The sequence below is a fragment of the Methylomonas rosea genome (assembly GCF_024505055.1).
Taxonomy (GTDB): domain Bacteria; phylum Pseudomonadota; class Gammaproteobacteria; order Methylococcales; family Methylomonadaceae; genus Methylomonas; species Methylomonas rosea.
In genome coordinates, this window is sequence record NZ_JANIBL010000001.1 from 115,343 (window position 1) to 159,283 (window position 43,941).

The 43,941-nt window shown below is 49.8% G+C and carries 35 protein-coding genes and 1 tRNA gene (1 of these 36 running past the window's edge); 20 read left to right on the forward strand and 16 right to left on the reverse strand.

The window, feature by feature from the left end; translation table 11 throughout:
* Window positions 1-469, reverse strand: the 5' end (the start) of a protein-coding gene (gene ygfZ, locus NP589_RS00535) for a CAF17-like 4Fe-4S cluster assembly/insertion protein YgfZ (RefSeq protein WP_504137415.1). It extends 506 nt beyond the left edge of the window; the window shows 469 of its 975 coding nt (coding positions 1-469); it begins with the start codon at window positions 467-469; the stop codon falls past the left edge of the window.
* Between the two features lie 56 nt (window positions 470-525).
* Here ygfZ and NP589_RS00540 point away from each other — a divergent pair, with 56 nt between their 5' ends.
* The 3 genes from NP589_RS00540 to NP589_RS00550 are packed head-to-tail and all read left to right on the forward strand — an operon-like array spanning window position 526 to window position 3,019.
* The gene (locus NP589_RS00540) at window positions 526-957 is read left to right on the forward strand and encodes a protein YgfX (protein ID WP_256605190.1); all 432 of its coding nucleotides are present in this window, start codon (window positions 526-528) and stop codon (window positions 955-957) included.
* A gap of 35 nt (window positions 958-992) precedes the next feature.
* Entirely contained in the window at window positions 993-1,826 is an 834-nt protein-coding gene (locus tag NP589_RS00545) for an HDOD domain-containing protein (protein WP_256605191.1), read from the forward strand.
* Window positions 1,826-3,019: a sensor domain-containing diguanylate cyclase gene (locus tag NP589_RS00550; protein WP_256605192.1), complete on the forward strand. Its 1,194-nt coding sequence runs from the start codon at window positions 1,826-1,828 to the stop codon at window positions 3,017-3,019. Before NP589_RS00545 ends, NP589_RS00550 begins: the two co-directional genes overlap by 1 nt.
* Window positions 3,020-3,116: 97 nt before the next feature.
* Here the strand turns inward: NP589_RS00550 and NP589_RS00555 are convergent, their stop codons facing one another.
* Entirely contained in the window at window positions 3,117-3,728 is a 612-nt protein-coding gene (locus NP589_RS00555; protein WP_256605193.1) for a tetratricopeptide repeat protein, read from the reverse strand.
* A 103-nt stretch (window positions 3,729-3,831) separates the two neighbouring features.
* On the opposite strand from NP589_RS00555, the gene NP589_RS00560 reads away from it, so the two are divergent.
* From NP589_RS00560 to recD, 6 genes are all read left to right on the forward strand, one after another.
* A complete protein-coding gene (locus NP589_RS00560; RefSeq protein ID WP_256605194.1) occupies window positions 3,832-4,698 on the forward strand; it encodes a hypothetical protein in 867 nt (288 codons plus the stop codon).
* A 141-nt stretch (window positions 4,699-4,839) separates the two neighbouring features.
* Window positions 4,840-5,931 carry a redox-regulated ATPase YchF gene (ychF, locus tag NP589_RS00565; RefSeq protein WP_256605195.1) on the forward strand — a complete coding sequence of 364 codons (1,092 nt, stop codon included), beginning with the start codon at window positions 4,840-4,842 and terminating at the stop codon, window positions 5,929-5,931.
* 52 nt (window positions 5,932-5,983) lie between these two features.
* Window positions 5,984-6,061 (forward strand) — tRNA-Met (locus NP589_RS00570).
* Between the two features lie 216 nt (window positions 6,062-6,277).
* Window positions 6,278-9,781 carry an exodeoxyribonuclease V subunit gamma gene (recC, locus tag NP589_RS00575; protein WP_256605196.1) on the forward strand — a complete coding sequence of 1,168 codons (3,504 nt, stop codon included), beginning with the start codon at window positions 6,278-6,280 and terminating at the stop codon, window positions 9,779-9,781.
* Window positions 9,778-13,464 carry an exodeoxyribonuclease V subunit beta gene (recB, locus tag NP589_RS00580; protein ID WP_256605197.1) on the forward strand — a complete coding sequence of 1,229 codons (3,687 nt, stop codon included), beginning with the start codon at window positions 9,778-9,780 and terminating at the stop codon, window positions 13,462-13,464. The genes recC and recB overlap by 4 nt, the downstream gene beginning before the upstream one ends.
* Window positions 13,461-15,413 carry an exodeoxyribonuclease V subunit alpha gene (recD, locus tag NP589_RS00585; protein WP_256605198.1) on the forward strand — a complete coding sequence of 651 codons (1,953 nt, stop codon included), beginning with the start codon at window positions 13,461-13,463 and terminating at the stop codon, window positions 15,411-15,413. Before recB ends, recD begins: the two co-directional genes overlap by 4 nt.
* 59 nt (window positions 15,414-15,472) lie before the next feature.
* Here the strand turns inward: recD and NP589_RS00590 are convergent, their stop codons facing one another.
* Window positions 15,473-16,801, reverse strand: a complete 1,329-nt coding sequence (locus NP589_RS00590) for a TolC family outer membrane protein (protein ID WP_256605199.1) — start codon at window positions 16,799-16,801, stop codon at window positions 15,473-15,475.
* Window positions 16,802-17,039: 238 nt separating this feature from the next.
* On the reverse strand, window positions 17,040-17,228 hold the full coding sequence (locus NP589_RS00595; RefSeq protein WP_256605200.1) for a hypothetical protein: 189 nt from the start codon (window positions 17,226-17,228) through the stop codon (window positions 17,040-17,042).
* Between the two features lie 600 nt (window positions 17,229-17,828).
* Between NP589_RS00595 and NP589_RS00600 the strand changes: the two genes are divergently transcribed.
* Entirely contained in the window at window positions 17,829-19,358 is a 1,530-nt protein-coding gene (locus NP589_RS00600) for a DUF4301 family protein (RefSeq protein WP_256605201.1), read from the forward strand.
* Between the two features lie 284 nt (window positions 19,359-19,642).
* Here NP589_RS00600 and NP589_RS00605 read toward each other — a convergent pair whose 3' ends face one another.
* Genes NP589_RS00605 through dksA form a run of 4 tightly spaced genes read right to left on the reverse strand, consistent with a single transcriptional unit; the run spans window position 19,643 to window position 23,828 of the window.
* The gene (locus NP589_RS00605; protein WP_256605202.1) at window positions 19,643-20,533 is read right to left on the reverse strand and encodes a DMT family transporter; all 891 of its coding nucleotides are present in this window, start codon (window positions 20,531-20,533) and stop codon (window positions 19,643-19,645) included.
* A complete protein-coding gene (acs, locus tag NP589_RS00610; protein ID WP_256605203.1) occupies window positions 20,534-22,474 on the reverse strand; it encodes an acetate--CoA ligase in 1,941 nt (646 codons plus the stop codon).
* 26 nt (window positions 22,475-22,500) lie between these two features.
* Window positions 22,501-23,406: a tRNA glutamyl-Q(34) synthetase GluQRS gene (gluQRS, locus tag NP589_RS00615; protein ID WP_371929635.1), complete on the reverse strand. Its 906-nt coding sequence runs from the start codon at window positions 23,404-23,406 to the stop codon at window positions 22,501-22,503.
* The gene (dksA, locus tag NP589_RS00620) at window positions 23,397-23,828 is read right to left on the reverse strand and encodes an RNA polymerase-binding protein DksA (protein ID WP_020481282.1); all 432 of its coding nucleotides are present in this window, start codon (window positions 23,826-23,828) and stop codon (window positions 23,397-23,399) included. The genes gluQRS and dksA overlap by 10 nt, the downstream gene beginning before the upstream one ends.
* A 109-nt stretch (window positions 23,829-23,937) precedes the next feature.
* Between dksA and NP589_RS00625 the strand changes: the two genes are divergently transcribed.
* The 3 genes from NP589_RS00625 to NP589_RS00635 are packed head-to-tail and all read left to right on the forward strand — an operon-like array spanning window position 23,938 to window position 26,161.
* Entirely contained in the window at window positions 23,938-25,101 is a 1,164-nt protein-coding gene (locus tag NP589_RS00625) for a pyridoxal phosphate-dependent aminotransferase (protein WP_256605204.1), read from the forward strand.
* Window positions 25,092-25,415: a rhodanese-like domain-containing protein gene (locus NP589_RS00630; RefSeq protein WP_036273383.1), complete on the forward strand. Its 324-nt coding sequence runs from the start codon at window positions 25,092-25,094 to the stop codon at window positions 25,413-25,415. The genes NP589_RS00625 and NP589_RS00630 overlap by 10 nt, the downstream gene beginning before the upstream one ends.
* Window positions 25,416-25,432: 17 nt before the next feature.
* A complete protein-coding gene (locus tag NP589_RS00635) occupies window positions 25,433-26,161 on the forward strand; it encodes a DUF3581 domain-containing protein (protein ID WP_256605205.1) in 729 nt (242 codons plus the stop codon).
* A 98-nt stretch (window positions 26,162-26,259) separates the two neighbouring features.
* Here NP589_RS00635 and moeA read toward each other — a convergent pair whose 3' ends face one another.
* Together moeA and mobB are read right to left on the reverse strand one after the other, a co-directional pair.
* Window positions 26,260-27,504, reverse strand: coding sequence for a molybdopterin molybdotransferase MoeA (gene moeA, locus NP589_RS00640; RefSeq protein WP_256605206.1), 1,245 nt, complete (start codon window positions 27,502-27,504; stop codon window positions 26,260-26,262).
* Window positions 27,497-28,021 carry a molybdopterin-guanine dinucleotide biosynthesis protein B gene (mobB, locus tag NP589_RS00645; RefSeq protein WP_256605207.1) on the reverse strand — a complete coding sequence of 175 codons (525 nt, stop codon included), beginning with the start codon at window positions 28,019-28,021 and terminating at the stop codon, window positions 27,497-27,499. Before mobB ends, moeA begins: the two co-directional genes overlap by 8 nt.
* Before the next feature lie 93 nt (window positions 28,022-28,114).
* Between mobB and NP589_RS00650 the strand changes: the two genes are divergently transcribed.
* Window positions 28,115-28,591, forward strand: coding sequence for a DnaJ domain-containing protein (locus NP589_RS00650; protein ID WP_256605208.1), 477 nt, complete (start codon window positions 28,115-28,117; stop codon window positions 28,589-28,591).
* Between the two features lie 484 nt (window positions 28,592-29,075).
* Entirely contained in the window at window positions 29,076-30,056 is a 981-nt protein-coding gene (gene rpoS / locus NP589_RS00655) for an RNA polymerase sigma factor RpoS (RefSeq protein WP_033156312.1), read from the forward strand.
* Between the two features lie 76 nt (window positions 30,057-30,132).
* Here rpoS and NP589_RS00660 read toward each other — a convergent pair whose 3' ends face one another.
* On the reverse strand, window positions 30,133-31,368 hold the full coding sequence (locus tag NP589_RS00660) for a hypothetical protein (RefSeq protein ID WP_256605209.1): 1,236 nt from the start codon (window positions 31,366-31,368) through the stop codon (window positions 30,133-30,135).
* A complete protein-coding gene (gene ppx, locus NP589_RS00665; RefSeq protein WP_256605210.1) occupies window positions 31,362-32,864 on the reverse strand; it encodes an exopolyphosphatase in 1,503 nt (500 codons plus the stop codon). The genes NP589_RS00660 and ppx overlap by 7 nt, the downstream gene beginning before the upstream one ends.
* Before the next feature lie 118 nt (window positions 32,865-32,982).
* On the opposite strand from ppx, the gene NP589_RS00670 reads away from it, so the two are divergent.
* Both NP589_RS00670 and NP589_RS00675 read left to right on the forward strand, forming a co-directional pair.
* A complete protein-coding gene (locus NP589_RS00670) occupies window positions 32,983-33,888 on the forward strand; it encodes an ABC transporter ATP-binding protein (protein ID WP_256605211.1) in 906 nt (301 codons plus the stop codon).
* Complete coding sequence (locus NP589_RS00675) at window positions 33,885-34,649, forward strand: ABC transporter permease (RefSeq protein WP_256605212.1); 765 nt, start codon at window positions 33,885-33,887, stop codon at window positions 34,647-34,649. Before NP589_RS00670 ends, NP589_RS00675 begins: the two co-directional genes overlap by 4 nt.
* A gap of 4 nt (window positions 34,650-34,653) precedes the next feature.
* On the opposite strand, the gene NP589_RS00680 is transcribed toward NP589_RS00675, so the two are convergent.
* The 3 genes from NP589_RS00680 to fliK all read right to left on the reverse strand — a co-directional run bounded on the left by NP589_RS00680 (window position 34,654) and on the right by fliK (window position 38,113).
* Entirely contained in the window at window positions 34,654-35,388 is a 735-nt protein-coding gene (locus NP589_RS00680; RefSeq protein WP_256605213.1) for a helix-turn-helix domain-containing protein, read from the reverse strand.
* 62 nt (window positions 35,389-35,450) lie between these two features.
* A complete protein-coding gene (locus tag NP589_RS00685) occupies window positions 35,451-36,455 on the reverse strand; it encodes a class 1 fructose-bisphosphatase (protein ID WP_256605214.1) in 1,005 nt (334 codons plus the stop codon).
* A 152-nt stretch (window positions 36,456-36,607) separates the two neighbouring features.
* Window positions 36,608-38,113: a flagellar hook-length control protein FliK gene (gene fliK, locus NP589_RS00690; protein ID WP_256605215.1), complete on the reverse strand. Its 1,506-nt coding sequence runs from the start codon at window positions 38,111-38,113 to the stop codon at window positions 36,608-36,610.
* Between the two features lie 268 nt (window positions 38,114-38,381).
* Between fliK and NP589_RS00695 the strand changes: the two genes are divergently transcribed.
* From NP589_RS00695 to NP589_RS00705, 3 genes are all read left to right on the forward strand, one after another.
* A complete protein-coding gene (locus tag NP589_RS00695; RefSeq protein ID WP_256605216.1) occupies window positions 38,382-40,316 on the forward strand; it encodes a hypothetical protein in 1,935 nt (644 codons plus the stop codon).
* A 962-nt stretch (window positions 40,317-41,278) separates the two neighbouring features.
* Complete coding sequence (locus NP589_RS00700) at window positions 41,279-42,244, forward strand: IS110 family RNA-guided transposase (protein ID WP_256605218.1); 966 nt, start codon at window positions 41,279-41,281, stop codon at window positions 42,242-42,244.
* Window positions 42,241-43,230 (forward strand): type II restriction enzyme NmeDI-related protein, encoded by a 990-nt coding sequence (locus tag NP589_RS00705; protein WP_256605219.1) that lies wholly within the window; start codon window positions 42,241-42,243, stop codon window positions 43,228-43,230. Before NP589_RS00700 ends, NP589_RS00705 begins: the two co-directional genes overlap by 4 nt.
* A gap of 89 nt (window positions 43,231-43,319) precedes the next feature.
* On the opposite strand, the gene NP589_RS00710 is transcribed toward NP589_RS00705, so the two are convergent.
* The coding region (locus tag NP589_RS00710) for an IS4 family transposase (RefSeq protein WP_256605220.1) at window positions 43,320-43,941 on the reverse strand (622 nt) is incomplete at its 5' end.

Here is a 43,941-nt window from a genome sequence, read left to right on the forward strand (position 1 = left end):
GCTTAACAGTCGTTAACGGTATTTGCCCGATTGCGAAATTGTCTGTCGGAGCGTCAAACTCAGGCGAAAGGCCCGATATGCCCAGGATATGCATGTTTCCGGTTTGATCATGCAATTTTGCATCGGCTCGCAACACGTACATCCGCAATTTTTTTAACACGGTGTCGAGCAAGTCCGCAGGCAGTATCAGGTAAAAAGACGCTAGCGATTTAACCACCAACAGCGTACTGATGACACGGCCTTTGGCGTTACAGAATCCGGCTATACTGGCTTGCGATGCCGATAAATCGTTAATATTGCATGTTAACTGGCCCTGTAAGAGTTTTGCGGCATCCTGACCGCTAACTTCTATGAGGTTCAGGCCGGTGGATGCGAATACTTTTCTGGATAAAGCAAATGCATTGGGTTCCCTAAAAGCGCTGGTGTGATCGGTCCGGTCTTCAAGCATGGCGGCAAAGTTTGTAGGAATACATGAACATAATTTAGCAGGGTAGTTTACCTTAGCGCGAAAAAGGTGCGGCGATTGTGTCGAAAAATCTTGAACAGAGCATGAATTTTACAGTGGGACGCTCACGGGCGCTGAGATTCATTGTTAGCGCCATTCACGCACTGGCGCTGGTGGCATGTTGGTTAAACGCGCTACCGATCCCTTATAAATGCTTGCTAACGATGGCGGTATTATTAAGCTGGCGAAGCAATATGGCATCCGGCGAAATGGGCGTCGCTTATCTGCGCTATACTCCTAAGCATGGATGGTCGCTGCTTGGAAATGGCGATCATTACCAGTCTATCGAGATTCAAGCGTCAACTGTGGTAACCGGAATACTAATCGCGCTGCATTGGGTGCATGATAAAGGGAGGCGTCAATCGATGATAATTCCAAAAGATGCAATGAGTAACAACGATTACCGCAAACTCTCGGTTTGTTTAATTGTTTCAGGTCATGGTCATGGTTGATGAATGCCGATGTAAAGCAAACAATTGAACTGCAAATGAGTTCGCTGAAAAACTTGCCGGTTTTGCCTGAGGCGAGTTTGCGAATTCTGGATGCTATTAACACGCCGGACATACCCATAGAAAAACTGGCGGATGCCTTATCATTATCGCCTGGTTTAGTCGCCAGATTGCTTGGATTAGCGAATTCGGCTTATTTTGCCCGAGGCAGAAATGTCTCCGATATTCGTACTGCCATTTTTCAGGTCCTGGGCCTGGATTTAGTTAAAGCCCTGGCAATGGCAATTATTTTTAATGTCCAATTTGATACGCGTAAATGCCAAGGATTCGACGCCGAGTATTTTTGGATACGCTCATTAACAACGGCGGTATCCGCGCAAAAATTGGCAGCCGACATTCCACAATTGCGTGAATTTGCGCCATCGGCTATTTATTCAGGCGGGTTGTTGCTGAATATCGGCGTATTGGTGCTCGGCTATTTACTGCCCGAAGAGCTGCATGATATTTTTGTCGAGAACAAAAAAACTCGCTTGCCGGTGAGTGAGGGGATTTCTCGACAAATGGGACAGAGCCATTATCAGATCGGTCATTTTTTATTGCATAAATGGCATTTGCCGGCTTTGTATCAGCTTCTATTACAAAATTATGAAAATAAGGATTTTGAGAGTACAGAGCTGCCCTTATTGATTTTATTGAGGGTTTGTGAGCGGCTAAGCGCAACAGTGATTGCCGGCGAGCCTATTAATCTGCAAGAGATTGAGCCGGAATGTCGGAAAATTGAGTTACCCTTGGAAAATATACGCGAGCTGGCCGAACAACTGGCAGAAAATCAGCCTGCCATGCAAAAACTTGCAGCCATCATGGGGAATTGATGAACCAGCACAGCGCAAATAGTCAAGATGTCACACTAGCGGGCTTCGGCATGCAGGATTTGCTGATCGACCTCGTCAATGCGCTGTCCGCAGTCAAACAATTATCCGAAATCGACTATCAAGTCGATGACGAAAAAGCCCTTATCAGGCAAGCTTTGGCAAGCCTTATCCAATATCAAGATATGGAACGCTGCTCTTTTTTCATCGTGGACAGTGAAGGTTTGTTAAGCAATGTTGCCGGCATTAGCGTGAGCGAGCTTGGCAATACTGAACCGAATTTTGATAGGCCTTTGCGCTTTAAAGTCGGGGAAGGCTTGATTGGCGCTGCCGCTGCCACCGGTGTTTTGCAGCATTGTCAAAATTGCCATGAAGATAAGCGATTTGAAAAAACTGGAAACTTAAATCAATCACCCGGCTCAATTATCAGCGTACCGGTATTTACCTTCAACCGCACCCTGATTGGCGTTTTAAACGTATCGCATCCGCAAGCACATTATTTCAGCGATTGGCATATCCGATTATTGGAAGTCTATAAAAATATTCTTGGTCAGCTCATCACCACTCGGCGCCTGGTTCAGCAAATGGAACAGCAAATTGCGTCCAGAACTGCCGAGTTGGAGAGCTTGGTCGCGGAAACCAACCAGCTGAAAGATCATTTTGCCAGTATGTCCATGCATGACCAGTTGACTGGCCTACACAATCGGCGGTTTTTTTATGACCAAGTCGAAGTAGTTATCGCTCATCATAAGCGCTACAAAACTAGTTTTTGTCTGCTGGTTATGGACATCGATCATTTCAAAGTGATTAATGATCGCTTTGGGCATTTGTTCGGTGATCAAGTACTAACCGGTGTCGCTAATGCGTTAAAACGGCAAGTGCGCAATACCGATATTTTGGTGCGTTTTGGTGGCGAAGAGTTTGTAGCGATTTTTACCAACACCCGCTGCGATAGCGGTAAAACATTTGCGGAACGTATTCGTCAGGAAATTAAAACCCTGGAATGGTTTATCGATAAAGAAGTGGTTAATTTGACTCTGAGTATTGGTTTATATTGTCTGAATAGCGATTTAGTTCAATCCGAACAAACGCCGGACATCGATCAAATGATTAATTACGCCGATGCAGCCTTGTATCAAGCTAAAGCCAGCGGCAGAGATAAGACGATAGTATTCGGTGAAGCCCGCTCAGATTAGCGTCAAATATCTGAATTTCCCACTAAGTATAAAACCAGGAATCGTTGTCAGTCCCGTACTTGCATTTTATGTAATGACGCATCTTGGTCTGTTTAGATTAATACAAATACCACCGCCCGGTTCCCCAGTACCAATTGTAGCGATAGCCGGTATACCAGTTGTTGTAAAAAATCTGTTGCCATCGCCTCCGCCACTGGTAGTCGGCTTGCTCCGACTGGCGGGCTTTTACTGCCTCTTTAAGCAAGGTATTGGCTTCCTTGTCGCCTTTGCTGGCGGTGATGGATAACCATTTTTCAGCCTCGCCCGGATCGGATCCCATTTCACCAAGACCCGTCAGATAAACCCTACCCAAAGCTTTTTGAGCATCGAAGTTGCCTTTCTCGGCGGATTCACGCATCCATTTGATCGACTTATAGGTATCTTGGCGAACACCGTCAGCTCTAAAGAAACGCAGAGCTAAATCGTAAGCGGCACGCGGGTCGTTTGCGGCCAGCTCTTCAAGCGCTTTGATTTTTGCAGTATCTTCAGCGGACATCGCCGGTTCCGGCTGAAAAGAGGCATAGTCTTTAGGGCGATCCGCACACCCATTCTCGTCGCAAATTCTAATGGTGTCTGACTTAACTTGTTTTTCTTGATGTGTACACGCCACAAGGCCAAACGCTAGGAATAATACAAATATCGTTGACAAAAAAGGCTTTTTTAAAAGCATGAGTATTTCCTTTTTCTTTTTATAAGTTTTGGTCTATTATCGCTCGAATTTTATAGTTTGCTAGGCGTTATTAACTGAATGGCAATTTTTTGGAGTTTTTTGGATGAGCGTTAAATCAATTCGAGATTTATCAATACTGGTCTCTGTTTTTGCTTTTGCCGGCTGCGCGCAACAGCCTGGTTTGCAGACAGGTGGTAGTTCAAATTTAGTCTCCGGCTCTGCCGGCGGAGCGACCAGCGTCAATGCCAATAAGTCGTTGGAACGTTGCGCTAGCCCGTTGGGTACCTTAGCGGTTAGCGATGGTCGTTTTTCTGGAGCATCCGGTGTAACCACAGTTGATCCGTTAATCCGGCTAGCGGTACAGCAATCCAATTGTTTTATTATCACTGGTATCGGCAATATGAGTACCAGCGCCATGTTGGACAGAATCACCGACCAACAAAGAAACTCCGGGGAATATCGGTCAGGTTCAAAACAACATAAAGGCCAACGTGTTGCCGCTGACTATTTACTTGACCCGCAGATTATCGTCGCTAACGAATCGACAGGCGGACAAGGGGGCTCCATCGGAGCAGGATTAATCGGTGCCGGATTAGGTGCTGCCGGTTTGGGCGGTCTGGGCGCCATTGCCGGAGCGGTTTCGCATGCCGTGGAAACTAGAACTACCGATGTGGCACTGACACTGACCGATATTCGTTCAACTGTACAGATAGCTATTTCCCAAGGCAGTGCCACCGCCAATAATATGAGTACATCGGGCGGCGGCGCGTTCGGCGGTTGGGGCGGACTATTTGCCGGCGCAGCTGGCGGCAGCATAGGCATGTACAGCAGAACCCCGGAAGGTATAGCCACTGCGGCCGCCTTCTTTGACGCTTATAACAATATGGTCCAATCGCTTAGAAATTATAAGGCGCAAGAAGTGCAGGGCGGTGGGGGCAGCGGTCAAGGCGGTGTTTTGCAAGTCAAATAAGCAACTGATAGCGCATCGTTTTCAAGCGATGCGCTTCTCCTCGTGTCGGCACGGTCATATCTTTAAATTCTCTGTATAATCTCGCCCGCACTCTTCCGGTTTATCCGGCTCCTGTTAAATTAATCCTTCTGTATAAAATTCATGGCACTACATTGCGGAATCGTTGGGCTGCCCAACGTCGGTAAATCAACTCTGTTCAACGCGCTGACCAAAGCCACCATTGCGGCTGAAAACTACCCTTTTTGTACGATAGACCCAAACGTGGGTGTGGTGCCAGTTCCGGATCCGCGCATGGATAAACTAGCGGCAATCGTCAATCCCGAGCGCGTGTTACCGACCACTATTGAGTTCGTCGACATCGCCGGTTTAGTGGCCGGCGCCTCCAAAGGAGAAGGCTTGGGCAACCAGTTTCTCGGTAACATCCGCGAAACCGATGCTGTGGTGCATGTGGTGCGCTGTTTTGATGACGACAACGTGATTCACGTCGCCGGCAAAGTCGATCCGATCAACGATATAGAAGTCATCAATACCGAATTGGCTCTGGCCGACATGGCTTCCGTCGAAAGAGCGTTGCAAAAAGCCGCAAAAGCGTCAAAGTCTGGTAACAAGGACGAACTGGCGAGAAAGGAAGTTCTCGAGCGGGTGCTGGAACATCTCAATGCCGGTGAAGCCGTGCGTACTTTAGGTTTAAGCGAAGACGACGCCAAGCTTATCAAGGAATTGTGCCTGATAACCATCAAGCCCACGCTATATGTTGCCAATGTGCAAGACGACGGTTTTGAGAATAATCCGATGCTGGACAAAGTCAAAGCGTTTGCTGAAAAAGAAGGCTCTAAGGTCGTCGCTGTCTGCGCGGCCATAGAAGCGGAAATCGTGCAACTCGATGAAGACGAAAAGAAAGAATTTCTCGAAGATTTGGGTCTGGAAGAGCCAGGCTTGAATAGAGTCGTGCGTGCCGGCTATGAGCTGTTGAATCTCTCGACATATTTCACCGCTGGCGTCAAAGAAGTACGGGCTTGGACCATTCCAATCAACGCCACCGCACCACAAGCTGCGGGAGTAATTCATTCCGATTTCGAAAAGGGATTCATCCGCGCCGAAGTTGTGTCTTACGCCGATTTTATAGCGTATAACGGCGAGCAAGGTGCCAAAGATGCCGGCAAATGGAGGCTGGAAGGCAAGGAATATAAAGTCCAGGACGGCGACGTCATGCACTTTCGTTTCAACGTTTGACAATAGAAAAGACGCGCCCTATAATGCGCGTCTTTTCAAAGCTGTTCCCAGTGGCGATATAGCTCAATCCGGTTAGAGCGCGGGATTCATAACCCCGAGGTTCCAGGTTCGATCCCCGGTATCGCCACCATTCACAGCTATCGCAGTACCAAGAATAACCATAGGCTTTAAATACAAGAGCTTATGGTTTTTTTATGCGCGTCGCTTTTGCCTCATTCTCAGCGTTACCGGGCAAAGCTACAGTTAGGCCTGTTCAGGCAAAGATATTCATTTGTAACTCCCTCGATGGCTTAGTCAAAAGCGGCGATAATAGCTACACCGCTCTCCTAAACTATTTCTGCCTATCATGCCTGCATCAGGTCACGCACAACCCCTAGATAACGGCATTGCCGTGATCCACTCCAATCAACTGGAAGAACTCCGCGATGTGGTCGAGTACTGGCTACGACAGCATCCTTTGCTGCCCTTGGAAAGCGAAATTTTTCTGGTGCAGAGCAATGGCATGGGGCATTGGTTAAAGCAAAGTCTGGCGCACAATTCCTCGTTGGGCATTGCCGCTGCGATGAAAATGCAGTTACCGTCTTTGTTTATCTGGAGCATTTATCGTTCGGTATTGGGCGAGCAGATTCCCACCGAGCAACCGTTAGCCAAGGACCCGTTGATCTGGCGTTTATATCGATTGTTGCCACAGTTGCTGAAACAACCCGGCTTCGAAACGCTGGCCAGTTTTTTGACCGATGATAGTAATTGCCGTAAACGTCATCAACTGGCCGAACAACTGGCGGACCTGTTCGATCAATATCAGGTGTATCGTTCCGATTGGGTGTCGGATTGGGCGGCGGGGGAGGATGTGTTGCGCAACGGGCATGGCGAGAGCAAACCGCTGCCGAGTTCGCAACTCTGGCAAGCCGCCTTGTGGCGGGCGGTGCTCGATGATTTTGATTTGGGTGCGGAATCCTCGCCGTTTGCCAGTAGGGCAGCGGTACATGCGCAATTCATGACTCGTATCGATACCTTAACGGAACGGCCGGCGAATTTGCCGCGCCGGGTCGTATTATTTGGCCTATCGTCCCTGCCGCAGCAGTCGCTGGAAGTGCTTGCCAAGTTGGGCCGATTTTGTCAGATCGTGTTGTTTGTGCATAACCCTTGTCAGCACTATTGGGCGGATATCATCGAAGATAAGGAATTGCTCAAAGCTGAACGCCGCCGTCAATCGTACAAATCAGGTATGAGGGCCACATTAAGTGATGCGGAACTGCATTTACAGGCCCCGCCCTTATTGGCGGCTTGGGGCAAACAGGGCCGGGATTATATTCGTTTGCTGGATCATTTCGATGAAACCCAGGCCTACGCCAACTGGCATTGGCCGGACAGCAAAATCGATATGTTCAAAGACTATGGGGACGCAGGACAGCGCAGTTTGCTGCAACATCTGCAACAGGCTATCCTGGATCTAGAACCGTTGTCGGAGCAACCCGCATGTCTGGCAAGTGTGGATACCTCTATTCAATTTCATATCGCTCACAGCCCACAGCGCGAAGTCGAAATTCTGCACGATCAATTGTTGGCGCGTTTCGATAGCGCCCAACGACACGGTAAACCTTTATATCCGCGTAATATCATTGTGATGGTTCCGGACATCAATACCTACGCGCCACATATTCACGCGGTGTTCGGGCAAATTCAAAGCGACGATCCGCGTTATATTCCCTACAGCCTGGCCGATCAGCAGCAGCGCGGACAAAATCCGCTGTTGCTTGCCGTGGAAACCTTGCTCAACTTACCTGAGTCGCGGTTTGCGGTCAGCGAATTTCTGGGTTTGCTGGAAGTACCGGCCTTGCGGGCGCGCTTTGAGATTGACGAAATAGCCATACCCAAACTGCATCAATGGATTGAAGAATCCGGGATACGCTGGGGCTTGAACGCCCGGCAACGTAAGCAACGGGTCAATATGCCCGCTGACTTGCAGACCAATACCTGGCAGTTTGGGTTGAGACGGATGTTGCTTGGGTATGCGGTGGGTGCCGGCGCGCCTTTTGATGAGATTCAGCCTTACGAAGAAATTGGCGGCCTGGATGCGCAATGGCTGGGTGGTCTGGCGTTTCTGTTGGAAACGCTGGAAAAATACGCAGAGCTGTTGGGGAGGGAATATGCACCAAATAGATGGCAGCAAATATTGTCCGAATTGCTGGACGATTTTTTTCAGGTAAGCGACGAGCGCGAACGAAAAACCCTGGAAACTCTCACAAGTTCGCTGGCCAGCTGGTCCAGGCACTGCGAACAAGCCGGTTTAACTGGGATGGATTTACTGCCCATTCATGTGGTGCGCGAAGCCTGGTTGGCTGGCGTTGACGAACCGTCCTTAAATCAACGCTTTCTCAGCGGCCGCGTTAACTTCTGCACCTTGATGCCAATGCGCGCGATCCCATTCAGACTGATTTGCCTGTTGGGCATGAACGACGGTGACTACCCGCGCAACCAGCAAGCGCATAGCTTCGATTTGATGAGCCAGCGCGGCCAGTACCGCCCCGGCGACCGCTCGCGCCGCCAAGACGACCAATATTTATTTTTGGAAGCTTTATTGTCGGCGCGCGAACAGCTGTATATCAGTTGGGTAGGGCGCAGTATCCGCGATAACAGTGAGCGACCACCTTCGGTGCTGATCAGTCAATTACGCGATGTGCTGGCGCAGGGCTGGGCGTTAGCCGATAAGCCCAGGTTGTTGGAGAGAATCACCGTCGAGCACCCTTTACAACCGTTTAGCGAAGCGTATGTTAAAAAAAACCGCGATCCGAATCTTTATACCTATGCCCGGGAATGGTTTGCGCCTGCCGTAGCGCAGTCGTTTAGCGATCGGATCGCGTCCGGCCCGGACGATAAAACCTATGCGTTGACTTTGGAATCGCTTGCGCGATTTTTGCGCGCACCGGTAAAAAGCTTTTGCAATCAAACCCTAAAATTTGGTTTCGATAGCCTAACAGTTACCAGCGAAGACTGCGAACCGTTTGGAATTGATAGTCTGCAAGCCTTTTTATTCAGCGATGAGTTGCTAAAGGGTCTAACTGCGGAGCATCCGGACGACACGGAAGACTTCCTGACTCGGCAGCAGGCCGTGATGATGCAGAAAGGACAACTACCCTTGGGCGGTTTCGCCCAGGCGAGTTTCGCGGCCATGGCCGAACCGGTCAAGTCGGCTTGGGAACGTTATCAGGTGCTGGCGTCTGAATGGCCCGAAGTTTTAGTGCCGCATGTGTTGCAGCTGGGGCCTTTTGCCTTGGCCGGCGGCGTTACGGTGCAAGTGACCGGCGATCTCAGTCTATTGCGCTGCCAATCCCAGCAAGAACAAGCCGGTCTGTTGCATCTGACGGCGCAAAATCTGTTGAACAAGGACAAATCCATCAAATACCAAAACCTATTGTTGCAGTGGCTACAGCATTTGGCGGCTTGCGCCGACAGTTTGCCGGTAAAGACCTTGGTAATCGGTGCCGATACGGTGATTGAAATGCCCGTTGTCGAGCAAGACGACGCTTATCAGCACTTGCAAAACCTGGTTGCCGCTTATCACGACGGCATGCAAGCACCGTTGCCGGTGGCGTGCCGAACGGCATTTTGCTGGCTTGCCGCCCCCTCGGAAAGTGCGCCGGATAAAGCCCAAGCCAGATACGACGGCGACGAATGGAACGCCGGTGAAGTCCATTACGATGCCTATCTTGCTCGCTTCTTTCCCAATTTTGCCAGCTTGTTTGCGTTTGCCGCGGACAAGGATTTTGCATATTGGGCGGATAGCTTGTATCGGCCGATGTTTATGCATATCCGGGAATTGCCTGGAGCAGGGGAGGCGTCGGTATGACCAGCGCCATTCCGCTCAACCCCATCGAATTTCCGTTGTCGGGTACCCGGTTGATCGAAGCCAGCGCCGGCACCGGTAAAACTTACACCATCGCCGCCTTATATGTGCGGTTAATCCTAGGGCACAATCCGGGTAGTGCCGAACCCAGTCGATATTTGTTGCCGCCGGATATTTTGGTGGTGACTTTCACAGAGGCCGCTACCAAGGAGTTACGCGAGCGGATTAGCGAGCGTTTGAGTCAGGCCGCGCGATTTTTTCGTCAGCAATTGTCGACGACTGATACATTTTTACACGACATCCGCGACTGTTATGCAGAGCAAGACTGGCCGGCATGCGCCCTTCGTCTGGAGTTGGCGGCTAACTGGATGGACGAGTCGGCGGTTTACACCATCCACAGTTGGTGCAACCGCATGCTGCAACAACACGCCTTCGATAGCGGCAGTTTGTTCCGGCAGGAGGTCAATACCGACGATACTGAATTACTGAATGAGGTAGTCAGGGACTATTGGCGCAGTTTTTACTATGAAATGTCCAACGACGCCGATTTTCCAAGCTTGTATGCGGTGTTCAAGCATCCGGACGAGTTATTGCTGGTGGTGCGTTCTCTGCTTGGTAACGCCGAACCGATACCGTTTAGTTTGGCCGACGGTCAGTCCATTAAAAGATTGATTTCTGCATTAGCGTCCGTCAGGCAGTCGTCCTTACAAGAGTTAAAAGCGCCTTGGCTAAATTGGCTGCCAGAAGTACGCGAACTATTGGAGGCCGCCATAGAAACCAAAGTGCTGCCTGCAAAAAATTACAACTCGGCTAACCGCCGCAACTGGCTGGATAAAATCGAAGCATGGAGTCAGGATCCCTCACAGGACACTCTGGACATTGGTAAGGGTTTTGAGAATCTGTCACCGGTCGGCATGGCTACGTTAGCTAATCCAGGGCAAACACCGCCGGATCATCCCGGTTTTGCGGCGATTGGCCGCTTGCCCGCGCATCTGGCGGCGCTGCCCAGTTTAAAAGTCGAGCTGATCAAGCACGCCGTGCATTGGATCAGGCAGCGTTACGATTTTGAAAAACAACGCATCGCCAGGATGACTTTCGACGACATGTTGATTCGCCTGGATAACGCGCTGCAAGGCCAAAACGGTGTGCGACTAGCGGAGGTGATTCGCCAGCAGTATCCCATCGCGTTGATAGACGAGTTTCAGGATACCGACCCGGTGCAATACCGGATTTTTTCCACGCTCTATGCGTCGCCAGTCGTCGGCGACTCGGCTTGTTTGATGATAGGCGACCCGAAACAAGCTATCTATTCGTTCCGCGGCGCGGATATTTACACGTATCTAAAAGCGCACCGCGATACCCAAGGCCGGCATTACACCTTGGGCACCAATTACCGTTCCACCCATGCTCTGGTCGACGCAATCAATCAGGTATTTTTGCAAGCCGATCGGCAAGACCGGGGCGCATTCAGGTTTAAAACGCACCAGGATAACCCTTTACCCTTCCTGCCGGTTAAGGCTCAGGGCCGCGATGATGTGTGGGTTGTCGATAATCAAGCCGCCCCGGCGTTGACGCTTTGGCACTGGGAAAGCGAGGATGCGGTTGGCATGCCGGCTTATCGGGAAACGCTGGCCGAGGTAACGGCCAATGAGATTGTCAAATTGTTGGGCGCGGCTGATGCGGGGCAAGCCGGGTTCAAATCGGCATCTGGTTTTCAAGTCTTGCAACCCGGGGATATCGCTATCCTGGTCCGTAGCGGCAGCGAAGCCAGGGCAATTCGCAATGCTTTGGCGCGTCGGCGCGTGCGTAGTGTCTACCTGTCGGAGCGCGATTCCATCTTTGCCAGTGCGGAAGCTGTCGACATGTTGCTTTGGTTAAATGCCCTAGCCGAGCCGCGTAACGAGCGCAAGGTGAGGGCGGCGATAAGTTCCGCAACCTTCGGCTGGTCTTACCAAGCGTTGCATGAACTGGCCTTGGACGAGCCCGGCTGGGAATCGCATCTGGAACGTTTTATGACGTACCAACAACGCTGGCAACAGGATGGCATTTTGCCTGCCCTGCGGCAGCTGATTAATGATTACGGTTTGCATGCCCGCCTTTCTGCCGACAGCGAAGGCGAGCGCAGCATCACCAATCTGCTGCATCTCGCCGAATTGTTGCAACAAGCCAGCATGCAGATGGAGGGCGAGCAAGCCCTGATCAGACATTTGGCCGAAGCTATCGAGGCCGGTGGTAATCAGGCCGGCGACGACGGCATCATCAGGCTGGAAAGCGATGCCAATCTGATTAAAGTCGTGACCATTCATAAATCCAAAGGCCTGGAATACCCGCTGGTGTTTTTGCCGTTTATTTGCAGCTTTCGGGAAGTGGGTGGTCGCTTTAATGTCTATTACCGTTATCACGACGAGAATCAGGATTTGCAAATCGACCTGCATAAACAGGAGCGCATCAAAGCCATCAGCGAAGAAGAAAGGCTGCAGGAGGATTTGCGTTTGCTGTATGTGGCGATGACCCGCGCCCGCCATGCTTGTTGGTTGGGTATAGCGCCGGTCAAGTCGGGTAGTACCAAGGATTGCCAGTTGGAAAAATCGGCGCTGGGCGCGTTGCTTAATTGGCGGACCAAACAGCCGATCAGCGAATTAGCCGCGCAACTGCTCGAGCTGAAAGGCAGCTGTGACGCGATTTCGATAACGCCTTTACCGGAAAGTGACGATACACGCTACAGCCCGGTCTTGTTAAACGAGGGTTGCGACGACACGCGCGTTCCGCTCAGCAAAGTAGCCAGCAATTGGTGGATAGCCAGTTACAGCGCCTTGCACATCGTGGACCAACCAACGTTGGCGGCAGATCAGTTTGGGTTGCTGCCGGAGTTGGAAACCGCCCGTGACGATAAGCAAAATGACGAAGCCGAAATTGCTGCTGCGGTTAGTAAACCGCTGACCAGTGTTCACGGTTTGCCCAGAGGCGCCGGTCCCGGCGTGTTGATTCACGACTTGCTAGAGGAATGCGCGCAACTGGGTTTTGCCAGCGTGTCGGCAACTCCTACCTTAAGACAAGACTTGATTCAAAAGCGCTTTACCGGCGGCGAATGGGAAAATAAACACACCGTCATCGGTTCGGCCCTGGCGCACTGGCTGAGCATGTCTTTGCTGGAGGATAGTGATCTTAGTTTGGCTACCTTAGGAACCAATGCCTATCAGGCTGAACTGGAATTTCTGCTGGGTGCCGAGACGGTTGATACTGTGGAATTGGACCGTTTGGTAACCCGGCATACGTTTGGCGGACAAGCGCGCCCCGGCTTGCTGCCCGGACAAGTCAACGGACTGTTAAAGGGTTTTATAGACTTAGTGTTTATGCACGATAAGCGGTACTACGTGGTCGATTACAAATTCAACAGCTTGGGTGCAGACGATGCGGCTTATACGCAGGAGAACCTGGTGGCAGCGATGTTGGCTAAACGTTACGATTTGCAATACAGCCTGTATTTGCTGGCTTTACATCGCTTGCTAAAAGTCAGGCTGGGCAATGCTTACGATTACGATATGCACATCGGCGGGGCACTGTATTTATTCTTAAGAGGCACCCAAGGTCCGACGGCGGGACGTGTCTACGATAAGCCTCCCAGGATCTTGATCGATAGCTTGGATATGTTGTTTTCGGCATCAAAAGACGGAGCTTATGCATGATTCGGCAAGCGGCGGTAATAGACAGCATGCAGCACTGGATTGCAAAAGGTTGGTTGAGTCATTTGAATCGGGCCTTCGTGGGTTTTCTGTTGGATCTTGAGCCAGACGCAACCGAAGCCGTGCTGTGGGCAGGAGCCTTGCTCAGCCATCAACTGGATAGAGGCGAAGTCTATCTGGACTTGGAAAAACTCTGCGAGCAGCCGGGGTTGACGCTGGCTATTCCGGCTGATGATGCTTGGGCGGTCGAGCAGGATGAGGCGGCGGCCGAATTGGCGCGTCTAAAAGACTACAGCATTGAGACCTGGAAAGCTGCGCTAACGCAATCAAGGCTTGTGTCATTTGGAGAGGGCGTTACGCCGCTGGTTTTGACTGGCAATCGATTGTATTTGCGGCGTTACTGGCACTATGAACAGATCATACAAGCCTGCATTATGCAACGTTTGCAACCGGTGCGGGATAGCTTGCCGTCATCCTTGTCGGAACGATTGCAACGTTTGTTTCCAACGAGCTCGGAAAGCCCGGATTGGCAGAAAATCGCTTGCGTCCTGGCTTTGCGGGCGCGATTTGCCATTATCACCGGCGGACCGGGTACCGGTAAAACCACAACGTTAACCAAGTTGTTGGCCTTGTTGATCCATTTAGCGCAAGAAGATAGTGAGAACCCCAAAACACTGAATATTTTACTGGCGGCACCGACCGGTAAAGCGGCGGCCAGGGTCAGCGAGTCGATTGCAAAAGCGCTCGATAACTTGGCTATCGATGAAAGCATCAAGCAATGTATCCCCAGAAAAGCCAGCACTTTGCACCGTTTACTGGGCAGCGGGCACGATTCGCGGCGCTTTCAGCATAATCGCCACAATCCGATTGTCGCCGACATTGTGATTGTCGATGAAGCGTCGATGATCGATCTGGAAATGATGGCGTCGCTGTTGGGGGCCTTACCGGCAAACGCTCAGTTGATCTTGTTGGGCGACAAGGATCAATTGGCGTCGGTCGAGGCCGGCTCGGTGATGGGCGATTTATGTCGTGGGGCCGAACAGGCCGCTTATGATGCGGCTACTCTGGCCTGGATTGCTGACTATGCCGGAGAACGGCTTAAGCCTGCCGCAGCATTAGGTTCTGCTATCAATCAACAAACTATCATGTTGCGTCATAGTCATCGTTTCGATGAGCACAGCGGCATCGGGCAATTAGCTAGAGCCGTGAATCAGGGCGATGCGTTGCAGGCTCAGTCGATCTTGAGTGACACGGCACATTACCCGGATTTACGGCCCGAGCCGCGTGCTGACTATTTTGCCTTACGACAACGCCCAACGGCGGATGCCGCCAATAGCCTGTTAAGAAAGTTGGTGATTAATGAGGGTGTTCTGGGTTATGGATATTATTTGGCGCAAATCGGCGATTGCCGGCCAAACACTGCGGAGCGATGCGACGAGTGGGCCTTGCAAGTGTTGGCAGCCTTCGATGCCTTTCAGGTGTTGTCGGCATTGCGACGAGGGCCGTGGGGCGTAGAAGGGCTAAATCAGCGGATCGAAGAGTGGCTGTTTGCTAGATCCAAACAGGCGCTCTGGTATGAGGGCCGGCCGGTCATGATCACTCGCAACGATTACAATCTGGGACTGATGAACGGCGACATAGGGATCGCATTGCGAGACAGCAGCGGCAAATTGAAGGTGGCCTTTCCGAATACTGATCCATTGGCGGCGCTGAAGATTCGTTGGGTATCGCCGATGCGTTTGCCCGATGTGGAAACGGCGTTTGCGATTACCGTACACAAGTCACAAGGTTCGGAATTTAACCATGTGGCTTTGGTGTTGCCGGAAAATATCAGCCCGGTGATTACACGCGAATTGATTTATACCGGCATCACACGCGCCAAAGAAAGTTTCACTTTGCTGGAAAGCTGCGACGGGGTTTTTTCTAAAGCTATTTTGACTTGCCGCAAATAGCGATTGGGTTTTGGTGGCAATCCTAGATCGTCAAACAGCTAGTATTTTACCACCTGCCATCAATGCTCTACTGGGGCGCCAGTTTTTGCCTGCAAATATTGATTGATTTGTTCCAAGTCCTCTTCATTCAGACTACCGGCGGCTTCCTTGAGTTTGATGCCGTTAATCAGATAATCGTAGCGGCTTCTGGCGTGATCGCTTTTGGCTTTGTATAAATTACGTTGTTCGGTGAGTACGTCCACCATGGTTCGGGTGCCTACTTCAAAACCGGCTTCAGCCGCTTCCACGGCCATTTCCGCGGATTTGCTGGTGGCGTCTAATGCTTTGACTCTGCTGATGCTGGAAACCACGCCCCGAAACGCGTCTTTAACGCCGCGATTGATGCTGCGTTTTACTTTAGTCAAATCTTCCTTGGCTGCTTCATACTCATAGGCAGCCTGGCGGCTGCGGGAAGAGGTGCCGCCGCCTTCGTATAAAGGCAGGTTTAGTTGCAATCCGAAACTTTCATTGTCACCGCGCAAACCGTATTGGTTACCTGTGTCCATTTCGCTGTATTGAGCAACGATGTCAAGGGTTGGCAGATGTTTGGATTGTTGTAACTCGACGTTTTTACGCACGTATTCGGCTTGATTGATCTGTGCCACAATAGAGAAATTGTTGTTCTCGGCGGTATTCGCCCAGGATGACAAATCTTCGGGGGCCGGCGGGCTGAGCGGAATTTGCGGTTGTAGACTGCTCAGCTCTGCGGCATTATCGCCTATGATTTCCCGCAAGGCTTCCTTGCTGTTATCCAAAAGGTTCTCCGCTTCGATCTCGCTGGCCAGGGCCCTGTCATATCCGGCTTGGGCTTCATAGACATCGGTAATCGCTATAATACCGACGTCGAAACGCTGTTTGGCCTGTTCCAATTGTTTTTCGATGGATTTTTTTTCCGAGTTGGCAAATTCCAGATTGTCTTGCGCGGCCAATATATTGAAATAAGCCTCGGCGGTTCTGCGGATCAAGCTTTGTTGTTTGGCCTGGAATTGCGCTTCCGCCTGAGCAATTTTGTTATCGGCCTGATCGAGCTGTACCCAATGGTCCCAGTGAAACACGGGTTGTTTCAAATTAATACCCAATTTACTGTCCCAATAATGCTGCAACGTGGTTCCCAAAAAGCTGGTACTTTCCAGACGATTGCGGCTGCTGTTGGCGCTAAAGGAAAGATTTGGCAACATTTGCGCGATACTTTGTGACTTGATCTCTGCGGTGGCTAGTTTATTGATGTCCGAGCTTTTAAATTCTGGGTCATTGGCTTTCGCCAGCTGATAGGTTTCCAGTAAATCCTGGCAAAAAGCGGGGCTTCCCCATATCAGAGCTACCAAGAACGTGAGTAACAGTTTTGTCATTGAGAAATCTTGCGAGGAGAGTTGAAAATAAACTTTAATTATGGCCTAAAATAACTAATGTAACGCGACAATTTAAGACTGACGTAAGCTTGTGTGCGCAGACTTGATTAGCGAACAGTCAATTTTAACCTTAGAACAATCCAATAATAGTTGTTTGCGAGGTTTAAAACGGCCTCAAAGCCGAATTTTCCAAACAATCATCTTCCCATAGGAGCCTTTTCGGCTCCTATGGGCGCTATCAAGACTCAGCTACCCTGCGAATAGCGCAAAAACGCCTCACGTTGTAAACCAAGTTCATGAAACCGATGCGCACTTCGGAGCGAGCCAGGCCGATGCAACGGACTGTCTTTTCGCCCCATTGCGCCATACAGGCAAACACGTCTTCGACCCGGCAACAATAGCCTATGATTTTATTCAATAAAAGCATATTGTGTTACTTAGTGTTCTGGTGTCGTTGCACATGCATTCTTGAGAAAAGTCAGCATCACATTGGCAGGAACTGGCTGATTGTGTTGAAAATGGCTATTGTTGGAAAACTGGATTAAAGCAGAAAAGTAATTAAGAAAAAAAGCAATAACTTTCAATTTGCTTGAACTGCAAAAGTAGTTGGAATCCGAGAAAAACAGGTTTTTTCAACACAATCGACCATAAGCAGTCGATTATGATATAAAATTTCTGTTTAGCTCCAAAGCCGATGCATTGTTGCCATATGAATATAATGAAGAATTATGCCGAACGGTAACTCATCCGGGAATCAATTGGATATGAGTGTTTTTCTAAAGTGGGGACGATTTTGGTAAAGACTGCGGAGTCGGATATCACAACACAATCCCCACTGTGGGCAGATCAATGCCCTTTTCCAGCGGCAAATAGGCTTTCTATAATCATGGCGGGTATCAGCAGCATTGGGTTGCCGCTTTTTTCTCATCTGATGGTTTTTTCAAGGTGGCCAAATGTAGCCGTATTGTTGCCCTAGAATTAATTGTGTAGATACATATAAAAAAATTACAACATCAAAAATTATAATATGATGCTATCAAACAAAGATTTACAGCAAATTAGCGAAAAATGTATTTCAGAATCACAAATTCTTAATCAGCTTAAAAGTTTTGAAACGGGTTTCCCGTTTTTGAAAATTATTAGTGCTGCATCACCAGAGAACGGTATTACCATCGCTTCGGATGCACAACTTAACGATTTGTTGGAAGCATGGGATGCTTATTTGAAAGGTAATGCGTCAATACTAAAATTTGTTCCGGCATCGGGTGCGGCCAGCCGTATGTTTAAAGATTTATATGAGTTTTTGGATGCCGATTATGCCGAACCACAAAAACCTGCTGAAATTAAATTTTTTACTGAAATTAAAAACTTCGCTTTTTACAATGCTTTGAACGAATGTTGTTTGAAAAATAATAATAAAAGTATTGACGATTTGATTAAAAATGGAGAACCGAAAGCTATTGTGTCTAATTTATTAAACAGTAATGGCTTGAATTATGGTGCGTTACCTAAAGGCTTGCTTCTGTTTCATACATATAACAACGAAAAACGTACTTCATTACAGGAGCATTTGGTGGAAGGCGAATTATATGCGTCTAATTCATCGAACGAAGTAAATATTCATTTCACAGTTTCAACTGAACACCGCCAACTGTTTGAAAATCATGTAAACGATACGCTTTCTGAATACGAAAATGTACTGGGTAAAAGATTCAAAATCAGTTTTTCAGAACAAAAACCATCGACTGACACTATAGCTGTCGACGAACAAAATCAACCATTTCGCGAAAATGGAAAATTAGTGTTTCGCCCCGGAGGACATGGTGCTCTTATTGAAAATCTGAATGATTTGAATGCAGATGTTATTTTCATTAAAAATATTGACAATGTGGTTCCTGATTCGCTTAAAGATCAAACAGTTAAATATAAGAAAGCTATTGCGGGTTTATTGATTAAACTTCAACAAAAAGCGTTTGAATACCTTCAATTATTGGAGAAAGATAATACCTCTATTTCAAGCTTGCATGAAATTGCTCTGTTCTGCGAAAAAGAACTGAATAACATTCACCCTGAAATTAATAAATTGAATGAAAATGAATTAAAACAGTATCTGAAGTCAAAACTAAATCGTCCGATTAGGGTTTGTGGTATGGTTAAAAATACCGGAGAGCCTGGTGGTGGTCCTTTTCTTACTGTAAATGCAGATGGAACCGTGTCTACTCAAATTCTCGAAAGTTCGCAAATTGATTTATCAAATCCGACTGAAAAAGCTAAAATGATGCATTCAACACATTTTAATCCTGTTGATTTGGTATGTGGAGTGAAAAACTACAAAGGCGAAAAATTTAATCTTTTACAATATGTCGATAAGCTAACCGGATTTATTTCATCGAAATCGAAGGGTGGTAAAGAATTGAAAGCTTTAGAGTTGCCCGGACTTTGGAATGGCGCCATGAGCGATTGGAATACAATTTTTGTTGAAGTTCCTATTGAAACATTCAATCCGGTAAAAACTGTGAACGATTTGCTTCGTCCTGAGCATCAGCAAATAAGATAATTTGTTTATAATTAAAGACAGCTACTATTTTTGAAAAATCGAAAACACCGGGAGCGGCGCAGGCGGTGAAATTCAGCTAACTGATGCGATTGCGACGTTAATGAAAGATGAGCAAGTGGCTGTCTTTTGGATTTGCCGGAAATCGCTACGGTTGCGGATCGAAGTTCGGCTTCTTGCTGGCTGATGTCAAGTACGGTTTATTGCATCAAGAAATTAACGCCGAATTCGCTGCGTATCAAAACAACGCGTCAGCAAGATCTAACGCTAAGACAACGGAATGGCGATTACATGCCATTCCGTTGTTGACGGCGATTGACGATTTCGTAAATCAACAGTGCGCACATAATTAGCGCGGTACCTGCGATAGTTTTCACCGTCAACGGCTCATGGTTGACGCTATAGCCTAGCAATAAGGACATAATCGGCGTCATCAGATTCATCATCGCCACGTTAGTGGCTTGCATATTCTTCAATATAAAATAATACAAAGCAAAACCCAGGGTTGTTGCAACGACGCCAAGGTAGGCTATCGAATACAGGGTCTGCTCCGGAATAGTTTCAGGCAATATGCCGTCATCCAGCCAATACCAGGTGCAGAAATATAATGGCACCGAGATTAACAATCCGCCCGTGACTAATTGTAAAGCCGACAAGCGCGCATCAATTTGTTTGACCCACACCGCACTGGCCGCGTGTATAAAGGTTGCCACCAGCACGCCGATCACGCCTTGCAGAGCCATCTCATCCAATTCCAGCGCAGAGCTGAACATCACTACTAAACCGGCCACACCCAAGCTATATGCAAATAACTTACCCCAGCCCAGACTGCGCTCTTTTAAGTATGCGGCAGCCATAAAGGCGGTCATAAAGGGGCTTAAGCCAAAAATTACTGAGATCCAGCCGGACGGCACAAATTGCGCGGACCAATAAGTAATCAACATACTGCCATAGAGTTGAATTGCCACCGCTAGATAGGTAAGTAACGCCAGCCGATTGAGCGGCAAGCGTCGACGCAACAACAGCAGTAGCAACAGCAAACAGGTCAGGCCGGTGGTCATCCGCACCGTTGCGCCAAATACGAAACTGACGCCTATGCTGCTCCATTTGATGGCTAGCGGCGTAGTGGTCCAGACCAGCACTACGCCGATATAGGCTAAAGCCAGGCGGACTTTCACTTAAGGTAATTTCAAGCGATTGGCGATTAATTGTTCGACCACCGATGGATCGGCAAGCGTGGATGTATCACCCAGATCGTGGAATTCGTTAGCAGCGATTTTACGTAAGATGCGGCGCATGATTTTACCCGAGCGAGTTTTGGGCAAGCCCGGCGCCCACTGAATCAGATCGGGCAGGGCGATAGCGCTGATTTCTTCGCGTACCAAGTCCTTCAATTCGCCTTTCAGGCTGCTGTTGCCCTCGATACCGACGTTTAGGGTCACGTAAGCGTATATCCCCTGGCCCTTGATCGGATGCGGAAAGCCGACCACGGCGGCTTCAGCAACAAGGTCGTGAAGAACCAACGCGCTTTCTATTTCAGCGGTACCCAAACGGTGGCCGCACACATTCAACACGTCGTCGATACGACCGGTAATCCAGTAATAGCCGTCCTTGTCGCGGCGGGCGCCGTCACCGGCGAAGTAATAGCCGGGGAACTTGGCGAAATAAGTGTCGATAAAGCGCGCATGATCACCATACACCGTGCGCGCCTGGCCCGGCCACGGATAGGTCAACGCCAAAATGCCTTCGGCTTCGCCTTCCAGGATATTTCCATCCGGATCGAGTATCGCCGGCTTTACCCCGAAAAACGGCAACGTGGCCGATCCCGGTTTTAACGGCGTCGCGCCCGGTAATGGCGTGATGAGAATGCCGCCGGTTTCGGTTTGCCACCAGGTATCCACCAGCGGACAGCGTTTGTTGCCGACCACCTGGTAATACCATTCCCAAGCCTCCGGATTGATAGGTTCGCCCACGCTACCGAGAATACGGAGCGAACTGCGTTTGGTGCGGGTGACAAAATCGTCGCCCTGCGCCATCAGTGCTCTAATGGCAGTCGGTGCGGTGTAAAAAATATTGACCTGATGTTTGTCGATTACTTGCCAGAAGCGGTCGGGATGCGGATAAGTCGGTACGCCCTCGAACATCAAGCTGGTGGCGCCATTACATAATGGGCCGTACAGCACGTAGGAATGGCCGGTGATCCAGCCTATGTCGGCGGTGCACCAGTAGACGTCGCCTTCCTGGTAATCGAACACGTATTTGTGGGTCATTGCCGCGTACAGCAAATAACCCCCGGTGGTGTGCAGTACACCCTTCGGTTGGCCGGTGGAACCGGAGGTATACAGGATAAACAAAGGATCTTCCGCGTCCATCATCACCGGCTCGCAGTCGGTTGACGCGGTTTGCATGGCTTCGTGGTAGCAAACGTCGCGGCCTTCAGTCCAGGGAATGTCGTGGCCGGTATGCTTGATAACAATCACGGTATTCACGTTGGGGCATTGGTTGGCGGCTTTATCGACATTTAATTTGGAATGCACAATTTTGCCGCCGCGATAGCTCTCGTCGGCGCAGATCAAGACGCGGCAATCGGCATCGATGACCCTATCGCGTAACGCGTCAGCAGAAAAGCCGCCGAATACGATGGAATGCACCGCGCCGATCCGTGCGCAGGCCAGAATCACCACCGCCGCTTCGGCGATCATCGGCAGATAGATACAGACTCTGTCGCCTTTTTGCACGCCATTGGCTTTCAGGACATTCGCGAATTGGCAGACTTGGGCGTGCAACTCGCGGTAGGTTAATTTGCGATCATGCGCCGGGTCGTCTCCTTCCCAAATGATCGCAACCTGGTCGCCACGCTTTTCAAGATGTCTGTCCAGACAGTTGACGGTGACATTAAGTTTACCGCCCAGAAACCACTGTATTTCGCCTTTGGGGTAGTCGTATTGCAGTACCTGCTGCCAAGGCTGATGCCAGTCCAAAAATTCGGTGGCCTGTTCAGCCCAAAATGCTTCCGGTTCGGTTATCGATTGTTGGTAGAGACGCTGATAAGCAGCGCTATCGATATGTGCGCCGGCGGCAATCTGCGGATTAACCGGATAAGTTTTTTGGTCTGACATAACGTAACCTCCTTCTTTGAACGTTATTAATTGTGTTGTAAGGCTGAGACGGCTTGGGTGTTAGTCAAGCGTTCGGTTTGCCAATGTTCGATGGCCCATTCCAGAATACTGTCGATTGCAGCCAGCCGCAAATCGGGCGGTGGATTTTGTTTGAGTAAGGTTAGCAGCAGAAACAAGGTTGGTCCGGCTTGATTTGGGTTGGCGGCTTCGGCGCGGGTTTGCTTACTCAGCTTATTGCCTTCCGAGTCGACAATCAATGGAATATGCATGTACAGCGGCGACGGGTAACCTAGCAAATGCTGTAAATACTGCTGTTTGGGGGTCGAATCCAATAAATCGTAACCTCTTACTACCCGATTGACCTTTTGCCGCTGATCGTCGACGACACAAGCCAATTGGTAAGCGATGATGCCGTCCTTGCGCTTGACGATAAAGTCGCCGTGCTCGCTTGCCAGATTTTGGGTTATGTTACCCTGCAAGGCATCAATAAAGTGAATCGAAATATCCGCCGATTCTACCCGCAGTGCATGTGGCGCATCAGTCGATTGTGCCTTGGTGCGGCAATAGCCCGGATAAATCTGAGGCGAATTCGCCAGTGAGCTGCGGCTACAGGTGCAAGGGTAAAGCGCATGCCGATTTTGCAATTCGACAAGGGCTTGCTCGTATTGATCGAGATGCCGGCTTTGATAATCCACCTCGCCGTCCCAATGCAAACCAAAACTTTGCAGGCAATCCAGGATGTCGTCGCTGGCTCCCGACATATTGCGCGGCGTATCGAGATCGTCTATGCGCAGCAGCCATAGCCCTTTATGATGACGGGCATCCAGATAACTGGCGAGAGCGGTGTATAAAGAACCGAGATGAAGCGGGCCGGTAGGCGAGGGCGCAAACCGGCCGATATACGGTGCGGAGTAGGGCAGAATTAACCCAATTGCTTTTCCCTGATTTCATCGAGCGTTTTGCAATCGATGCACAGGTTGGCGGTGGGGCGCGCTTCCAGACGGCGAATGCCTATCTCGATACCGCACGTTTCGCAGTAGCCGTAGTTACCCGACTCGATTTCCTTCAAGGATTCGTCGATCTTCTTGATCAATTTGCGTTCGCGGTCGCGGGTACGCAGTTCCAGGCTGAACTCTGATTCCTGCGTGGCCCGGTCGTTCGGATCCGGAAAGTTGGCCGCTTCGTCCTGCATGTGGTGGACGGTACGATCCACTTCCATCATTAGTTCGGATTTCCATTTATTTAAGATGGCGGAAAAATGGCTCAACTGCGCCTCGTTCATGTACTCTTCGCCTTCTTTTTCCTCATAAGGCTTAAAAGTAAATTCCGATGCGGCAGGGTTAGTATTGTTCATCCAATGACTCCTGGCGGTCTATAAAAAATCGGGGCTTTTTAACAGAATAGCCGGGGGCAAGCAAGAATTTTGTTATGATGAAGACGCTTTCTACTAACGGAATTTAGACATGAAACACCACGTCGCCGAGCGAATGCGCGGCATCAGCTCATTTTATGTGATGGAATTATTACAACGCGCCAAGCAACTTGAACAGCAGGGTCGCGACATCATTCACATGGAAATCGGCGAGCCGGATTTCGAAACACCACCGGCAATATTGGCAGCTGGAAATACTTTCATGCAGGGCAGGGAAGTCAAATATACCGCCGCGGCCGGTTTGCCGGAATTGCGCCAAAGCATCGCCGATTATTATCAGTCGCAATACGGCGTCAATCTGGATCCAAAACGGGTTTTCATCACACCCGGCGCGTCCGGTGCGTTTTTGCTGGCGTTTGGCATCAGCTTGAATCCCGGCGAACAAATTTTGATGGCTGACCCGTGTTACCCCTGTAACGACAATTTCGTGCAATTGTTCGACGGTAAAACGCGATTCGTGAATGTCGGTGCCGAAACGGCTTACCAGCTCAATGCAGCACTGATTCGGCAGCACTGGCAGCCAGCCAGCAAGGGCGTATTAATCGCTTCTCCCTCCAATCCTACCGGTACCATCATCGGCAACGATGCGCTGCGTGATGCGATTCAGCAGACGCACGTCCTAGGGGGCTGTTTTTATTCGGACGAGATTTACCATGGCCTGGTGTACGGCGAAACAGTCAGCAGCGCCTTGGAATTCAGCGACGATGTATTTGTCATCAATAGCTTTTCCAAGTTTTTTGGTATGACCGGTTGGCGCATCGGCTGGTTGATAGTGCCGGAAGATTTCATCGATGCCGTGGAAAAATTGGCGCAAAACATATTTATCTCCACGCCTACTCATTCTCAATACGCAGCATTGGCCTGTTTCAGCGTCGAAAATATGACCGAATTGTATCGACGCCGCGACGAATTCGAAAAACGTCGGGATTTTCTTTATGAAAACTTGCTTCGGTTGGGCTTTAAAATAGCCTGCAAGCCACAGGGTGCATTCTATATTTACGCCGATTGCAGCGCGTTTACCGACGACAGTTTTGAGTTTGCCAAGCAACTTCTGGAGCAGGAGGGAGTGGCGGTAACGCCAGGCAAAGACTTTGGTCAATACTTGGCTAATCAGCACATTCGATTTGCATATACCGCCTCAATCGATAGAATGGCCGCCGCGCTTCAAAGACTGGAAAGATTCATATGCCGATAAGTCAATACACTCCGCAACAGTTACAACAACATTTACAGGACGACCCGTCGGTATTTCTACTGGACGTTAGAGAGCCCCACGAGTTCGCCTACGCCAAGATAGCCGGTAGCGTATTAATACCGCTGCAACAAATTCCCGCGCGCTTCGACGAAGTGCCCGTTGACCGCGACGTGGTGGTGATTTGTCATCACGGTATGCGTAGCCAGCAAGCCTGCAATTTTTTGCAGCATTCCGGGCTGCAAAGGTTGTTCAATTTGAAGGGCGGCATCGACGCCTGGTCCGTCATTTGCGATCCGTCTGTTCCACGTTACTAAAATAATCAATAAAAGCTATGTTTCTAAAAGAATACTATGACATTCAGGATGGCAGTGTCGCTATCAGCGCCACCCAGGCCAGCATGTTTGCCAAGGAAGTCGCCCATGACTTCAATCCCTTGCACGACGAAGACGCAAAACGATTTTGCGTGCCGGGCGATTTGTTATTTTCGCTAGTGTTGGACAAATACGGTCTTAGCCGAAACATGCATTTCATCTTCTCTGGAATGGTCGGTCACGGCGTGTTGTTGAATTTTCCCGATGACGATGCCGAAAAAATCGATGTCACCGACAACCAGGGCAAGACCTATTTGCAGATCGAACGCTCAGGCGATGTGATCCGCGATCCGTCTTTAATCGAGGCCTTGATCCGCGACTATGTGGCCTTTTCTGGGCAGAACTTTCCGTACGTTTTGGTGCCTTTATTGGCCAAAGAGCAAGTCATGTTCAATATCGACCGGCCTTTGGTGATCTATGAAAGCATGACCTTGAGCTTAAACCGGATGGACTTTCACGAACCGCGCCTGGAAATGCTGGAACCGAAAATGGAAGTCAACGGCAAGCGTGCCACCGCGTATCTTTATTTCCAAATCAAATGCGGTGAAGATGTGGTCGGTTCCGGCTTCAAAAAACTAGCGGTCAGCGGTTTGCGTGATTATGAAGCGGAGCCGATGCAAGCATTCGTAGACGAATATCTGGCCAGAAAACACGGTTATTTAGGGAATCTTGCGGAAGCCACTGCTTAGATGGGTGTTTCGCTCTTTCCGTGACTGATTGTTACAAATTTTCCAGCCGGAGCGCTCAGAACACTCCGGTTGGTATATGGAGAAGGCTCTTTAGATATCTATAAAACCGCGGAAAATGGCTCGACACTAACTATTTCTCCCGCATCAATGCCACTACTTTCGGCATCCAGTACAATAAAACAGTTGGACTGACTCGCTACTTTGAGTTGATGAGAGTCTTGTTGACCGGCGAGACGGACGGCTAACTCGCCGTCGGCCGATTGGCAAAGGATGCCACGTTGATATTCCTGGCGGCCGGGCGATTTTTTTAGCCGGCTGTCGCAACGAACGCGCAAGCGCAATGCTTGCGTGGGCGGCGCACCGGCGAGTTGTTCCAAGGCTGGTTTTACGAATTTCTCGTAAGTGACCAGGACGGCAACCGGATTGCCGGGTAAACCAAAAAACCAGCAGTCGCCGATTTTGCCAAAAGCCAGGGGTTTACCGGGTTTGATTGCCAGTTTCCAGAAGTTCACCTGTCCGCATTTTTCCAACGTTTGTTTGACAAAATCCGCATCGCCAACCGATGCGCCGCCGGTGGAAATAATGACGTCGTGTTGCTGGGCTGCGTTCTTTAAAGTTTGTTCGAGTTTCAGCTGATCGTCCGGGACAATACCCAAGTCTGAGACTTTGTGGTTCGGGTCGGACAGTAGCCCGGCTAATAGATAGCGGTTGCTGTCATAGATTTGGCCGATAGCTAGCGGTTCTCCCAGTGGTACCAATTCGTCGCCAGTCGAAAAAAAGCCGATTCTGAGTTTGCGTTTCACGCTGATTTGTTCAACACCTGCGGCAGCCAGTAGACTGAGATCGCTGGCGGAGAGCTTCTTCGGTGCGGTAATCAACTCCTCATACTGTTTAACATCGCTGCCGGCTGCGCGAATATTTTTATACGGCTGCCAGTCCGGGGGAAGTGATACAGTGTCGCCATTGATTTCAATTTGTTCTTGGGCGATAACACTATCCGCAAAATCAGGGACTACCGCTCCGGTAAAAATTCTGACGCATTGGCCCTGGGCTTGTTGCGCCAAGAATGGTTTGCCGGCCCACGCAATGCCGATCACTTGCAGTTCAGCCTGCCGCCCGTCGGCCAGATCACCGGCGGCAAACGCATAACCGTCCATTGCCGCCGTGCGTTGCGGCGGAATGTCGATGGGTGAGCTGATGCAGTCGGCTAATATTCTACCCAAGGCCTGGGGCAAAGCTACCAGCTCTTGCTCGGTGATGGCTTTGATGGCGTGGCGGATTTCCGATAGAGCCTGTTCGACGCTTAATAAATCGTGTTTGTTGGGGTAGCAGATGTTAGTCACTTTGGCGCTTCAAAAAAATTTCGATAATGAATTTGGCTATAGCTTGCGTATCGTTTAGATCAAGGCAAGGTAAGCCGGGTGGTGTTGATAGCGGTTGATCGCTTGCTATCGCAATGATCGACGGATCTTCAGGATAAAGCAACGGTTTCCCTAGGCTCGGTCGGCAGAGCTCTATTTTGGGGTAGCTATCGTGCCTGAATCCTTCCACTAAAATCAAATCCAGGCCTGCATTGGGAAATAAGGCAAGTTGTTCAGTCAGCGAAATATCGGCATCTGCCGGCAATTCGCTGATTATCGCGCGCCGGTATCGGGAGACCAGCATAATGGGCGTGGCGCCCGCTTTACGCAGCCGAAAACTGTCTTTGCCGGGATGGTCAATCTCAAAGTCGTGATGACTGTGTTTAATGATACCGACTTGCAGATTCTGTGCTTTCAGCATCGGGATAAGTTGTGTCAGTAAACTGGTTTTACCGGTGCCGCTGGCGGCCGCGAAGCCGAGGACTGGTGGGTTGAACATTGACGATCTCTACATTTGTCGAACTGCCGGTATTCTAAGTTATTATGCCGTTCGTCGGTTGAAGCGTTTGGAGAGTCGGTGATACGTGTATTGATGTTGTTGGCATTGGTATTGGCAATTTTGATGCTGCCAGGGTTTATGAAGGCCCCTGCCGAATTGCGCGGCAAGCGACTTAAGCAGCTCGCCTGGGTTGCGGTTGCACTGATTTTGATTGCGTTGATGCTGAGTGGAAAACTTAGCGGCCTGCTTGCTTTATTCGGCGTAATATTCGCGTTTTTAGTGCGCTCGATGCCTCTGATACTAAGATATGCCCCGCAACTTCATAGCATTTGGTTACGGTTCAAAGCCGGCAATCCGCAATATGGTAAGCCAGGTCATGAGCCCTCTCGACAAGCAGGCATGACAACAGCGGAGGCTTTAGAAGTTTTGGGACTTAAGCCAGGCGCAACGGAAGAACAAATTATTCAGGCGCACCGTAAACTCATTTCGCGTTTTCATCCTGATCGAGGTGGTTCAGATTATTTGGCGGCTCAAATTAATCAGGCAAAAAAAACATTGCTGAGCCGTTGAAAACGCACACCCAGAAAACTCCTTTCAGAATTGTATATTTTTGCAGTTCTTTTAAATATATGTGATACACATCACTTTCTTATTGTCATAATTTAGAAGTGGTTCGAATTTTAGTTTGATCTTGCTGATTTTAGCCATCCAAAAGGCTCAAAAGGCTGCCCTGAATAAAAATCAAAAAAGAGATGTGGACCACAAAAATATCAGTAAATTCAATTTATAAGACAAATCTTTTAAAGTTATACTGGCACTCGCCGTTAAGGTTAGTGCCTTCGATTAGATCAGATCGAAAATGAAAGAAAAGGCATGATGTCGTTAAGATTGGTCTAATGACTTAAGTGGTTTTTATAGTGAGCAACTTAGGTGCCGTTGTTGGGTTTCAATCTTATCTGCATCTAAATAGTTTTAAGGGATTAATAGTTATCGGGCGAGACATTTACCAATAAAAAAAACGATTCAGCAAGCCAAAATACCTGGGAGATTAATCATGATGGAAGAAACGATAGATGTAATTAAAGATATGGATATTCCAGATTTCATTTCTTTTGATGATGTCGATGAAGAAGTTGTCGAAATCGATCCGAACGAAACGTTTAAGCTGGCCGAGATAGAAAGTAACGAATCGCAAAATGAAAGTACTTTCGATGCCACACGAGCCTATCTGAATGAACTTAGTAAATCCCAGCTGTTAACTGCTGATGAAGAAAAAATTTACGGCAGACGCACTCAGCAGGGTGATCCACAAGCCCGAAAAATAATGATCGAAAGTAATCTACGTCTGGTTGTTAAAATTTCCAGGCGCTATTTAAATCGCGGACTCCCTTTGCTCGATTTAATCGAAGAAGGCAATTTAGGACTGATCCGAGCAGTTGAAAAATTCGACCCTGATAGAGGCTTCAGATTTTCAACCTATGCAACCTGGTGGATCAGACAGACCATAGAGCGCGCAATCATGAACCAGACCCGAACGATTCGTCTGCCGATTCATATTGTTAAAGAAATGAACATTTATTTGAAAGCGCAGCGGAATTTAGCTCAACAGCTTGATCATGAACCAACTGTCGACGAGATCGCCCGGCATCTGGATAAACCGGCTAAGACCGTTAGTAAAATGCTTAAACTCAACGAGCGCGTCACATCCGTTGACGTGTCTTTCGGCAAGGATTTTGACAAACCCCTACTTGAAACCATTTCCGAAGAAGAAAGCCGCAATCCTGCTGAAATTCTGCAAGACGACTTCATCCAAAACAACGTCACTTACTGGGTCTATCAACTTGCCGAGAAGCAGCGCGAAGTCATTTGTCGCAGATACGGCCTTTGTGGCTTCGAAAACGCAACTCTGGAGCAGGTAGCGCTCGAATTGGGCGTAACTCGTGAAAGAGTTAGACAAATACAGATGGACGGCTTGAAGCGTCTCAAAGAGATTCTAGAAAGCAGCGGCTATTCGTTCGAATCGATTTTTAGCTAAAAACAAAATTTAACCGGCGGCAAACCAGAGTAGTGTGACTTTGTCAGATCTGGTTTGGGTGTCTGCTGTAAAAACCTTATATTTGATACAACGGCAAGGCTTTAATCCGGTCGTCAATTTGTTGGATCAGTTCGTTGTATGCAGAACTTCCTACAGACTGAAATTTGCTGACAAATGTAGCTTCGTCCATATGTTCCGGCAAGTCCTGTACTTCCGGGATAATAGACGAATAATCTTTAGTGCTAGACATTATTCTTTGTAATTCTCTGGCTTCCTCGGTTGATGCTACTGCGATTTGACCGAATCTAGTTCCGGCTCGATCCGCTGTCAGATCAATGAAACTGAAGCCGCTGCCTTTTTGTGCGTCTCCCAATTCTTTATCTATGCCGATTTGCTCGCCCAATAACGAGGAATCTATGATCGCCAGTAGTGCCGAGGCAATAAAATGCTGAGGTATATCTATTCTTTTGTATGCAAATACAGGATATTCCTTGCTATAGACCAAGCCAAGAGGTAAATAGCGGCGTAAGTCGTGTTTATAGATATAACTGCCGACAGCAATGATGATCGCACGATTTTCCTGAATGGCGTCCTCCGTCGGTGTTTGTTGATACGCCGTCAGAAATAAAGGTTGCAGCAAATCGGTTATAGACAAGCGCCAGCTAGGATCATGCTGGCTGACGATTTCGTTAATTTGCTGTTGATACCGATGCAGGTTCGGGTAATCCCGGTGTTTTTGGATGGCCAATTGCTTCGCGGCGTCGACGATGGACCCTAGATAACTAATTTCCAAAGCTTGCGGGCTAATGCGAACTTTCTTGACGTATTGACTCAATAGTTGCCAATGCTGTTCTAGCGGTGTGTTATGCACGATGGCCGGAATCAGCAGGTTAGCAGCTGGATCGGGAATGGAGATTTCACCAATTTTCAATGACTTGATAACAATGGCGTCATCCACTTGTCGTAGATTAAAACTAAAATCCAGATATCTACCCCAAGGGCTTTTGGGTACAAATATCGCTATCTGAATCATTAATCTGTCATCTAAAATCTGAATTTGCGTCGTATTTTCCGCAAAATGGTTTAGTAGATAACTCACTGCGATATTCAAGTCCTTCTGGTCCAGACTAACCGTTTTAAGTTGGCCTCTTTCCTCCGGTGCCACATGCAACAACTGCTTGGCGCGCTGAATATCTTCGCGGTTCAAACCTTGATGGATTTTTAACAACGGCGTATCGTCGATTGCGAAAAACAATAATCCTACAAACAATATTGCTAGTGAAAGTAGGATATACAGCAGGAATTTCAGCATTGATCGAAGATCAGATTAAAACGGGCCTCCTTGAGATAATACATTTCTTGTTTTAGATCGGCATGTGTCAGAGGTGCTTGTTCCAGCCAATTTTCCGGAAAATCGATTTTTATATCCTGGCGATTGATCGTGACGCTAAAATCCGGGCGCTTGCTATTGCGATTGCGATGTAACAAAGCCGCCAGCCGAAATACAATCGCCATGATCGGCGCATGTTGCCGCCAAGGAAATGGCAAATCCTCAAAGCGGCTTAAATTAAGCTTTTTGCGGTGACTACGCACCAGCTTAGACAGCAACAGCTGATCTTGTTTGGAAAAACCCGCCAAATCACCATTTTCAATAATGTAGGCGCTGTGCTTATGATACTGGCTATGGGCGATCTCAAAGCCGATTTCATGCAGTTCAGCTGCCCATTCCAAAAACTGTAAGCTGGCGGGATTGTCGTTAAAGCAGGGGTGGTTATCCAGTTGCTGAACGATGTAACGCAAGGTTTCCTTTAGTTGACCACTATGGGACGTATCGGTATGGTAACGCGCGGCTATGGTTTGACTGGTTTGCGAACGAACGTCGTCGTCATAAATTCTACCCAGCAAGTCTTGCACCAAACCTTCGCGCAACGCGCCGTCCGAGACCGTCATCTGCTGGATATTTAAAGTTTTAAACGTGGCGTAGATGATTGCCACAGCGCCGATAAACACCGGCCGCCGCTCTATGCTCAGGGCTGGAAAGCTGATCTCGTCAATTCGATTAAGTTTCAATAGGTGAGCGACCAACTGTTCCAACCCTTCATTGGTGATGCCGTTATTACTCCACCCCATGGTTTGCAGCACATTGCTGATGGCTTTCAGACTGCCGGAGGCGCCGATGGCTTCCTCCCAGTTTTTGGAATTGAACGTGTTTTGAAATGGTTCCAAATGTTGCTCGGCAAACAGCATCGCCTTACGAAAGGCTTTTTTAGTCAGCTCGCCGTTTTTGAAAAAGTTCTGGCTGACAGTGACGCAGCCCATATTCAGGCTTTCCTTGGTGTGGGCAATATCATCGCGGCCAATAATATACTCGGTGCTGCTGCCGCCGATGTCCATCACAAAGCGGTTATTGGCATTGCTGCCTAAGCTGTGGGCTACGCCTTGGTAGATTAACCGCGCTTCTTCGATACCCGAAATTATATGAATCGGATGACCCAGGGCTTTTTCGGCCTTATTGATGAATTGTTGCGAGTTTCTGGCGATGCGCAAGGTATTGGTGCCGACTATCGCGACGCTGTTGGGCGCGAAATCCCGGATGCGGTGACCGAAGCGTTCCAGGCAAGCTAGGGCGCGCTCTTGCGTGATTTGGTCGAGATTTTTATGTTGATCCAGTCCCGCAGCCAAGCGCACCATTTCTTTCAAACGGTCGATAGTTTGCAATTTGCCGTTGTGCAGGCTGCATATGATCATGTGAAAACTGTTGGAACCCAGATCGACGGCAGCAACACTGGTCGGTATTTGATGTGGCAAGAGTCTATTCCTGTTCAGGCTGCTGAGGTTTGGCGAATTCTGATAGAATCGGAAAGCTTTATTGGCGGATTTTTCAAGATCATGCCAATTCCTTTGCCCGAGATTATAACATTAGAGCATGACGGCTTTATCCATCCAAAACCTAAAAAAGACCTACAACAACGGCTTTGTAGCCTTGAAAGGCGTGGATCTCGATGTCCAGCGCGGTGACTTTTTCGCTTTGTTGGGTCCCAATGGCGCCGGCAAGTCGACCTTGATCGGCATCATCAGCTCGCTGGTGAACAAAACCAGCGGATTGGTCAGTATCTTCGGTCACGACCTGGATAAAGACAATGTCGCCGCCAAAACCTGCATTGGTGTGGTACCGCAGGAAGTTAACTTCAATCAATTCGAAACCAGCATGAGCGTGGTGATGAACCAGGCAGGCTATTACGGCATTCCGCGCAAGCAAGCCTTGCGGCGCACCGAACAATGCTTGCGGCAAATGGAGCTTTGGGATAAGCGCGATGTCGTTTCCCGGCGCTTGTCCGGCGGTATGAAGCGGCGGTTGATGATAGCCAGAGCGATGGTGCATTCGCCACGCTTATTGATATTGGACGAGCCCACCGCCGGTGTCGATATCGAAATCCGCCGCTCGATGTGGGAGATGATGCAGGAGGTGAACAAGCAGGGCACCACCATCATTCTGACCACTCATTATCTGGAGGAAGCCGAAAGCCTGTGCCGGAATATCGCCATCATCAATAACGGCCAAATCATCGAAAAATCGGCGATGAGCAGTTTGTTGAGCCGTTTGCATACCGATCATTTCGTATTGGATATTGCCCGCCCGCTGAGCCTCGCACCGATAATAGCGGGCTACGATATTGTTCTGAACGCCGATACCGTATTGGATGTAGCGGTGCCGAAAAGCCATGGGTTAAACCGTTTATTTCAGGCACTATCCGAGCAACATATCGAGGTACTGAGCCTGCGCAATAAGTCCAATCGTCTGGAGCAATTATTTTTGGATCTGGTGCAATGAACTACTCGGTCGCTTTTTTAACAATTTTATTCAAAGAAATTCGCCGTTTCACCCGAATTTGGCCGCAAACTTTATTGCCGCCGGCCATTACCACAGCGCTGTATTTCCTCATCTTTGGCAAGTTGATCGGCGACCGTATAGGCTTGGTGCACGGCGTCAGCTACATGGACTACATCGTGCCTGGCATTATCCTGATGTCGGTGATCAGCCATTCTTATTCCAATGTGGTGTCCTCGTTTTATTCCACCAAATTCCAGCGCCATATTGAAGAGCTCTTGGTGGCGCCGGTGCCGAATTATGTGATTTTGGCGGGTTACGTCTGTGGCGGCATCGCGCGCGGGGTGTTGGTTGGCGTGGTGGTGGCGGGGATTTCGATGATGTTTACCCACACTACGATTCTGCATTGGGACATTGCCGCCGCGGTGTTTGTGCTGACCGCGACCTTGTTCGCCCTGGCCGGCTTCATCAACGCGGTATTTGCCGATAGCTTTGATGATATTTCCATCATTCCCAACTTTGTACTGACGCCATTGAGCTATTTGGGCGGGGTATTTTATTCGGTGGCGATGTTGCCGGGGATTTGGCAAAAAATCGCGCAAGCCAACCCAATTTTATACATGATCAACGCCTTTCGCTACGGCATGATCGGCGTTAGCGATGTCCAGATCGAACTGGCTTTCGCCATGACGGGTGGGTTAATCGTGTTCTTAACTGCTCTGAGCTTACTGCTGTTGCATAAAGGTATCGGGATTAAAAATTAATACTTTATTCCAACGGCACTAACATGTTGCGCAAGGCGGCAAGATCTTTGATCGCGATAAAGCGGTTCTGCACCACAATCAAATTATCATCCTGAAATTTTTTCAGCAGCCTGCTCACCGTTTCCAAAGCCAGGCCCAAATGATTGCCGATTTCCTGGCGGGTTAGCGACAGCTTGAATTCCGACGACGAAAATCCGCGCCGTTTCAGGCGTTCAGACAAGCTGATCAAAAAGTAAGCCAAGCGCTCTTCCGCCGGCCTTTTGCTAAGCACCAGCTGATTTTTGTCCTCCAGCATTTTCTCGCCGGTATGCCGGAATAATTCGCGCGTCAGGCTGGGCATATTTTTGAACAAGTCTTCCATATTGTCGGCCGGTAGGATGCAGAAACTCATGGTTTCCAAAGCAATGGCCGCGCAGCCGTGCTTTTCTGCGGATAAACCGTCGAAGCCCAGTAATTCACCGGGCAACAGAATATTCAAGATATGCTCGTTGCCATGGCTATCGTTAGCCACCAGCTTGGCGCTGCCGGATTTTATTGCCAGAATGCCGCGGAAATTGTCGCCTTCGCGGTAGATAAAATCGCCGCGCTGCAAGGTTTTGCGGGCCTTGACGACTTGGCTGATGTTATTAATTTCGGCTTGCGACAAGCCGCGCGGCAAGCAAATATTATCCAGACTGCAATTAACGCAACTGACTTGATTTTTAACCGGTTCGGCGGCTTGAGTTTTCGATGAAAGCATAGTTTTGGGTTTAATAATTTGCCGCTTCGTCAGGAAACGGCGACATGGCAACGGATTACTGGTTAATCTTGCTGATGATAGCCAATTATCCGTTCTACTTCGGTTTTGGAACCCAATATCAACGGCACCCGTTGGTGAATGCTGCTGGGTTTTAGATCTAAAATTCGTTCGCGGCCGGTTGAACACATCCCACCGGCTTGTTCGATGATGAATGCCATCGGGTTGGCCTCGTACATCAGACGCAGCTTGCCGGGCTTGGATGGATCGCGTAAATCGTGCGGATACAGAAATACGCCGCCGCGCGTGAGGATACGATAAACTTCAGCCACCAGCGAAGCCACCCAACGCATATTAAAGTCCTTGCCGCGCGGCCCGTCCACGCCGGCTACGCATTCGTCAATATAACGCTTCACCGGCGGCTCCCAGAAACGCTGGTTGGACATATTGATGGCAAATTCGCTGCTGTCCTCGGGAATTTTCATATTGCAATGGGTGAGGATGAACTCGCCGATATCCTGATCCAACGTGAAAGCATTCACACCGTTGCCAGTGGTCAATACTAACATCGTGGATGGGCCATACAACACAAAACCGGCGCAGACTTGTTCGGTGCCTTTGCGCAAAAAATCCTCGGTTTCCGGCTCTACGCCTTCGCGGCAACGTAGAATCGAAAAGATCGTGCCCACGGTCAGATTAATATCGATATTAGACGAGCCGTCCAGCGGATCGAACAGCACCAGATATTTACCTTTTGGATACTGTTTTGGGATTTTGATCGGATCGTTAATTTCCTCCGATGCCATGCCACCCAGGGAACCACTCCAATCCAAAGCCTTGACCATGATGTCGTTGGTAATAATATCCAGCTTTTTTTGCACTTCGCCCTGCACGTTTTCCGACTCGGCACTGCCCAGCACGCCAATCAAGGCACCGCAATTGACCCGGTGAGAGATCTGTTTGCACGCAGTCACAATGTTATTCAGCAGCAGCGTGAACGTACCGGAAGCATCCGGTAGCCCGCGCTGCTGCTCGATGATGAACTGGGTCAGGGTAACTTGGTGGGACATGCGTTAATTCTCCATAGCATCGGCTAGAGTAAGAAATTGTTTCGGCAACCACGGCAGCTTAATGCCGGGCTTGGCGAGTAAATAGTTGCGGTAAAAGTATTTGCCCGTTTGCGGCAGATTTGTGTATCCAATTGCTGTATTCCGGCCCGGTATCAGACTTTTTCGCTCAACAGACTTTGCGGTGGGAGCGTTTGCGGATTGGTTTGCGTGGGTTTTCCTTGTTGAACATCCATAAATCCGGGTTTCAATCCTTTTTGTTCGAACTGTTGTCTTAAATAGTCCAGACGTGCATTAATTTTATCCACGGTGCTGGTGGACTCGCTCCAGAAACGGGTATTAATACTGCCGTCGTAACAGGAGACCTTGCAATGTATTGTAGCAAGTTCGGGCGGGGTAATGGTAATGCTCACTACCCAGTTCTTTTGGCCGTTCTCACTGTTGGCTTGTTTGTCTTGTTCCACCATCAGTTGCAGCGTTTCCGGTTCGGCTTTATTAAAGAACGGTAACTCCAGTATCCAGACCTGTTTGGGCGAATCGTCTCTGGGCAGCGAATTGAGTTGATCCAAGGTCAATTTGGCCAGATTGCCCTGGGCTTTTTGCAAAGTTTCTTTCAGCAATTCGCTTGCAGTCTGCTGAGCCGAAAGTTCGTCCTTAGGCACACCCAGTTCCAAGCTCAGCTGTGCAATCAGCTTACTCAGTTTTAATTTGAAATCGTCTTGCAACATTTGCGATTGCGGATTTGCCTCCGCGTCGACTAAATTGCGTTCCATAAACAGTCCGGATTGAGCAATGACTTGCTTTAGCGTGGCCGGTTCGAACAGCTTGGTTTTGTCCGGAATATGCTGCAATATTTCGCGGGCCAGTTGCTTGAGTACTTCGCCTACAGTTTTATCGGTTTCGGCAGGCTGCATCAAGGGCGCGAGTTGCTCCAGCAATTGTTGTGGCGGTACTTGAACGGGTAACAACTGTTTGAACACCGTCGCTATCTGTTCGTCAATAGACGGCGCCGGTAGAGACGCGCTAAGCACTGGCAAATCGCCGCTCTTCAGCATTTGTAAATCAACGCGGCTGCCGACAGTTAGCGTGGACCTAGCCAACGGATCACTCCATTGCAATTGCTTGCTATCCAACACCACTCGGTTTTCACCGCCAGGCAACGCGGTGCTTTGGGTTTGCTTGGCATCACCCGGCATCGGCGTCAGTTGCACCGTTAGGGTATGTTTGCCAATATTCAAAATCTGCGCCTGTATGTGCTCGCCAGGGTTTAAGGTCGCTAGTGGATTGCTGGGTAGAGGTGCGGTTGCAGTCGCGGTCGGGGAGGGCAGTAATTTTAGTAGTTGTGCTTCGGGCGCCGCTAAGCTTGACGTATTCTGCGCTGGCGATGGTGGCGGTGGCGGGGCGATAATTTTTAACTCTGGCGTAGGCAATAGCTTGACCACTTGCAACTGCAAGGTCTGGCCAGGCTGCAAAGCCAAAGCCTGTTGGCTCTGCAAAGTCATGGTTTTATCGGCAACGCTGACAGTCAGGGTGTTCAGCATCACTTGATTGGTAATGATTTTGGCGTCTAACACTTGATTCAATTTAAGCTCTGAAATCGAAGCATTCGACTTGCTCAATGCCATGACCAGTTTCGCATCTAAAGGCAGCTTTATATCCATGACCGTCTTACCCCACCGCATTCGGCATTTACGCGTTTTCCGCTGACGAAACTAGGGTACTACAAAAAACTCGCCTGGACGATTAACAGCTAGTAGGCCAGTTGGTTACACAAGCAGTCGTTCAATAAAGAATCGTATGGCAAATAAATCACTAGCAGATAGGTAAAGCATCAAGCTAAAAGCCTTAAATACCTTATTAATAAAGGGCTTGACAACGTCCTTGTACTGGCCCTAGGCTCAGTTGACATTCAACTGGGGGGAGCGAGCCATGAAATTGATGCAATTGGGTTTTATCTGTACGGTTTTTTGGGTGAATACCGCGCTAGCGGTTAGCGTGACGCAACGCGCCGGCAATAATTTTCGTACCGCTGCCAATAATCAAGAATTCACGCTTAATAAGGCTAACGTGAATGCCGAGCAGTTCGGCTTGCTGCGTACTTACGATTTTAATGCCAAAATCGAAACCCAGCCCTTGGTGATCGAAAACGGCGCCGGCGCCGACGATTTGGTGATCATCACCACGATGAAGAACGACGTCATCGGCATCAATGCCCGCACCAATGAAACCGTCTATAAAGTCAAACTCGGCCCGGAAATCAGCTCGCAAGACATGGACATGTGGAAGCATACGCCGACCTGGGGTATTTCCGCCACGCCTATCATTGATCCGGCCAGCAACACACTGTTTGTCGCTTCCTGGCAAAAGAAAAACAACGACAACCATTTCCGCGATTACTGGGTGTATGCCTTAAATCCGCTAAACGGCAGTCAAAAAACTAAACCTGTGCGTATTTTTGGTAAGTCGCAGGAAGGCAATGGCTGCTGGTTTAACGACGCCGGCGCTACGTATCGGCAAAACAATCAAACCAAGCAATATGTCTATCCCAAATTGCGCGCCGGACTGGCATTGACAGAGAACAACGGCTTGGTCATGGCATTTGCCGCCAACGGCGAATCACATATGGGGGGACGAAAAAATCCGCATGGTTTCGTAGTAGCTTACGATACCCGGGCCTTGCTCGGGCAAGCCGGCTTTTCCAAACAAGCCGCGATATTTTGCGCTACCTCATTCAACTCCTGGGGTGCCGGCATCTGGCATGCCGGCGGTGCGCCGGTTACCGAAGACGACATGATTTACGTCGCCACCTCCAACGGCACCTCGAATAACGGCGATGTCGACCTGGCCGAGAGCATGATCAAACTCCGTTTCAAACCCAGCGTCGGCGGCGCGCGGCCCGAACTGGAAAAGGTGGATTTTTACAAAGCATTTCTGGATGAGCGCGTTGCCGGCGATAAATGTCTCTGGAGCGATAATAATTCCGAAGTTTCCTGCGGCAGGGCCCAAGCGCATGCCGCAGGTGCTGACTGGGATTTCGGCGCGGCCGGGCCGATGCTGGTACCGGGTTCCCGGTTGCTGTTGCAAGGCACCAAGGACGGCATCATTTACTCCTTGGACAAACTTAATTTAGGCAGGAATGATCGATTCAATCAATTAATGTCCAAACCGCCGCTGGTGGCAACCTATTTCGCGGGTGGCGTTCAGGAAAATTGGGACCGGGCCCAGCATCTGAATCGCAGCCTACCGTGTCCGGCATCCGGGCATAGCGTTCACGGATGGTTCGTGCCATGCGGTGATCCGGAAAACAACAAAATGCACCACATTCACTCGCTGGCCTTGGCGCAACGCGATCAGAGCGGCGGCATCGTCTATGTCTGGGGCGAAAACTCACGGTTAAAAACCTATAACTTTTCCACTGTGGACGGTAATTTGCCAACCTTCCGTGCCGAAGCTGAGGACCTGGCCTCGGTGGGCGTCGAATCGCCCGGCGGTATGCCCGGCGGTCTGTTGATGGTCTCCGGCAAGCCGTCTGCAAGCACTAATTTTTCCCACGCCATCGATTTCGATTCGGCTATCGTCTGGGCGGTGTTCTCCAAATTCGGCGATGCCAATAAGGAATTCGCCGAAGGTCAGCTGATAGCGTACGACGCGACCACGATAGAGCCAGGCAACAAGTTGAAACGCTTATTTCGCACCGGTGACGACAATAACGGCGGCTTGGGTAAGATGTCGCGGATGATTCCGCCGGTGGTGGCGAATGGCCGGGTCTACGTGATGATTTATCGAGTCGGTACGTCCGACTGCACCGTGCCGGACAATCAATTACCGGTTTGCAGTCAGTTGAAGGTCTACGGCTTGAGGTAAATGCGAAGGATTTTATCGCCTCAAACCTGCAAAATCCGTACTTCCGGGCTGGTGCCGGCATCGGGGGCTTAGGTATTTACAGGGCATTGCCGCAAACCGTCAAATGCAAGGCATCGGCTAACTCGGTGCGATGCGCATAGCCTTAGTTTTTGAGGCCTTCACCAGGCTTTAAGCCAGTCTCGCAAAGCAATTTGCCTAAGTTTTATGGCTTGCAGGTTTTCTGCTTTGGCTTTTTTACTTGCGCGCGAGCCATTTTGCTTTAACCGAAAGGCTTTTTGCCTTAAACGCAAGGTGATGGGGCTTTTACGCCTGATGCTTTTGCTTCAGCCGCAGGCCTTTTTGCCGGAACCGCGAGCCATTTTGGCTTAATCGCCAGGATGGTGAGGCTGGCGTGCGTGACTATTTGCCTTATGGGTCAGGCTTTTTGCTTTAACGGCTTAGTAAATAGCTTTTCGGGTTAGCCCTTGCGGGTCGCCCGGCTTGGCTATTGGCGTTGCACGCCCCAATGTTCTTGAGACTTGGCGGTTTAATAGCAGCAAGCTGGAGGCAATACGGCTTGGGGGTAACAAGATTTAAGTTGCTTGAGGCATTTGGAGTGGTGACCGTTGGGATAATTTTGATTGCGTGATTATCCACTGGCAACGCGTTGCGTAGGTCGTAGCGCGGCTAGGTCTGCATCCCCTCGTGGTCTGAGGGAAGGAGAAAAGCATACGTCCGATTTCGCTGACGCTAATCGGACCTTGTATTATCCAAGCGTGCTTTTCAAAGGATAATACACCGTGAAAACACACCTGAGGGGCACCTCAGGTTTGGGTCGCTGGATGCCGTATCGGACCTGGAACTATTTAAGTTCGAGACGTAGATCATTGCAGCAGCGACCCGCCCTCGATCAACGATCGAACAGTCTCTTCGGCCCGGTTTCCGGCAGCCTGCATTCACAAGGTAGATCATTTGAGGTTTTCATGTCCCACTTTTATCTCGGTATCGATGTCGCCAAAGCCAAGTTGGACTGCGCATTACGCCTGCCCAACGGTAAGTTTCGCGCCAAAGTCGTCCCCAATTCGCTGGAAGGCTTTACAGTCTTGTCGACGTGGCTTGCGGCACAAAAGGCCGACTCCGTGCATGTCTGCATGGAAGCCACCGGTATTTATTGGGAAGACGTTGCCCAACATTTGGCAACCGCCGGCTTAACCGTCAGCGTTATCAATCCCGCTCAAATCAAGGCCTATTCGGCTTCGCGTCTGACGCGCAGCAAAACCGACACGGTCGATGCCAAGCTAATTGCCGATTTCTGCGCCGAACGCCAACCTCTGGCTTGGCAAGCCCGCAGTGAAGCGGAAGTCGCATTACGTGCGTTGGTACTGCGACTGGATGCCTTGCAAACCATGCGCACCCAGGAAAGCAACCGCTTACTGGTGGCGCGGGAGGCCGTGCGCAAGGACATTCAGCAACATCTGGATTGGCTGGATACCGCTATTAACCAACTGATCGAAGCCATCAATGACCATATCGATCACCATCCCGATCTCAAGCAACAACGCGAGTTGCTCGACAGCATTCCCGGTATTGGCGAGCGTACCAGTGCCATTATACTGGCGTTTTATGCCGATACCTCGCGCTTCGCTAATAGTCGGCAGGCCGCAGCATTTGCCGGGCTCGACCCCCGACAATACGAGTCGGGCAGTAGCATCAAAGGTAAACCCAGGCTCTCCAAGGTCGGCCACGCCTTCTTGCGCAAAGCGCTCTACATGCCTGCCATGGTGACGCTTTATAAAACAGCCTGGGGCAAACAATTTCGAAGCCGTTTAGCCGGTGCCGGCAAGCCCAATAAGCTCATTATCGGTGCCATGATGCGTAAATTGATCCATGTCGCGTTCGGCGTCTTAAAATCCGCCAAACCGTTCGATTCGGCTATTCATTTGGCTTGACTTGGATAACAGTATCTACGGCCCTTACCGAAGCGGAACGGGATCGCAAAGCGCAACTCATCGATGAGCTGTATACGATGAACGCCGGTCAGCGCAATAACTTGACCGGACCGAGCGGCAACACGGTGGGCGCATTTTTGGCCGCCTATGACCCGATCAACAACCTGTCGATGATTTCACTCAATGACCGCCGGGCCATCATCGAGTTTTTAGGTTTGCCGGTGCCGTTTGATTGGGACACGGCGTCGATAGGTACACGTATTACCGCGACTAATGCCATTATTCTCGAAGGTGTAAGAGCGCAAGGTCTGCAGGGCTCAGCTAGAACGCTAACCCGATTCTTCTATTCGCCAGCCATTCAGGCGCTTTGGAAGGGACAGCATACGGTCAAAAGGACGGATAAGAAAGTGAGCGTCACGGTACCCACCGTTCCCGACGACGAGACAGAAATCTTAGATGATGCCGGATCGGTGCGGGAGTCCATGCAAATCCAAGGACTAATCGCCAAGATTGGCACGCTAATGGGTTTTACCATCTGGCTGCCGAGAGCAGACCGTGGGCGGGTGTTGAAAGTCTGGCATGCACAATCAGGCGAACTGGTAGACGAACTGCCGCTAGGCTATGACTCCACCACGATGAAAACCATCGAGCAAATCGATGTGATTTGGCTGCGCAACCGCTCCATTGTTCGGGCATTTGAAGTTGAACACACCACCTCGGTTTATTCCGGGCTTTTGCGGATGGCTGATTTGGTCGCCTTGCAGCCCAACATCAACATCAAACTGCACATCGTCGCACCCGCCGAAAAACGCGAAAAAGTCCTGCAGGAAATTCAGCGCCCGGTCTTCTCGCTATTGGAAGGCCGCGCGCTGGCGGAAATGTGTACCTATCTGTCTTACGACAATGTCATTGAGATCGGCGAGTTGAAACATCTTGCGCATTTGTCGGACAAGGTGATTGAGGAATATGAGGAAAGTGCGGAGTAAGAAAAATTTAGTAGCTCGCACCGTCCGCGCAAAATTGCGAGCTGATTTTTTCAAGACCGTTTCATCGTTCCCACGCGGAGCGCTCATCGTTATACACATCTCATCGCGACATCCTGCTGAGCCGCCAGGGCGATGACAAAATCTCGCAAGCGCTGCAAGCCGGTCCACATGGCCTTGGCACCCGGCGGGCCGTCGTGTTTACGACCGAGATAACCCCCCAAGCTTGCGACTAACCGAACCATCTCGTTCAGCCCAGGCGGCGTGGACGGTGGCGGGCAGCGCTTGACCACAATGTAGGCCGCTCGCCACTCCTGTGGATCAAAGATGACCTCGCAATCCAGGTCTGGTGTCGCGCGTGCCAGCATCAGACTGAACAACACTCGCCAGGCAATGACCATATACAGTGCCAGACAGGGAAGTAGCCGCTCTTCCGTTTCCAGATGCAAGCGCTTGATCTGGCAACCGCTTTTCAACACATGAAAGTACACCTCGATGCACCAGCGCACGGCATACCAAGCCACCACCGTGGTCGCTTGCTCGAAACGCTCCACCGGCAAGCTGGTCAGCAGGAGCCATTCCAAGGGTTCCTTGCCGTTCGGCGGCATATCCTCTCGCGCCAGTACCGCGTTGACGTTCAGCACCGGCAGCCGATAGCCGCAACGCGTCGGCGGCTTGAGCGTCACCGTGGCGGCGCGTAGCGTGATGTGCGCC

Excerpts from the sequence above, each read along its gene's own strand:
- NP589_RS00545 (WP_256605191.1), top strand. The coding sequence starts at position 993 with ATGAGTTCGCTGAAAAACTTGCCGGTTTTGCCTGAGGCGAGTTTGCGA.
- NP589_RS00550 (WP_256605192.1), top strand. The coding sequence starts at position 1,826 with ATGAACCAGCACAGCGCAAATAGTCAAGATGTCACACTAGCGGGCTTC.
- NP589_RS00555 (WP_256605193.1), bottom strand. The coding sequence starts at position 3,728 with ATGCTTTTAAAAAAGCCTTTTTTGTCAACGATATTTGTATTATTCCTA.
- NP589_RS00560 (WP_256605194.1), top strand. The coding sequence starts at position 3,832 with ATGAGCGTTAAATCAATTCGAGATTTATCAATACTGGTCTCTGTTTTT.
- ychF (WP_256605195.1), top strand. The coding sequence starts at position 4,840 with ATGGCACTACATTGCGGAATCGTTGGGCTGCCCAACGTCGGTAAATCA.
- recC (WP_256605196.1), top strand. The coding sequence starts at position 6,278 with ATGCCTGCATCAGGTCACGCACAACCCCTAGATAACGGCATTGCCGTG.
- recB (WP_256605197.1), top strand. The coding sequence starts at position 9,778 with ATGACCAGCGCCATTCCGCTCAACCCCATCGAATTTCCGTTGTCGGGT.
- recD (WP_256605198.1), top strand. The coding sequence starts at position 13,461 with ATGATTCGGCAAGCGGCGGTAATAGACAGCATGCAGCACTGGATTGCA.
- NP589_RS00590 (WP_256605199.1), bottom strand. The coding sequence starts at position 16,801 with ATGACAAAACTGTTACTCACGTTCTTGGTAGCTCTGATATGGGGAAGC.
- NP589_RS00595 (WP_256605200.1), bottom strand. The coding sequence starts at position 17,228 with ATGCTTTTATTGAATAAAATCATAGGCTATTGTTGCCGGGTCGAAGAC.
- NP589_RS00600 (WP_256605201.1), top strand. The coding sequence starts at position 17,829 with ATGATGCTATCAAACAAAGATTTACAGCAAATTAGCGAAAAATGTATT.
- acs (WP_256605203.1), bottom strand. The coding sequence starts at position 22,474 with ATGTCAGACCAAAAAACTTATCCGGTTAATCCGCAGATTGCCGCCGGC.
- dksA (WP_020481282.1), bottom strand. The coding sequence starts at position 23,828 with ATGAACAATACTAACCCTGCCGCATCGGAATTTACTTTTAAGCCTTAT.
- NP589_RS00625 (WP_256605204.1), top strand. The coding sequence starts at position 23,938 with ATGAAACACCACGTCGCCGAGCGAATGCGCGGCATCAGCTCATTTTAT.
- NP589_RS00630 (WP_036273383.1), top strand. The coding sequence starts at position 25,092 with ATGCCGATAAGTCAATACACTCCGCAACAGTTACAACAACATTTACAG.
- NP589_RS00635 (WP_256605205.1), top strand. The coding sequence starts at position 25,433 with ATGTTTCTAAAAGAATACTATGACATTCAGGATGGCAGTGTCGCTATC.
- mobB (WP_256605207.1), bottom strand. The coding sequence starts at position 28,021 with ATGTTCAACCCACCAGTCCTCGGCTTCGCGGCCGCCAGCGGCACCGGT.
- NP589_RS00650 (WP_256605208.1), top strand. The coding sequence starts at position 28,115 with ATGTTGTTGGCATTGGTATTGGCAATTTTGATGCTGCCAGGGTTTATG.
- rpoS (WP_033156312.1), top strand. The coding sequence starts at position 29,076 with ATGATGGAAGAAACGATAGATGTAATTAAAGATATGGATATTCCAGAT.
- NP589_RS00660 (WP_256605209.1), bottom strand. The coding sequence starts at position 31,368 with ATGCTGAAATTCCTGCTGTATATCCTACTTTCACTAGCAATATTGTTT.
- NP589_RS00670 (WP_256605211.1), top strand. The coding sequence starts at position 32,983 with ATGACGGCTTTATCCATCCAAAACCTAAAAAAGACCTACAACAACGGC.
- NP589_RS00675 (WP_256605212.1), top strand. The coding sequence starts at position 33,885 with ATGAACTACTCGGTCGCTTTTTTAACAATTTTATTCAAAGAAATTCGC.
- NP589_RS00680 (WP_256605213.1), bottom strand. The coding sequence starts at position 35,388 with ATGCTTTCATCGAAAACTCAAGCCGCCGAACCGGTTAAAAATCAAGTC.
- NP589_RS00685 (WP_256605214.1), bottom strand. The coding sequence starts at position 36,455 with ATGTCCCACCAAGTTACCCTGACCCAGTTCATCATCGAGCAGCAGCGC.
- fliK (WP_256605215.1), bottom strand. The coding sequence starts at position 38,113 with ATGGATATAAAGCTGCCTTTAGATGCGAAACTGGTCATGGCATTGAGC.
- NP589_RS00695 (WP_256605216.1), top strand. The coding sequence starts at position 38,382 with ATGAAATTGATGCAATTGGGTTTTATCTGTACGGTTTTTTGGGTGAAT.
- NP589_RS00700 (WP_256605218.1), top strand. The coding sequence starts at position 41,279 with ATGTCCCACTTTTATCTCGGTATCGATGTCGCCAAAGCCAAGTTGGAC.